At 38.5% G+C, this 53,617-nt stretch carries 49 protein-coding genes, 1 tRNA gene and 1 pseudogene; 32 read left to right on the plus strand and 19 right to left on the minus strand.

All coding sequences use genetic code 11. The features are described 5' to 3' along the window. Nucleotides 1–88 precede the first annotated feature (88 nt). Nucleotides 89–165: transfer RNA gene (locus INT04_RS16480), tRNA-Met, on the minus strand. A 293-nt stretch (nt 166–458) separates the two neighbouring features. Here INT04_RS16480 and mltA point away from each other — a divergent pair. Further along, nucleotides 459–1,553, plus strand: a complete 1,095-nt coding sequence (mltA, locus tag INT04_RS16485; RefSeq protein ID WP_193017195.1) for a murein transglycosylase A — start codon at nt 459–461, stop codon at nt 1,551–1,553. Nucleotides 1,554–1,663: 110 nt separating this feature from the next. Beyond that, on the plus strand, nt 1,664–2,485 hold the full coding sequence (tcdA, locus tag INT04_RS16490; RefSeq protein WP_193017196.1) for a tRNA cyclic N6-threonylcarbamoyladenosine(37) synthase TcdA: 822 nt from the start codon (nt 1,664–1,666) through the stop codon (nt 2,483–2,485). 179 nt (nt 2,486–2,664) lie between these two features. Here the strand turns inward: tcdA and csdE are convergent, their stop codons facing one another. Both csdE and csdA read right to left on the minus strand, forming a co-directional pair. Continuing rightward, entirely contained in the window at nt 2,665–3,114 is a 450-nt protein-coding gene (gene csdE, locus INT04_RS16495) for a cysteine desulfurase sulfur acceptor subunit CsdE (protein WP_193017197.1), read from the minus strand. Between the two features lie 5 nt (nt 3,115–3,119). Beyond that, nucleotides 3,120–4,331 (minus strand): cysteine desulfurase CsdA, encoded by a 1,212-nt coding sequence (gene csdA, locus INT04_RS16500; RefSeq protein ID WP_193017198.1) that lies wholly within the window; start codon nt 4,329–4,331, stop codon nt 3,120–3,122. Nucleotides 4,332–4,990: 659 nt separating this feature from the next. Between csdA and INT04_RS16505 the strand changes: the two genes are divergently transcribed. The 3 genes from INT04_RS16505 to rlmM are packed head-to-tail and all read left to right on the plus strand — an operon-like array spanning nt 4,991 to nt 7,440. Next, the gene (locus INT04_RS16505; protein WP_193017199.1) at nt 4,991–5,911 is read left to right on the plus strand and encodes a transcriptional regulator GcvA; all 921 of its coding nucleotides are present in this window, start codon (nt 4,991–4,993) and stop codon (nt 5,909–5,911) included. 43 nt (nt 5,912–5,954) lie between these two features. After that, nucleotides 5,955–6,350 (plus strand): DUF423 domain-containing protein, encoded by a 396-nt coding sequence (locus INT04_RS16510; protein ID WP_193017200.1) that lies wholly within the window; start codon nt 5,955–5,957, stop codon nt 6,348–6,350. Further along, a complete protein-coding gene (gene rlmM / locus INT04_RS16515) occupies nt 6,343–7,440 on the plus strand; it encodes a 23S rRNA (cytidine(2498)-2'-O)-methyltransferase RlmM (RefSeq protein ID WP_193017201.1) in 1,098 nt (365 codons plus the stop codon). Before INT04_RS16510 ends, rlmM begins: the two co-directional genes overlap by 8 nt. Nucleotides 7,441–7,598: 158 nt before the next feature. Here the strand turns inward: rlmM and xni are convergent, their stop codons facing one another. The 3 genes from xni to queF all read right to left on the minus strand — a co-directional run bounded on the left by xni (nt 7,599) and on the right by queF (nt 10,659). Continuing rightward, nucleotides 7,599–8,348 (minus strand): flap endonuclease Xni, encoded by a 750-nt coding sequence (gene xni, locus INT04_RS16520; RefSeq protein ID WP_193017202.1) that lies wholly within the window; start codon nt 8,346–8,348, stop codon nt 7,599–7,601. 6 nt (nt 8,349–8,354) lie between these two features. Continuing rightward, nucleotides 8,355–9,722, minus strand: coding sequence for a nucleotide 5'-monophosphate nucleosidase PpnN (ppnN, locus tag INT04_RS16525; protein ID WP_193017203.1), 1,368 nt, complete (start codon nt 9,720–9,722; stop codon nt 8,355–8,357). A 91-nt stretch (nt 9,723–9,813) separates the two neighbouring features. Then, on the minus strand, nt 9,814–10,659 hold the full coding sequence (queF, locus tag INT04_RS16530) for an NADPH-dependent 7-cyano-7-deazaguanine reductase QueF (protein WP_193017204.1): 846 nt from the start codon (nt 10,657–10,659) through the stop codon (nt 9,814–9,816). 155 nt (nt 10,660–10,814) lie between these two features. Between queF and syd the strand changes: the two genes are divergently transcribed. The 6 genes from syd (at nt 10,815) to INT04_RS16560 (ending at nt 16,852) form a co-directional block, all read left to right on the plus strand. Further along, entirely contained in the window at nt 10,815–11,366 is a 552-nt protein-coding gene (gene syd / locus INT04_RS16535; RefSeq protein ID WP_193017205.1) for a SecY-interacting protein, read from the plus strand. 467 nt (nt 11,367–11,833) lie between these two features. Further along, the gene (locus tag INT04_RS16540; RefSeq protein ID WP_193017206.1) at nt 11,834–12,157 is read left to right on the plus strand and encodes a YqcC family protein; all 324 of its coding nucleotides are present in this window, start codon (nt 11,834–11,836) and stop codon (nt 12,155–12,157) included. A gap of 8 nt (nt 12,158–12,165) precedes the next feature. Then, nucleotides 12,166–12,930: a tRNA pseudouridine(65) synthase TruC gene (gene truC, locus INT04_RS16545; protein ID WP_193017207.1), complete on the plus strand. Its 765-nt coding sequence runs from the start codon at nt 12,166–12,168 to the stop codon at nt 12,928–12,930. 301 nt (nt 12,931–13,231) lie between these two features. Further along, the gene (gene ptsG / locus INT04_RS16550; RefSeq protein ID WP_193017208.1) at nt 13,232–14,677 is read left to right on the plus strand and encodes a PTS glucose transporter subunit IIBC; all 1,446 of its coding nucleotides are present in this window, start codon (nt 13,232–13,234) and stop codon (nt 14,675–14,677) included. 157 nt (nt 14,678–14,834) lie between these two features. Then, entirely contained in the window at nt 14,835–16,319 is a 1,485-nt protein-coding gene (locus INT04_RS16555; RefSeq protein ID WP_193017209.1) for a hypothetical protein, read from the plus strand. An 89-nt stretch (nt 16,320–16,408) separates the two neighbouring features. Then, on the plus strand, nt 16,409–16,852 hold the full coding sequence (locus INT04_RS16560; protein ID WP_193017210.1) for a flavodoxin: 444 nt from the start codon (nt 16,409–16,411) through the stop codon (nt 16,850–16,852). A 149-nt stretch (nt 16,853–17,001) separates the two neighbouring features. On the opposite strand, the gene INT04_RS16565 is transcribed toward INT04_RS16560, so the two are convergent. From INT04_RS16565 to map, 4 genes are all read right to left on the minus strand, one after another. Next, entirely contained in the window at nt 17,002–17,388 is a 387-nt protein-coding gene (locus tag INT04_RS16565; protein ID WP_006535910.1) for a DUF3461 family protein, read from the minus strand. 70 nt (nt 17,389–17,458) lie between these two features. Then, the gene (gene dapD, locus INT04_RS16570) at nt 17,459–18,283 is read right to left on the minus strand and encodes a 2,3,4,5-tetrahydropyridine-2,6-dicarboxylate N-succinyltransferase (protein WP_193017211.1); all 825 of its coding nucleotides are present in this window, start codon (nt 18,281–18,283) and stop codon (nt 17,459–17,461) included. A 34-nt stretch (nt 18,284–18,317) separates the two neighbouring features. Next, nucleotides 18,318–20,963: a bifunctional uridylyltransferase/uridylyl-removing protein GlnD gene (gene glnD / locus INT04_RS16575; RefSeq protein ID WP_193017212.1), complete on the minus strand. Its 2,646-nt coding sequence runs from the start codon at nt 20,961–20,963 to the stop codon at nt 18,318–18,320. A 155-nt stretch (nt 20,964–21,118) separates the two neighbouring features. Continuing rightward, nucleotides 21,119–21,916, minus strand: a complete 798-nt coding sequence (map, locus tag INT04_RS16580; protein WP_166539367.1) for a type I methionyl aminopeptidase — start codon at nt 21,914–21,916, stop codon at nt 21,119–21,121. Between the two features lie 598 nt (nt 21,917–22,514). On the opposite strand from map, the gene rpsB reads away from it, so the two are divergent. From rpsB to tilS, 19 genes are all read left to right on the plus strand, one after another. Next, on the plus strand, nt 22,515–23,240 hold the full coding sequence (rpsB, locus tag INT04_RS16585) for a 30S ribosomal protein S2 (RefSeq protein WP_193017213.1): 726 nt from the start codon (nt 22,515–22,517) through the stop codon (nt 23,238–23,240). A 135-nt stretch (nt 23,241–23,375) separates the two neighbouring features. After that, the gene (tsf, locus tag INT04_RS16590) at nt 23,376–24,227 is read left to right on the plus strand and encodes a translation elongation factor Ts (protein WP_193017214.1); all 852 of its coding nucleotides are present in this window, start codon (nt 23,376–23,378) and stop codon (nt 24,225–24,227) included. A gap of 136 nt (nt 24,228–24,363) precedes the next feature. Next, complete coding sequence (gene pyrH, locus INT04_RS16595) at nt 24,364–25,092, plus strand: UMP kinase (RefSeq protein WP_193017215.1); 729 nt, start codon at nt 24,364–24,366, stop codon at nt 25,090–25,092. 111 nt (nt 25,093–25,203) lie between these two features. Continuing rightward, nucleotides 25,204–25,761, plus strand: a complete 558-nt coding sequence (frr, locus tag INT04_RS16600) for a ribosome recycling factor (RefSeq protein WP_193017216.1) — start codon at nt 25,204–25,206, stop codon at nt 25,759–25,761. A gap of 192 nt (nt 25,762–25,953) precedes the next feature. Beyond that, entirely contained in the window at nt 25,954–27,147 is a 1,194-nt protein-coding gene (gene ispC, locus INT04_RS16605) for a 1-deoxy-D-xylulose-5-phosphate reductoisomerase (protein WP_193017217.1), read from the plus strand. Nucleotides 27,148–27,430: 283 nt separating this feature from the next. After that, on the plus strand, nt 27,431–28,132 hold the full coding sequence (gene uppS, locus INT04_RS16610; RefSeq protein WP_226894153.1) for a polyprenyl diphosphate synthase: 702 nt from the start codon (nt 27,431–27,433) through the stop codon (nt 28,130–28,132). A gap of 1 nt (nt 28,133) precedes the next feature. Continuing rightward, a complete protein-coding gene (gene cdsA / locus INT04_RS16615) occupies nt 28,134–28,997 on the plus strand; it encodes a phosphatidate cytidylyltransferase (protein ID WP_193017219.1) in 864 nt (287 codons plus the stop codon). A gap of 9 nt (nt 28,998–29,006) precedes the next feature. Further along, nucleotides 29,007–30,359, plus strand: a complete 1,353-nt coding sequence (gene rseP / locus INT04_RS16620; protein WP_193017220.1) for a sigma E protease regulator RseP — start codon at nt 29,007–29,009, stop codon at nt 30,357–30,359. Between the two features lie 39 nt (nt 30,360–30,398). After that, entirely contained in the window at nt 30,399–32,798 is a 2,400-nt protein-coding gene (bamA, locus tag INT04_RS16625; protein WP_193017221.1) for an outer membrane protein assembly factor BamA, read from the plus strand. A 91-nt stretch (nt 32,799–32,889) separates the two neighbouring features. After that, complete coding sequence (locus INT04_RS16630; RefSeq protein ID WP_036934019.1) at nt 32,890–33,387, plus strand: OmpH family outer membrane protein; 498 nt, start codon at nt 32,890–32,892, stop codon at nt 33,385–33,387. 3 nt (nt 33,388–33,390) lie between these two features. Next, entirely contained in the window at nt 33,391–34,419 is a 1,029-nt protein-coding gene (gene lpxD / locus INT04_RS16635; RefSeq protein ID WP_193017222.1) for a UDP-3-O-(3-hydroxymyristoyl)glucosamine N-acyltransferase, read from the plus strand. Between the two features lie 123 nt (nt 34,420–34,542). Further along, on the plus strand, nt 34,543–34,995 hold the full coding sequence (gene fabZ / locus INT04_RS16640; RefSeq protein WP_006535887.1) for a 3-hydroxyacyl-ACP dehydratase FabZ: 453 nt from the start codon (nt 34,543–34,545) through the stop codon (nt 34,993–34,995). A gap of 3 nt (nt 34,996–34,998) precedes the next feature. Continuing rightward, on the plus strand, nt 34,999–35,802 hold the full coding sequence (lpxA, locus tag INT04_RS16645) for an acyl-ACP--UDP-N-acetylglucosamine O-acyltransferase (protein ID WP_193017223.1): 804 nt from the start codon (nt 34,999–35,001) through the stop codon (nt 35,800–35,802). Between the two features lie 7 nt (nt 35,803–35,809). Continuing rightward, complete coding sequence (lpxB, locus tag INT04_RS16650) at nt 35,810–36,982, plus strand: lipid-A-disaccharide synthase (RefSeq protein WP_193017224.1); 1,173 nt, start codon at nt 35,810–35,812, stop codon at nt 36,980–36,982. Further along, nucleotides 36,982–37,572, plus strand: a complete 591-nt coding sequence (gene rnhB, locus INT04_RS16655) for a ribonuclease HII (RefSeq protein WP_193017225.1) — start codon at nt 36,982–36,984, stop codon at nt 37,570–37,572. Before lpxB ends, rnhB begins: the two co-directional genes overlap by 1 nt. A gap of 21 nt (nt 37,573–37,593) precedes the next feature. Then, nucleotides 37,594–41,076, plus strand: a complete 3,483-nt coding sequence (gene dnaE / locus INT04_RS16660; RefSeq protein ID WP_193017226.1) for a DNA polymerase III subunit alpha — start codon at nt 37,594–37,596, stop codon at nt 41,074–41,076. Between the two features lie 12 nt (nt 41,077–41,088). Next, a complete protein-coding gene (accA, locus tag INT04_RS16665; RefSeq protein WP_193017227.1) occupies nt 41,089–42,048 on the plus strand; it encodes an acetyl-CoA carboxylase carboxyl transferase subunit alpha in 960 nt (319 codons plus the stop codon). A 237-nt stretch (nt 42,049–42,285) separates the two neighbouring features. Continuing rightward, nucleotides 42,286–43,029, plus strand: coding sequence for an SDR family NAD(P)-dependent oxidoreductase (locus INT04_RS16670; RefSeq protein WP_193017228.1), 744 nt, complete (start codon nt 42,286–42,288; stop codon nt 43,027–43,029). 188 nt (nt 43,030–43,217) lie between these two features. Next, nucleotides 43,218–44,543: a tRNA lysidine(34) synthetase TilS gene (tilS, locus tag INT04_RS16675; protein WP_193017229.1), complete on the plus strand. Its 1,326-nt coding sequence runs from the start codon at nt 43,218–43,220 to the stop codon at nt 44,541–44,543. Between the two features lie 40 nt (nt 44,544–44,583). On the opposite strand, the gene rof is transcribed toward tilS, so the two are convergent. Continuing rightward, on the minus strand, nt 44,584–44,844 hold the full coding sequence (gene rof / locus INT04_RS16680; RefSeq protein ID WP_193017230.1) for a Rho-binding antiterminator: 261 nt from the start codon (nt 44,842–44,844) through the stop codon (nt 44,584–44,586). Between the two features lie 262 nt (nt 44,845–45,106). Here rof and nlpE point away from each other — a divergent pair, with 262 nt between their 5' ends. Continuing rightward, nucleotides 45,107–45,787 (plus strand): envelope stress response activation lipoprotein NlpE, encoded by a 681-nt coding sequence (gene nlpE / locus INT04_RS16685; protein ID WP_193017231.1) that lies wholly within the window; start codon nt 45,107–45,109, stop codon nt 45,785–45,787. Between the two features lie 66 nt (nt 45,788–45,853). Here nlpE and INT04_RS19560 read toward each other — a convergent pair. The 8 genes and pseudogenes from INT04_RS19560 to metN all read right to left on the minus strand — a co-directional run. Beyond that, nucleotides 45,854–45,970 (minus strand): annotated as a pseudogene (locus tag INT04_RS19560) (IS3 family transposase); the annotation flags it as partial. 179 nt (nt 45,971–46,149) lie between these two features. After that, the gene (locus INT04_RS16695) at nt 46,150–46,548 is read right to left on the minus strand and encodes a YceK/YidQ family lipoprotein (RefSeq protein WP_193017232.1); all 399 of its coding nucleotides are present in this window, start codon (nt 46,546–46,548) and stop codon (nt 46,150–46,152) included. 465 nt (nt 46,549–47,013) lie between these two features. Continuing rightward, entirely contained in the window at nt 47,014–48,729 is a 1,716-nt protein-coding gene (gene proS, locus INT04_RS16700; RefSeq protein WP_193017233.1) for a proline--tRNA ligase, read from the minus strand. Between the two features lie 207 nt (nt 48,730–48,936). Next, nucleotides 48,937–49,644 carry a tRNA (N6-threonylcarbamoyladenosine(37)-N6)-methyltransferase TrmO gene (gene tsaA, locus INT04_RS16705; RefSeq protein WP_193017234.1) on the minus strand — a complete coding sequence of 236 codons (708 nt, stop codon included), beginning with the start codon at nt 49,642–49,644 and terminating at the stop codon, nt 48,937–48,939. Beyond that, nucleotides 49,641–50,051 carry an Rcs stress response system protein RcsF gene (gene rcsF / locus INT04_RS16710; protein ID WP_082147373.1) on the minus strand — a complete coding sequence of 137 codons (411 nt, stop codon included), beginning with the start codon at nt 50,049–50,051 and terminating at the stop codon, nt 49,641–49,643. The genes tsaA and rcsF overlap by 4 nt, the downstream gene beginning before the upstream one ends. Before the next feature lie 130 nt (nt 50,052–50,181). Beyond that, on the minus strand, nt 50,182–50,997 hold the full coding sequence (locus tag INT04_RS16715) for a MetQ/NlpA family lipoprotein (protein ID WP_193017235.1): 816 nt from the start codon (nt 50,995–50,997) through the stop codon (nt 50,182–50,184). 67 nt (nt 50,998–51,064) lie between these two features. Beyond that, nucleotides 51,065–51,718, minus strand: a complete 654-nt coding sequence (locus INT04_RS16720; protein ID WP_036933988.1) for a methionine ABC transporter permease MetI — start codon at nt 51,716–51,718, stop codon at nt 51,065–51,067. Then, on the minus strand, nt 51,711–52,742 hold the full coding sequence (gene metN / locus INT04_RS16725) for a methionine ABC transporter ATP-binding protein MetN (RefSeq protein WP_193017236.1): 1,032 nt from the start codon (nt 52,740–52,742) through the stop codon (nt 51,711–51,713). The genes INT04_RS16720 and metN overlap by 8 nt, the downstream gene beginning before the upstream one ends. 191 nt (nt 52,743–52,933) lie before the next feature. On the opposite strand from metN, the gene gmhB reads away from it, so the two are divergent. Beyond that, nucleotides 52,934–53,500: a D-glycero-beta-D-manno-heptose 1,7-bisphosphate 7-phosphatase gene (gene gmhB, locus INT04_RS16730; RefSeq protein ID WP_193017237.1), complete on the plus strand. Its 567-nt coding sequence runs from the start codon at nt 52,934–52,936 to the stop codon at nt 53,498–53,500. Nucleotides 53,501–53,617: the final 117 nt, after the last annotated feature.

Genomic DNA, 53,617 nt, shown 5'->3' on the forward strand with positions numbered 1-53,617 from the left:
CGACCTTCGGGTTATGAGCCCGACGAGCTACCATGCTGCTCCATCCCGCGACTGATACTATAACTTACTGCTTTACAACTTTGTGAATTGGTTGCGGGGGCCAGATTTGAACTGACGACCTTCGGGTTATGAGCCCGACGAGCTACCAAGCTGCTCCACCCCGCGTCTCCACAGAGGGGCACTATACTCAGGATCTGCTGAGTTGCAAGTTTTTTATGAAGTTTTTATCATTTTCTTTTAAAAACGGTCAGAAATAACACATGGAGGTGTAATTTTAGGCAGTTATACTCGCCATGCTACAAGTTATGTCGAGTATATACTTAATGTTTAAAAGTCATATTGATTAGGTGATAATAGAAAGACTTAACAAGTTGTATATCCATATCTTTCTTGATTTGGCTTTGGTATCTTTCTAATTCAAAATCAACACTCAAATTTAGTCATTAAGCGGGCAAAAAATGGTTACTTGGCGAAAATCGTTAATTTTAGGTATGTTAGCGCTTACCTTGACAGGATGTCATCGTCCAACAGAACAAGGACAGCAATATAAAGACGGAAAACTTAAGCAAGATCTTATTGAAGTCAATTCGCCAAATACACAAGGTACGCCGATTAATGTCCCCGATTATCTACAACAAGTCGGCCAAATAAGCCAAACATCATCACGTTTGTATAATAGCAATAAAGAGACTTATGAAGCGGTAGAAAACTGGTTACGTTCTGGCGCGGATACTCGTCAATTACGTCAATTTAATCTTTCAACATTTCAAATGGAAGGTGTTGATAATTACGGTAATGTCCAATTTACGGGTTATTACTCACCCGTTCTTGAGGCCCGTTTAACACCGCAAGGTGAATTCCAGTACCCGCTTTATAAAATGCCTGCCAATAGCCGTTCAAAATTACCTTCTCGCGCCGCTATCTATAATGGTGCATTAAGCCAATCTTTAATTGCAGCTTACAGTAATTCCATTATGGATAACTTTATGATGGAAGTTCAAGGCAGTGGTTATGTGGATTTTGGTGATGGTAAACCGCTCACTTTCTTCGGCTATGCAGGTAAAAACGGACACCCTTATAGAAGCATTGGTAAAGTGCTTATTGATAATGGTGAAGTAGAAAGAAAAGATATGTCGATGCTCGCTATTAGAGAGTGGGCAGATAAACATAGCGATATTGAGGTGAGAAAATTATTAGAAGAAAATCCCTCATTTGTCTTTTTTAAACCCGAACCTTTTACGCCAGTAAGAGGAGCGAGTGCTATTCCATTAATTGCACTGGCCTCAGTTGCGTCAGATAGAAGTATTATTCCGGCTGGAACCGTTTTACTGGCTGAAATTCCGGTGCTTGATAATACGGGTAAATTTACGGGACAATACCAAATGCGCTTAATGGTGGCCTTAGATGTAGGGGGGGCAATTAAAGGACATCATTTCGATATTTATCATGGTATTGGTAAAGATGCAGGCCATATGGCAGGTTTTTATAATCACTATGGGCGTGTTTGGGTATTAAAAAAATCACAGCCTAATTTATTAAATCCATCTTTATAAAAACGATTTACTATTCATCTTCTCGTTATTAACGGTAAAATCACTCAAACGACATGGCTATTGATAACAATAGCCATGATTATTTCTGTTATTTAGGTTGTTATCGCATTATGCAAAATTCATTATCAGATTCATATTTACAACGCTTTTCTGGAATAGGGCGACTTTATGGGCAAAAAGCATTGTCTTATTTTGCTCAGGCTCATATTTGTGTCGTGGGTATTGGTGGTGTAGGAAGCTGGGCAGCAGAAGCATTAGCTCGCAGTGGTATTGGCTCGATTACCTTAATTGATATGGATGATGTATGCGTAACAAATACTAATAGGCAAATACATGCACTGAAAGAAAGTGTGGGTCAGCCTAAATGTGATGTTATGAAACAGCGTATTTTGGAAATCAATCCAGAATGTAATGTCACAAGTGTTGATGATTTTGTCACAGTTGATAATGTTGCTGAGATGATGAATAACAACTTTGATTATGTGATTGATGCGATTGATAGCGTTAGACCTAAAGCTGCGTTATTAGCTTATTGTCGCCGTTATAAAATTCCTGTGATCACAACAGGGGGCGCAGGGGGGCAAATTGATCCAACCCAAATTCAAGTGGTTGATTTGGCGAAAACTATTCAAGACCCTTTAGCTGCTAAATTACGTGAGCGATTGAAGTCTGATTTTAATGTTGTAAAAAATGGCAAAGGTAAGTTAGGAATAGACTGTGTTTTCTCAACTGAACAACTGGTTTACCCACAAGGTGATGGGTCGGTTTGTGCTACTAAAAGTACGGCTGATGGTGTAAAAAGAATGGATTGTTCAGCTGGCTTTGGCGCCGTAACGATGGTAACGGCGTCGTTTGGTTTTATTGCAGTGTCTCATGCGTTGAAGAAGATGTTAGCGAAAGCGCAGCGTGCTCATGATACTCGTCATGCTTAAAGCCACAGCGTTGTTGACTGTGTTCATTCGCACTAGCCACATACTCATGATACTCGTCATACTTCAAGCCACAGCGTTGTTGACTGCGTTCATTCGCACTAGTCACATACTTATGTATGCTCCTAGCGACTTATTCACTTGTCGCCTAGCTGTGACTTGAATTATTTAGAGTATCAAACTTAATACTGGGATGTGAGTGATTTTAGCCGTGCGATAATCGCATTCACTCCGTCGGTGCGAGATTGGCTAATTTGATTAGCCAATCCTAATTGTTCAAAAATAGCTAATATATCGATATCAGCTATTTCCTGTGCCGTTTTATTTTCAACTGCGGTTAAGATAACCGTCAATAAGCCTTTTACAATACGCCCATCACTATCACCATACACATGATATTTACCATCATTATTTAATTCAACACCCAGCCACACTCTATTTTCGCAACCTTTTATCTCTTTTTCTGTTGTTTTTAATTCATCAGGTAATGCGGGTAATTTTCGTGAAAGTTGAATTAATTGGCGATATTTATCTTCCCATGCTTTTGATTTTTGAAAATCACTAAGCAATGCCTCTAAGGTAATTTCATGACCAAAGGGATGTTGAGTGGTGAGGTAATGTGTGTTGTTCATTATGATTATTCGTCTTTTAAAAGTGTTAAAGCAAAATTAATAGCATTAATAAAAGCATCAATATCAGCACGTTGATTATAAGGCATAAAAGAGATGCGTAAACAGCCTAAAATATTTAATGAATCAATAAGAGGCTGTGCGCAGTGTTGTCCTGTGCGTAATGCAATATTTTTTTCTGTCACTAATGTGGCTAAATCACTGTGGTGAATCCCTGCAAAATTAAAAGAAATGACAGATGAATTTGGTGCGCGATAGCTGATAAAGCCATCTAACTCACTTAGGCGTTTTTCTGCTTCATCAGCAAGTTCTAATGTGTATTGGTTAGCCTGATACATATCTTGTGTTTTTAGCCATGTTAATGTGGCTGAAAATGCAAGAACAGCCGCAATATTAGGTGTTCCAGCTTCAAAACGATGAGGAATAGAGGCTGGTGTGAAGCCTTCAAACGTTGCATTAATTAGCATTTTTCCACCACCATGCCAAGGTGCCATCGCTTCTAAATATTCACGTTTACCATAACAAACACCTAAACCATTAGGGCCATAAAGTTTGTGTGCCGAAAAAACATAAAAATCAATCTCAAGCGCAGTTACATCTATTGCATGATGCGCAATACCTTGTGCACCATCAACAACGAGCAAGCAATTAGGGTATTGATGAACACAATCAGAGACTTTATCTAATGCGATTTGAGCGCCCGTTACATTCGACATTTGGCTGATTGCCACAACACGAGTTCGTTCACTGATCAAATGATTTAGGTTATCAATTGAAGGTAAAAAATGCTCCCCAATTGCCCAACGGATCACTCGTGCACCCGTTTGTTCTGCCAACATTAGCCAAGGAATGAGATTAGCGTGGTGCTCTTGTTCGCTGACAATGATTTCATCACCAGCTTGCAAACGTGGGCGAAAATAGCTTTGAGCAATAAGATTAAGTGATTCAGTGGTGCCTTTCGTCCAAATGATAGTGTCACTATCAGCACTATTAATTAATTCAGCCACTTGCTGGCGTGTTGTTTCAAATTGTTGTGTTGTTTCTTTTGCATGTTGATATTGGCTGCGATGAACAGTTGCAAAACTATGTCGATAAAATGCATCAGTGGCTTCTATCATTGCATGTGGCTTTAATGCGGTAGCTGCACTATCAAGATAAATAGTCTTTTCTTTAAGTGCAGGGAATTGTTGTCGGAATAAATCAGGTGAAAATACGTTCATAATTAGGCTGTATTGGTAGACGAATAATTTTTCGTGATTTGTAGTTAAAATAGGACGTATAGATTATACGGTTAATTATATTTATTTATAACGGAAAACTAAGAATATACATTTATAGTGTAGTAATGCCGTTATGATAACACGATAAAGAGGGTGAAAGTTTACTCAATAAAAATCATAGATATTAACTTGAGAGCGCATTTAAAAAATTTTTCATTGCCGAGAATCGCGTATTGCCCATTTTTTAGAGTAATGGCAATAAATTTATTGTAAAAAAAGGATGAAAACAGCAAAACGGAGTCGGTGAAGGGATGAAAAATAGAGAAAAATAGGGAATAAAAAAAGCACCGCCTTAGCGGTGCACTATAAAATCACTATGGACAGACAGGGTAAATGTACAGGAAGTGAAAAAAAACAGTAGCATCAGCTACTAAGTCTGGAATTTCCAGACAACTTGCAAACACAACATCACAACCACAAAGCCAAAAGTTTTGCAGTATTACGACTACACAACTTTTCGTTCCGGCTTAGGAAGTGCGCCTACTATAGGTATTTACTGGCTAATCATCAAGGGACAATTTATAATGCTTCGCATAAAAAAAACTAATGATGAAAGTTAAGATCTGTTAATAGTCAAAATAGGGGTTTAAGAGCCGAATATGTCTAAACGTTTACCGCCATTAAATGCACTTAGGGTTTTTGATTCAGCGGCACGTCATTTAAGTTTTACTAAAGCCGCTGAAGAATTATTTGTGACACAAGCCGCCGTTAGCCATCAAATTAAAACATTAGAAGAATTTCTTGGGCTAAAATTATTTAGAAGACGCAACCGCTCCCTTTTATTGACAGAGGAAGGGCAGAGTTATTACCTCGATATTAAGGAAATCTTTTCATCCATTAATGAGGCAACGCGCAAGTTATTAGCACGAAGTGCAAAAGGTGCACTAACGGTGAGCCTTTCTCCTAGCTTTGCTATTCAATGGCTAGTTCCTCGATTATCTGGATTTAACCAAGCTTATCCTGGCATTGATGTGCGAATTCAGGCTGTTGATAGAGAAGAAGATAAGCTAGCAGACGATGTTGATGTGGCGATTTTTTATGGGCGAAGTAATTGGACGGGATTACGTACAGACCGTCTTTATGCGGAATATTTAATTCCAGTTTGTGCTCCCACTTTACTTACAGGTGAAAAACCACTAAAAACCCCGTCCGATCTGATTTATCATACACTACTGCATGATACATCTCGTCGAGATTGGCAAGCTTATGTACGTCAATTAGAGATACAAAATCAGATTAATGTACAGCAGGGACCTATTTTCAGCCATAGCTCAATGGTGATACAGGCAGCTGTACACGGGCAAGGTGTTGCATTAGTTAATAATGTTATGGCGCGTAGTGAAATAGAATCAGGTCGATTAATCAGACCTTTTCCAGATGTTCTTGTGAGTAAAAATGCGTTTTATTTAGTTTGCCAAGATAGCCAGGCTGAATTGGGTAAAATTGCCGCTTTTCGTCAATGGATTTTATCACAAGCAGCAAATGAGCAAGAAAAGCTGGGTTTACTGACATCATCTTAATATTGAAATTGGCAAATATCTTCTAAATAGGCAGGAATAAACAGTGAATAGTCGTACATTGCTTATGTTTTCCGCGATCAGTGGCTTTTTTTATGTTGCTTTTGGTGCATTTGCAACACATAAATTAGCCCCTCATTTATCGCCACAGCATTGGGGATACATTGAGTTAGCGATGCGTTATCAAATCGTACATACCTTGGTTCTTGTCGGTATTGCGGCGATATTAATGCGTAAAACAATTTTATGGTTTTATTGGGCAGGTATTTTCTTTAGTGTTGGTATTCTACTTTTCAGTGGTAGCCTTTATTGTATGGCGCTGACACAAGTGAGATTATTATCTTATTTTACGCCAATTGGTGGATTTAGTTTTCTTATTGGTTGGACTTTAATTTTTATTGGCGCTTTGCGTCTAAGGGCACCGGCGTCTCGCCATGAATAAAGTTGCATTATATTGTCGCCAAGGTTTTGAAAAAGAGTGCGCGGCTGAGATTACGGATAAAGCAGGTCAAATCGGCGTTTATGGTTTTCCTCGTGTTAAAGAGGGAAGCGGTTATGTGATTTTTGAATGTTATCAAGAAGGTGATGCTGATAAAATTGCACGCCAAGTAAGTTTTCGTGAACTCATTTTTGCTCGTCAAATGTTTGTCACTGGTGAGTTACTCAAAGGTTTACCACCAGAAGATAGAATTACACCTATTGTAAGTATGCTTCAAGGTGCTATTGAAAAAGCAGGTGAATTACGCGTTGAAGTTGCTGATACTAATGAAAGTAAAGAATTATTAAAATTCTGCCGCAAGTTTACGGTGCCATTACGTAATCATTTACGTAATGAAAAAATTCTCTTAAAAGTAGAGAATTTTAGCCGACCTATTATTCATGTGTTTTTTATTGCGCCAGGCTGTTGTTATGTTGGTTATTCTTATAGCTTTAATAATTCGGCATTCTATATGGGTATCCCCCGCTTAAAATTCCCATCTGATGCGCCAAGTCGTTCAACGCTAAAACTGGAAGAAGCATTTCATATATTTATTCCTTATGAAGAATGGGAAGAGCGTTTAGCAAGTGGAATGAAAGCCGTCGATTTAGGAGCTTGCCCTGGTGGTTGGACTTATCAGCTAGTGAAGCGAAGTATGATGGTACATGCGGTTGATAATGGCCCTATGGCACAATCTTTAATGGATACAGGGCAAGTACGTCATCATGAAGTTGATGGTTTTAAGTTTGAGCCGACGTCTAAAAATATTACGTGGCTTGTTTGTGATATGGTTGAAAAACCAGCAAAAGTAGCTGCGTTAATCACGACATGGATTGCGAATGAATGGTGTCGTGAAGCTATTTTTAATTTAAAACTCCCAATGAAAAAACGTTATGAAGAAGTGTCTCATATTCTTGAAAAAATGAAGACAGAACTTGCTGAAAAAGGCATTAACGTTAAAATTCAAGCGAAACATCTTTATCATGATAGAGAAGAAATTACAGTTCATGTTCAAAATATTTGGGCGGCATATCGGCCAGATCGTGAATTCTAATTTATTGATAAATAATTGTTAATTGATTTTCTATTGGTAGTAATAGAAAGGCTAAGCGTTTATTTTCATAGGCTTAGCCTTTTTCTTTGGTATGTGATTATTTAAAATATCGACTAATTGAGATTCAATAAATTAGAATCCAACTATTTTAAACGCAGTTATTTTAAACGTAGCTGTTGCAGATTGCCGTCTAATTGAATATCAGTACGTAATGTTGTGATTTTCCGGCTAATAAAGGCAGATTCTTTGTGCTCTATAAGTTTGTTCTGCCATTTTTTCGGCACATCATCAATATGCTGATAAAGTGATTCTAAATTGGAATGAAGCTGTAAAAGCGCCGTAGCACTTTTAGGACCAATACCAGGAATACCAGCAACTTTACTGCTACTTACACCCGTTAATCCCCAATAGTCAGTAAGCTGAGAGGGATCAACACCGAATTCAGCACGAATAAATTCTAAATCTAGCCAGCGACGTTGGAAGTAATCTCGAATACGGATAGAAGGGGAAAGTAACTGACAGTAACCTTTATCTGTGGAAATAATCGTGACTCGAAAACCTGCATGAGCGACTTTGGTTGCCAATGTGGCGGCAACATCATCTGCTTCATCACCCCCTGAGTGCCAACTTTGTATACCTAAATTCAGTAACATCGCTTTAATTTCAGGTAATTGTTGCCGCAAATCATCAGGCATTGGTGTTCTTCCTGCTTTATAATCCGGCAAGAGTTGATGACGCCAACTACCATCTCGGTCGTCTTCATCAAAGACAGCGACAGCATGGGTAGGTTGTGTGTGACCAAGTAGTTGATTGACACTTTGCTCACACACAGTAAGACAGGAAGAACCTGATGCCGCATGAATGCGACGGATCAGGTTTAAAGCATCAATAATCAGCAAATGTATCATAATGAATTAGCTGATAATCTCGTAACAAGGTTGGTAAGCTGTACCACCTGGAAGTTTCATTCGGTGTTGCTCAACAAAGCCTGCTAATAAAATATCCATGCGACGCATTATTTCACTGTCACCATGAATTTTATAAGGGCCATGAGCTTCAATTGCTTTCATGCCCACTTCTTTTACGTTACCGGCAACAATACCTGAGAAAGCACGACGTAAGTCAGCGGCTAGTTTTTCAGGAGATTGATTGGTGTTTAGGTTAAGTGATGCCATATTTTCGTGTGTTGGTTCAAAAGGATGTTGTAAATCAGCATTGATCTTCATTGACCAGTTAAAGCTATAAGCATCACCCGTGCTACGACGATTATCTTTTACCAATGGCATATATTTTTTCATGATACGTGCCACTTCAGGTGCATCATCAATAATAATTTGGTAATGACGTCGAGCCTCATCACCTAATGTATTCGCGATAAAATCATCAAGGACATTGAAATAATCAGCACTCTCTTTAGGGCCAGTTAAAATCAGTGGTAATACTTGATCTTGGTTTTCTGGCGACATAAGAATGCCAAGCAGATACAACAATTCTTCGGCTGTACCCACGCCACCAGGAAAAATAATAATACCATGGCCAATACGAACGAACGATTCCAGACGTTTTTCAATATCTGGCATGATAATCAGTTCGTTAACCAATGGATTTGGTGGCTCAGCAGCAATAATTGAAGGTTCTGTCATACCAATAAAACGGCTATTGTTATAACGTTGTTGAGCATGACCGACAGCGGCACCTTTCATGGGAGCCTCCATCGCACCAGGGCCACAGCCTGTACAGATATTAAGCTCACGTAACCCTAATTCGTTCCCCACCTTTCTACCATAAAGGTACTCTGTTTCATTGATTGAGTGTCCACCCCAGCAGACGATCATATTGGGATCTTCATCAATATGTAGAGCTCTTGCATTACGTAAGATAGAAAAAATAGTATTAGTAATATGGGTGCTATTTTCTAAGTTCAGGTGAAGGTCACGCTTTGCTGTGGTGATCTGCCCATGAACAAATAAAATGTCTCGAAGCACAGCAAATAAGTTAGCTTGCAATGAGCGAATAATTTTTCCGTCAACAAAGGCGTCTTCAGGAGGATTGACTAACTCTAATTTCACGCCACGTTCACGGCGCAGTACGTTAATATCAAAATCTTGGTATTTAGATAACAGTTCTTTACTACTATCAGTAAGGCTACCAGAGTTGAGAACAGCAAGAGAGCAATTGCGAAACAGTTGGTAAAGATCACTGCTTGCGGTTCTCTTTAGCATATCAACTTCTAGCTGTGAAAGCAGATCCATGGAACCTAATGGGCTGACATGAGTTATCACGTAGGACTCCTTTTTCTCCTGAAATAACAAACTGAAGTGCAACTGATCTTGGTATAACACAGATCATATCAACATACAGGCATTATTCCTGTTATTGTCTGGCTAATCGACTGATTTCTGGAACAAACTCACAATTACTACGCCAAGGATTGATATCTAATCCACCTCGTCGTGTATATCTTGCATAAACGGTTAATGTTTTTGGCGAACAAAACTGCATGATATCGTGAAAAATTCGCTCAATACATTGTTCATGAAATTCATTATGTTGCCTAAACGAGACTAAATAACGCAGTAATTTTTCACGATCAATTTTTTTGCCTTTATATCGGATAGCGACTGAGCCCCAATCTGGTTGATGGGTAATAAGGCAGTTTGATTTTAACAGATGACTGACAAGGGTTTCCTCAACTTGAGTATCGGTTGTTGATTCGTTTAACCAATGTGCGTCAAATTCATAATGTTCAATTTCAATATCTTGTTCATCAATACACTCTCCAACAAAATCAACAATAGGTTGTGATGTAAAATGCGAAAGTGGATAAAGAGTCAGATTTACTTTGCCTTTAGCACAAGTCGTTAAATCATTAAGTAAGGTTTTCTCAACAATATCCCAACTTTCAAAGCGAGTTTGATTAAAACTATTGAGATATAATTTAAAGCTTTTAGATTCAATGAGATTTTCAGTTGTTGCGTCTAATTCAACATGACCAATCGCAACTTGTGGTAGACCTTTGCTATTAAGCCAAGAGAGTTCATACATTGTCCAAATATCACCACCGTGAAAAGGTAAGTTTTCAGCAGTTAAAGAGAGCGAATCTCGATTTAGGCTACGAGGAACACCTTGCAATAATTTGGCATCGTAGTGATCATAATATTGAGTTTCTTTGCCTAGAGATAATGCCTCAAGAGATTTATCGCCTTGATATAAAGACATAACTGACATCCTAACGTTAACTGAAAATAAAAGAAGCTAATTATACTATTGAAACTTTAATAGTATATGAATGCTTTATTTTTGATGCTCTGAATTAACTTCATAATCAGGTAACATAAACCTTAATTCTTATTTAATCGATAAAGCTGATAACCATGACTGAAAATATCTCCTCTGAATTAAAAGCCTTTACACAAAAATATATCGATTTATGGCAAGAAAAATCGGGCTTACCTCCTGCAAGTGCTGATCTTTATGGTGTTCCTTCTATTTGTATATCAAGAACAGGTGATGAAGTTGTTTACTGGCTACCCCAACCGTTTATGGGGACAGATAAGCTAGAAAAAGTTGAAAAAGCGATGGGAATAATCATTCGTCCTGAATTACATGATTACTTTACAACGCAATATGCAGGGGATATGCAGGTTTGCTTTCGAGGCATCCATTTAAGTTTGATCCAAGTGTGGAGTGAAGAGGATTTTATTCGTTTGCAAGAAAATATTATTGGGCATTTAGTGACACAGAAACGACTTAAACTGACGCCAACATTATTTATTGGTACAACAGATTCAGAAAACGAGATCATTTCAGTATGCAATGTTTCTGGTGAAGTGATTCTTGAAACTTTTGGAAAAAAGAAAAGAAATGTTTTAGCGGATAATTTATCGCTTTTCCTATCAGAATTAACTGCGGTATATAATGAGTAATGTCATCTTTAAACTATTTTCGTTGTGAGATATATCTTACAAAAATAGCCTGTTTTTTTAGAAATTAAAGTTAAATAATGGCAATAAATTTGATTTGTTTAAGTAGAGCAATAAGTTATTAACACATTGTTTTTTCTTATAGATATCATATTTATATTGTTTTTATTTTGTGGGTTGTTTAACTAACCAATTATTGGCATTCTACGTCCACCAACGAAGGAACTGTTTGGTGGCCGATATAATGTTAAGTAATCGAGGGTGCAGGAGATAGGATATTTCCATTAATGCAGATACAGACTTAGTCACAGGGATAGAATAAAACGGTCTTGCTTGGATGCATAAGTGTTGTACAGACAACTATTTTTCTTGTCTAAAAGGAGTTTCGGCTCCTTTTATTTTTTTATTTGTTTTCTGCTATTCCATCCCAATGTTATCCTTATTCATAGATTTTATATAAGGAATAACAAATGACACCCGAACACCACATTCTCGCAAAATTACGCTTGATCGAAGGCGAGATGAAGAATATTGAGCTATGGCAAGCAGAATCTCCAACTGAAAAAGCATTTGAAAGCACAGAGCCTTTTTGTATTGACACGATGAGTGCTCTCGAATGGTTACAGTGGGTATTAATTCCTCGGTTGTCATCGATGATTGAACGCGGTATGTCATTACCAAGCGAATTCTCTATTACGCCTTATTATGAAGAAGCATTTAAAGATGATGAAAGTCGTAACTTTGCTGATTTACTCAATCATTTGCGTGAACTTGACGCTATGTTTAAATCGTAAGGTAGACAATGTTAGATATTATTTATCAGGATGAATATCTTATTGCGGTGAATAAACCCGCAGGTTGGCTTGTTCACCGCAGTTGGTTAGATAGGCACGAAACGGTGTTTGTGATGCAAACAGTGAGAGATCAAATAGGGCAACATGTTTTCCCTGTTCATCGCTTAGACAGACCTACATCGGGTGTATTATTAATGGCACTTTCATCCGATGTTGCGAGAATACTTTCTCAATATTTTGAACAGCATAAAACAGAAAAAATCTATCATGCGGTTGTTAGAGGGTATGTTGAAGAGGCGCTAGTGATTGATAGCCCGCTAGTGGAAGAACAAGATAAAATAGCTGATAAATTTGCTACTCAACCTCCAAAAATTCAAGAATGTGTGACGCATTGCCAGCCATTAGCGACAGTTGAAAAAGACGTGGCGATTGGACGCTATCTGACATCACGATTTAGCCTATTAGAATTACGCCCTGAAACAGGCCGTAAACATCAATTACGCCGTCATATGACTCATATTCGTCACCCTATTATTGGTGATACTGCTCATGGGGATTTACGTCAGAACCGCGGTGTTGTAAACAATTTTCAATCTCATCGCTTGATGTTACATGCAAGCCATCTAAACTTAATTCATCCTATTACCTTGCAGCCGCTTAATTTGACCGCTCAATGGGATTTGCCTTGGCAACATCTTATTAATCAATTTGGTTGGCGTGGATTAAGACCTGAATTAGAGCAGTATGGTGACGATTTATCTCATCATTTTTAATTCCTTTCTTATTTTAATATTACTTTCAAATGGTGACTATCAAGGCTTTTTTACTTAAGTCTTGATAGTTTGCGCAAATTTAAAGTTAATTTTAACTATCTGTAAAATATATAATTCTATTAATTGATCTGATCACATGTAATGAAACGTGACAGCTATCATGTATTCATTAAGCGATTTATTTTATGATGTGAAATAAATAAGGCTTATCATTAGATAAGTTTATGAGATGAGACCCACACTACTTTAAACACATAAAAAACTTATAACATATAAAACCCACATTCCGGGAGTCTGCTTGATGTTTAAAAACCTATTTGTTGTTTTACAAAAAATCGGAAAGTCCTTGATGTTACCGGTATCTGTACTGCCTATTGCCGGTATTTTATTAGGGGTTGGTTCCGCTGATCTTTCATGGATCCCCTCTTCTGTTTCTCAAGTTATGGCGGAAGCGGGGGGCTCTGTTTTCTCTAATATGCCTCTTATTTTTGCTATTGGTGTTGCGTTAGGTTTTACCAATAATGATGGGGTATCAGCACTTGCTTCAGTTGTGGCTTACGGCATCATGTCTAAAACCATGATTGTAGTTGCTCCTTGGGTTTTGGGTCTTACACCTGCGGAAATCGAGGCTCAACATTTGACGGATACTGGGGTGCTAGGCGGAATTATTGCCGGTATTATTGCAGCTTCCATGTTTAACCGTTTTTATCGGATTAAATTACCTGAGTATCTAGGTTTCTTTGCGGGTAAACGCTTTGTCCCTATTATTTCAGGTTTAATTGCTATTTTCATTGGTATTATCTTAGCGTTTATTTGGCCTCCTATCGGTACTGCTATCCAACGTTTTTCTGAATGGGCTGCATATCAAAACCCTGCTGTTGCTTTCGGTATTTATGGTGTTGTAGAGCGTGCATTAGTGCCATTTGGTTTACACCACATCTGGAATGTGCCATTCCAAATGCAAGTGGGTGAATATGTAAATAGTGCAGGGCAAGTATTCCACGGTGATATACCTCGCTATATGGCTGGTGACCCAACTGCGGGTATGTTGTCTGGTGGTTTCTTATTTAAAATGTTTGGTTTACCTGCTGCGGCCATTGCGATTTGGCATTCAGCACGCCCTGAGAATCGTGTAAAAGTGGGTGGTATTATGATTTCTGCGGCATTAACTGCCTTTTTAACAGGGATCACAGAGCCTATTGAATTCTCATTTATGTTTGTTGCACCGATTCTTTATGTTATCCACGCTATTTTAGCAGGCTTAGCATTTGTTATTTGTATCTTGTTAGGTATGCGTGATGGTACAAGTTTCTCTCATGGCTTAATTGACTTTATCGTATTAAGTGGCAACAGCAGTAAACTGTATCTGTTCCCAATTATTGGCATACTTTATGCGATAACGTATTATTCTATTTTCCGCTTTTTAATCGTTAAACTAAATTTGAAAACTCCAGGTCGTGAAGTTGAAGATAAAAATGCTAAACAGGCCGATAGAAGTGCAATGGGGCAATCTTTAGTTAACGCTTTTGGAGGAAAGGATAATATTAGTAGCTTAGATGCGTGTATTACTCGTTTACGTATTGGTGTTAAAGAAATTGAAAAAGTCGATCGTGATGAATTAAAACGACTAGGTGCTGCTGGTGTTGTGGTCGTTGGCTCGGGTATTCAAGCAATTTTTGGCCCTAAATCAGATAATCTCAAAACTGAAATGGATGAATATATTCGGTCTTTGGATAAAGCTGAATAATGAATAGTATTCTTTAATTATAAAAAAACACGCTTAATTTTATTATTAAGGGTGTTTTTTTATATTCTCCATTATGTGTATTAATTTTTTTTTGAAATTATTAATCATTATTTTCATGTATTTTTTATCATAATTTATAATGATGAGAGTAAAAATAATGAAAGTATTATCTTATGGTTTTAATAAAATATTATCCTTGCATGATAAAAAAGAAAATATTGGTTTTTTATTGTCGAATAAAATAATAAATTCAGAAAATAGTTTATCTGAAAATGATTTTTCTATTTTAAAGAATAAGCATAAATGTATTTATATTGATAAAAATATTATTGTTAATATAGGGAATGAATTAAGATGTGTTATTGATTGTTATGTGAAAGATAACCCACGTCATTTGGAGAAAATTAATGCAGCTAAAAATAAAATAAATCAAATAGTAGATAAAGAAATGTCGTTGAGTAAAATAAGTGATTCTATTAATTATATAATCAATGAAACAAATTCTACGACATTTAAAAATAAAATTTTTGATAATAAAAATATTAATTTTTTTCTTGATAGGAATATATTTTCAAAAACTAAAGTTAAGTCTGTTGATAAATTGATTAAAAAATTAAAAACCAAAACTATAGAATTAAATGAAGGTTGTAATTTTCCTTTTAAATTAAATGATCATGATATGATTTTAGTTAAACTTGGTGGTATAAAAGTGGCTAAAAATAATGTTGATATTAAAATTGTGGATGACACACTAATAAATAGTAAGGGTATCATTAAAGAAACAAATAAAAATAAAGGGTTAAATAATTATAGGGTGACATTTTGTGAATTTGAAATATTATTTAACTTTCTTAGTGATAATATTAATAAATTATATAAAACAGCAATTAAATATAACAAATTTATAGACCTTGAAAAAAATAGTCATTTTTTAAGCTTTGAAAATGATAATAAAGAATTGCTCGGGAATATTAGAGAGTTACTTCAAGTAAATAAGGGTATCCTTTCTGCTGCTGAAAAATCATGTGAAAAATATTCTTATTTTAATGATAATTATAAAAATTTAAATTTGTTTCATCAACGTTATGTTAATAATCTTAATTTTCGTATTTTAGAAGAAAAAAAACAGTATGAATTGTTAGAAAAAATAAAGAAAGTAGAATCGAACACAGAATCTTTAGATTTGGAATTAAAACGAGTAAAACCTTTTTCTGAGCTTTATGATGAATATGAAAATAAAATAAGAAATTTAGTTTCCAACTTAGTACCAAGTGAAAAGAAAATTAGTTGTGATTCAATAGATAAAATCAAAAAAAAATTAAATGAATGCGAGAAATTAATTGATATTTGTATAAAAAGAAAGAGAACAGGTTTTTTATTTAAAGTATGTCGCTTTTTTTCTTTTTGGAAAAAGAATGATTCTACTAAATTATTAACTGAATATAAAAATAACATTAATAAATTGTCATCTTATCTTGATTCATATGAGGAAGTACAACATAAGTATTTTTCTATTAATGAAGTTTGTCTGATTACAACATCAATACTATCAAAAATAAATAATCCTAAAGGTTTAATAAGTTATTTATATGGTGAAAGTAGCATGTGGGGGGATTTTAAAAAATCTCTTTTTGAAAAATAGAAATTTAAATTTATTGAGAATAAAATAAATTTATTATATGTTTTAAGCTATTTTATTAGTTTTTAAATTAATTAAGTGGATTAAATATTATGGCTAAAGTCGGTATTTTTGTAGGCACAGTTTATGGCAATGCGTTAGCGGTTGCTGAAGAGGCTCAACGTATTTTACTTGAGCACAATCATCAAGCTAATGTCTATGAAGAAGGTACTCTTGTGGATTGGGAGAAATATTCGACAGTGCTTGTAATAACATCAAGCACAGGACAAGGTGACCTACCGGATACAATCGCACCTCTATATCATGAACTGCATGATAGTGTGGGTTATCAGCCAAATCTAAGTTATGGCTTAATCGCTTTAGGTGACAGCAGCTATGACCATTTTTGTGGCGCAGGTATGCAATTTGAAGAGTTACTTCAAGAACATCAATCAAAGCGTATTGGTGAAATACTCAAAATAGACGGTATGGATGTCGCTGAGCCAGAAGTATTTGCAATAGATTGGCTTGAAAATTGGACTAATCTGTTAGGTTAAATAGAAAAATAACTCAATAAATTTAATTAATTAACAAAATAATGAACAAGGTATTCTATTCTAAAAATACCGCTTATTTCTGTTTTATACAGTAAATAAGCGGTATTTTTTACAAAACTGACATACATATTAGCTAAAATTATCTGTTACTAACGGCGAGTCAATTTTTCTAAATCTGCTTCAATTTCAGCAATTTTATTTGCGACCACATGCTCAAGGTGACGCAAGTCGTCTAGGATTTTATGTTTTAAATCGACTTCTACTTGGTCTTGTTGGCAAATTTGATCTAATTCTTCAATGACATAACGTAAGTTAGTATTGATTTCATTGACTTCTTTAAAACCTTGTCCTGATTGTCCATCAGAAATCGTTTTACGTTGACGCGGATATTTAAATTTTACGCTTTTTGCAAAAAACTCACCTTTGTCTTTGCGAAAATAGATTTTTAAAATATCGTTGTTAGCTTCTTGGCGTAGGGTATAGCGGTCAATATCTTCAGGATGCGGGATCCCTAAATTTTTTAAATTATCGTACATATATTGGCACCTGATAGAAAGATAAGTGAAAGAATAGCGAACAGAATTAATTCTATCCGCTGTTCTTATATTAGTCGATAGTTCTTAACAATTCATTAATACCCACTTTTCCACGCGTTTTTGCATCAACTTTTTTCACAATCACGGCGCAGTAAAGACTGTAGCTTCCATCTTTGGAGGGTAAATTGCCTGACACGACAACTGAGCCCGCAGGGACTCGGCCATAATGCACTTCGCCAGTTTCTCTGTCATAAATCTTGGTACTTTGACCAATATAAACGCCCATTGAAATAACTGCGCCTTCTTCAACAATAACGCCTTCAACAATTTCAGATCGAGCGCCAATAAAGCAGTTATCTTCAATAATGGTTGGGTTTGCTTGTAGGGGTTCTAAAACACCGCCAATTCCCACACCACCAGAGAGGTGAACATTTTTGCCAATTTGAGCACATGAACCGACCGTTGCCCATGTATCCACCATGCTACCTTCATCAACATAAGCACCAATATTAACGTAAGAAGGCATCAAAACCGTGTTACGTGCAATATAAGCTCCTTGTCTAACAGCGGCTGGAGGGACAATACGAAAACCTTCTTTTTCAAAACGAGCTTGGTCATAATCAGCAAACTTCATTGGCACTTTGTCAAAATAACGGCTTTCGCTACCTTCTATCACTTGATTGTGATTAATGCGAAAAGAGAGTAGAACCGCTTTTTTTAACCATTGATGAGTCACCCACTGACCGTTAAATTTTTCTGCAACGCGTAGTTTTCCGCCATCTAGCAATGCAATAACGCGATTAATGGCATCACGAATATGAGGCTCAACGTTATTAGGTGTGATATCTGCACGATGTTCAAAGGCGTTATCAATAATAGATTGTAATGCTTGCATCAATAGTATTTCCTATATGTATTGTCGTGGGTTCCTATATTTTATCCTTTGAAACTAGGGCTTTTGTCAACCTTTCTACGACTTCATCCTTCATTTTTTGGTTTAATGCCTTATTTTCGCTATCAGTTAATACGAAGAAATCTTCAACACGTTCGCCAATTGTCGTTATTCGAGCGCCATGTAATGACAGGGAAAGATCAGCAAATACTTTACCAATAATCGCTAATAATCCTGGGCGATCGCGTGCAAATAATTCCATATAGGTGCGCTTATTATGATTGGATGCCACAAAGTTAATTTTTGTTGGAACATCAAAATGGCGTAACTTGGCGGGTAATGAACGTGTTTTAGCATTGGTATTATAAGGCGCAGAGACAACTTGAATAAGCGCTTTACGAATCGCGTTATATCTATCAATAGCAAGAGGTTTGCCATTAGGTTCGAGGACAATAAAGGTATCCATGGCCATATTATCGCGATTTGTGAATATTTGTGCGTTATGGATATTTAGGTTACGCCGATCAAGTTCACCTGCAACTGAAGCAAAAAGAGAGGGTCTATCAGCACACCAGATAAAGACTTCAGTACCACCATGCTCTGTTTGTTGACTAATCAATACCATCGGATCAGCACTGTTGTGTTCAATTAATGCAAGGGCATGCCAAGCAATTTGCTCAGGTGTATGACGTAAAAAATAATCAGCATGACAGCGGCCCCAGATTGTTTGCAATTTTTCTTCATCAACGTGTTCTGCTCGCAAAAGAGTTAGCGCTTGCAAACGATGATGACGAATACGTTCCCGTAAATCAGGAATAGAGTGCATACCTTGACGTAATTGAGTTTCTGTTGAGAGGAAAAGTTCACGTAATAAACTCTGTTTCCAGCTATTCCATAAACTACTGTTGGTTGCACAGATATCGGCAACAGTTAAACACAGAAGATAACGTAGCCGGCTTTCATTTTTTACCTCAGAGGCAAACTGAAAAATAATATCCGGATCTTGGATATCACGACGCTGTGCGGTAACCGACATAAGTAAGTGATGACTAACTAGCCATTCTACTAAAGCAGACTCTCGCTGATTCAAGCCATGCAGTTGTGCAAAAAAGGCAACATCCTGAGCCCCTAATGTAGAGTGGTCGCCATGCCGACCTTTTGCAATATCATGAAAGAGTGCGGCTAAGCGTAATAGCTCAAGCTGAGGCAGTTTAGGATAAATATCGACACAGAGTGGATGTTTTTCACGGTTTTCAGGAGAATCAAAGCTTTCAAGTTTTTGTAATACACGGATAGTGTGTTCATCAACGGTATAAGCATGAAAAAGATCAAACTGCATTTGACCTACAATATTGTTCCATTGTGGAAAATATGCCGCTAACACACTGTGTTTATGCATAGGAACAAATGCACCAGAAACTGCGCGAGGATGGCGTAGGATCTGCATAAAAACTTGGCGTGCTAGTGGGTACTCACATAGAGGTTGAACTAAATGTCGACGGGCGTAACGTAAATGACGAAGTGTGGTCGAATAAATTCCTGTGATCGTGTTGTGTTCTGCCATGCGTAAAAATAAGCGCATAATGGCGATAGGATCATCAAGAAAGCAACTATCATCAATCACATCAATTAATGAACCTCTTAGCTGGAATTCATTATCTAATGGTCGTGGTTTTACATTAGGTTGCAGGGCGAGAATGGCTTCATCAAATAATTGAAGTAACATATCGTTTAACTCACTAACGCGGCGAGTGACGCGATAATAATCTTTCATCATTTTTTCAACGGGTTCATTACCTTCACCTTGATAATTTAAGCATTGGGCAACGTTAAGTTGACGATCAAATAACAACCGATTGTCATAACGAGAAAGTACTAAATGCAGAGCAAAGCGAATTTTCCATAAGGTGTATTGGCATTCGAGTAATTCTTGCCCTTCAGCAGGTGTTAAAAACCCAAAATTTACCATTTCAGAGACTGAGGCTGCACCAAAGTGACGATGAGCAACCCAAATTAAGGTATGAATATCACGAAGCCCTCCTGGGCTACTTTTGATATCAGGCTCTAGATTATAACTGGTGCTATGAAATCGCTGATGTCTTTGTTTTTGTTCTTCAATTTTTGCGGCAAAAAAATCAGGGGATGGCCAAAATCCTTGACTAAAAATATGATTAAGTAATTGTTGGTAAAGTAAAGCGTTACCACAAATAAGGCGAGCCTCAAGTAAATTTGTTGCCACTGTTAAATCAGAAAGGCCTTCTAACAGGCATTCTTCCATTGTTCTTACACTGGCACCGATCTCAAGACGAACATCCCATAGCAAGGTGATTAATTTACCAACTTTATCTGCTATTTCTGGAGGTAGTGGCGCTTCACTTAAAAAAAGAAGATCAATATCAGAAAGAGGGTGTAATTCCTGCCTACCATAACCACCAACAGCAATAATGCTAAGATCAGGATAATCAGATAATTGTGTATGACACCATAATTGCGTTAAGAGTTGGTCAATAAAATGGCTACGAGCTTTAAGTAGTAAAGCAACATCAACATCATGATGAAAAGCATCTGTCAGCCAAGATTGAAAGTGCTCAATAGATTGCTTAAGTTCAGTATAGTTTTGGGTATTATCCGTCAGCAAAAAAGGGGTAGGGGGCGGTGTTAGAAATGCGTTTTTAGTTGTCATTATTCGTCTTCTTACTCAATGTTTGCCTATGACATTAAGACTAATGTTAAAACGATCACCTGACTAGTTATTCTATTATTCTTACTTGAATAAAATGAAAAAAGCGACATATCTCGAAAAAATATGTCGCTTTTACATTGTACACGTAAAGCAGTTTATTCGTTGATTAATACAGCAGAAATAAACGGTTCTTCTTCTTTGCGTAATGTCATGATTTCACAACCATTATCAGTAACGACTAAAGTATGTTCGTATTGTGCTGACCAGCCTCTGTCTTTAGTTTTAACCGTCCAGCCATCTTTCATTGTACGAATACGGTAGTCGCCAGTATTCACCATTGGTTCGATAGTGAATGCCATTCCTTTTTGTAACACAACGCCACTATCATCAGCATCGTAGTGTAGAACTTGAGGTTCTTCATGGAAGCCTTCGCCAATACCATGTCCACAATATTCACGAACAACAGAAAAATCATGCCCTTCAACAAATTTTTGAATGGCTTTACCCAGCTCACGTAAGCGAATGCCTGGTTTTACCATTTTAATGGCAAGGTAGAGACTTTCTTGAGTGATACGACACAAACGTTCACCTTGAATAGTTGGTTTACCTACGATAAACATTTTTGAAGTGTCGCCATGAAACCCGTCTTTAATGACCGTAACATCAATATTAACGATATCGCCATCTTTAAGGATTTTCTCTTCGCTAGGAATACCATGGCAAATAACATCATTAACAGAAATGCACACTGATTTAGGAAAGCCATGATAGTTAAGACAAGCTGGAATAGCCTGCTGTGCATTAACAATATGTTCATGACAAATACGATCTAATTCAGCGGTATTCACGCCAGGTTTTACGAAAGGTGCGATAATTTCAAGAACTTCTGCCGCAAGACGACCTGCGACGCGCATTTTTTGAATATCTTCTTCTGTCTTGATTACAATAGCCATTTGAGTTCTTCGTCTAGATTAAAAGCCACAATACGGAGTACATAAAACTAGTTAATAGGTTCATATTTTGTATTGCAGGTTAAATGAATGATGATGAGAAATAATTCTGATTACCATTTATGATATCAGCAGAAAGTAGGTGTGCCAATAAAGAGGATATGTGTAATCTGTCTGATATCGAGAATTATGACGAACATTACGCCTTCTTTTTCTTTCTGTCTTTACCTTTTGCGCTTTTCTCTTTTAACGTTTTTCTAGCAAATTGATATTAGAGCAATATTCATCATAGTGACGTGAATACTCTCTTTTTTCTTTGCTTAGAGGCTCCGATTTTATGCCAAATTCACCATTACCAAACACAAGTAATAGTGGTTTCTTAAGGTTATTTATGGTATAAAGCGCGCCGGAGTTCTGTTATTGCATCACATTAGAGTAATAGCAGTAAATCTGAATCATTCAATTGTGTTAATTACACACACAAATCGGCACATAACGCCGGGGTGCTCTTATGTGAAGGTTTAACCTTTACAGCTGATGAGTCGGTCGTATGGGATTTGTGGACGAAATAACCCCAAATTTAAATTTATAGAGGTCTAAAATGGCAACTGTTTCAATGCGCGATATGCTGCAAGCCGGTGTTCACTTCGGTCACCAAACTCGTTACTGGAATCCAAAAATGAAACCATTCATCTTTGGTGCGCGTAACAAAGTTCATATCATTAACTTGGAAAAAACTGTTCCAATGTTCAATGAAGCTCTGGTTGAACTGAACAAAATTGCTTCTCGTAAAGGCAAAATCCTGTTTGTTGGTACTAAGCGCTCTGCCGTTGAAGCTGTTAAAGAAGCAGCAGAAAGCTGTGATCAGTTTTTTGTAAACCACCGCTGGTTAGGCGGTATGCTGACTAACTGGAAAACAGTTCGTCAGTCAATCAAACGCCTGAAAGATTTAGAATCTCAGTCTCAGGACGGTACTTTTGACAAACTGACCAAGAAAGAAGCGCTAATGCGTACTCGTGAACTTGGTAAGTTAGAAAACAGCCTGGGTGGTATCAAAGACATGGGCGGTTTACCTGACGCTCTGTTTGTTATCGATGCTGAACACGAACACATTGCTATCAAAGAAGCAAACAACCTGGGTATCCCAGTATTTGCTATCGTTGATACTAACTCTGATCCAGATGGTATCGATTTCATTATCCCTGGTAATGACGATGCAATCCGTGCGATTAAATTATATTTGACCGCTGCAGCTACATCTGTTCGTGAAGGTCGTTCTCAAGATCTGGCTGTTCAGGCTGAAGAAGGCTTAGTCGAAGCTGAATAATAAGGCATGCTCGTAAGAGCCCTTATTTAACCAGGTATTGCTATATATTGGTTAGGGGGCCTCAAAAGGCCCCCTTTACACATCTGCTATGAGAACATCTGTGGCAAGTCCATAGAAAAGTCGAGGAAGAAACAAATGTCTGGAATTACCGCTGCATTGGTAAAAGAACTGCGTGAACGTACTGGCGCAGGCATGATGGAATGTAAAAAAGCTCTTGTTGAAGCGAATGGTGATATTGAATTAGCTATCGACAACATGCGTAAATCAGGTCAAGCAAAAGCAGCTAAAAAAGCAGGCCGTGTTGCTGCTGAAGGTATCATCCTTGCAGAAGTTGCTGCAGATGGTAAATTTGGTGCGCTAGTTGAATTGAACTGTGAAACAGACTTCGTTGCTAAAGATGCTGGCTTTATCGCTTTCGGTAAAGAAGTTATGGCTGCAGTATTAGCAGACAAAACGGATGATATCGAAGCGCTAAAAGTTAAATTCGAAGAAGCTCGTACTACATTAGTTGCTAAAATTGGTGAAAACATCAACATTCGTCGTGTTGCTGTATTGGAAGCTGAAGAACTGGGTACTTACCTGCATGGTGCACGTATCGGTGTTTTAGTTTCAGCTAAAGGCGCTAACGAAGAACTGATCAAACATATTGCTATGCACGTTGCTGCAAGCAAACCTGAATATGTTCGCCCTGAAGATGTTCCTGCTGATGTTGTTGCTCATGAGCACCAAATTCAGATGGATATCGCAATGCAATCAGGTAAACCACGCGAAATCGCAGAAAAAATGGTTATCGGTCGCATGAACAAATTTACCGGTGAGATTTCTCTGACTGGTCAGCACTTCGTAATGGAACCAAGCAAAACTGTTGGTGAACTGCTGAAAGAAAACAATGCTGATGTTATCAACTTCGTTCGTTTCGAAGTAGGTGAAGGTATTGAGAAAGTTGAAGCTGACTTTGCAGCAGAAGTTGCTGCAATGAGCAAATAATAACGCTTAGCGTTAACAGAGCCGCCGAATGGCGGTTCTGTTTTGTTATAATCTCCACTGACCATTTGCTTTTTTTTGTTAAAAAGAGAAGCTATCTGAAATCTCCAATTAACTAATCTGCTTAGGACAGAACACCATGGCAACCAATGCAAAACCCGTATATCAGCGAATTTTATTAAAGCTGAGTGGCGAAGCTCTGCAAGGCGCAGAAGGCTTTGGTATCGATGCGAACGTACTTGATCGCATGGCTCAGGAAATCAAAGAACTCGTTGAGTTGGGTATACAAGTCGGTGTTGTAATTGGCGGAGGTAACTTGTTCCGCGGCGCAGGTCTTGCTGCGGCAGGTATGAACCGTGTTGTGGGTGACCACATGGGAATGCTCGCGACAGTGATGAATGGTTTAGCAATGCGTGACGCGTTGCATCGTGCTTATGTTAACGTACGTCTCATGTCGGCATTTCCACTAAATGGTGTCTGTGATAACTACAGTTGGGCTGAAGCAATTAGCTTATTACGCCATGGACGAGTGGTTATTTTCTCGGCAGGTACAGGCAATCCATTTTTTACTACCGATTCGGCTGCGTGCTTACGCGGCATTGAAATTGAAGCTGACGTTGTTTTAAAAGCAACGAAAGTGGACGGCGTTTACTCTGCCGATCCAACTAAAGATCCTGATGCAGTACTTTATGAACAACTGACTTATCAGGATGTATTAGAACGTGAATTGAAAGTCATGGATCTTGCTGCATTCACATTAGCCCGTGATCATAATTTACCTATCCGCGTATTCAATATGAATAAACCGGGTGCATTACGTCGGGTTGTAATGGGTGAAAGTGAAGGAACTTTGATTTCTCACGCTTAATACACAGAGACAACGGTATAATTTGGCGTTAACATCTAGAGTACGCCAATTCATTTATGTCGATATATATTGTATCGACTGGAAGATAACCAGTTCCCAAGGGTTTATAACGTGATTAATGAAATCAAAAAAGATGCTCAAGAACGCATGGATAAAAGCGTTGAAGCACTAAAAAGCCAGATTAATAAAGTTCGTACTGGTCGTGCGTCTCCTAGCCTTTTAGATGGCATTGTAGTGGAATACTACGGAGCGCCAACACCATTAAACCAAGTTGCTAACGTTGTTGCAGAAGATGGTCGTACACTGGCTATTACGGTATTTGACCGTAGTTTAGCACCAGCTGTTGAAAAAGCGATTATGGCATCAGATTTAGGCTTAAATCCTTCATCTGCAGGTACAATTATTCGCGTTCCACTGCCACCATTAACGGAAGAACGTCGTAAAGATTTAATTAAAGTTGTTCGTGGTGATGCCGAGCAAGGTCGTGTTTCAGTTCGTAATATCCGTCGTGATGCTAATGATAAAATTAAAGCATTACTGAAAGATAAAGAAATCAGCGAAGATGATGAACGCCGTTCACAAGATGACATTCAGAAATTAACTGATATGTTTATTAAAAAAATTGATGACGCATTAACGCTCAAAGAAGCAGAGTTAATGGAATTCTAATTTTTATATCTGTTTTCGATAATGCCGCTTTTTAGCGGCATTATTTTTAATTATTTATTTGAAATTTCGTGCTTAATATCTTCTTTTGTCACATTATTTATTAAAGTTTTCATCTTTCCCCCTCATTTATCTCGCCATACTGATATAATTCTCTTTAATTAAAACGTTGTAGACATACTGATTGATTAATAAATGAAACAAATAACTATATTAGGCTCAACAGGGTCTATCGGAACGAGTACACTGTCCGTTATTGAAAATAATCCTGATGAGTATCAGGTTCTTGCTTTAGCAGCAGGAAAAAACGCAGATAAAATGGCGCAACAATGTGTCACTTTCCAGCCTAAATATGCTGTGATGTCTGATGAACAAAGTGCAAATCAGCTTAAGCAGTTACTTTCTAATACATCCTGTAAAACAGAAGTCTTATCAGGTTCCTCTGCCATTAATGAAATCGCGGCGCTCGATGAAGCTGACCAAGTGATGTCAGCCATAACTGGTGTGGCTGGGCTAAAGCCTACACTGGCTGCCATTGAGAAAGGCAAAAGAATTTTATTAGCCAATAAAGAATCACTGATAACCAGTGGGCGTCTTTTCTTTGATGCTGTCGCAAAATATGGCGCAACAATATTGCCAATTGATAGTGAACATAACGCTATTTATCAAAGTTTACCCAAGGCTATTCAAGCAAATTTAGGACACGCTTCTTTGGCTGATGAAGGCGTGACAAGTATCTTGCTAACTGGCTCAGGTGGCCCTTTTCGCTATACACCGTTAGATGCGCTTGACGCGATGACACCTGACCAAGCTTGTGCCCACCCAAATTGGTCAATGGGACGTAAAATCTCGGTTGACTCTGCAACGATGATGAATAAAGGGCTTGAATATATTGAAGCTCGCTATTTCTTTAATGCGTCTGAAGAAGAGATGGAAGTCATTATTCATCCTCAATCTGTTATTCACTCAATGGTTCGTTATCGTGATGGCAGTATTATTGCGCAAATTGGTGAACCGGACATGAGGACACCCATTGCATACTCAATGGCGTATCCTCATCGCACTCAATCGGGTGCAAAAGCATTAGATTTTTTTGAGATTCAATCTTTAGAGTTCATTCGCCCTGATTATCAACGTTATCCTTGTTTAGCACTTGCCATTGAAGCATCGAAGCGTGGTCAAGCAGCAACAACGGTATTAAATGCAGCTAATGAAGTGGTTGTTGATGCATTTTTGCACGAAAAAGTGAAATTTACTGATATTGCTAAAATTAATCGTAAAGTTGTTGAACATTTTGACCTATCAGAGCCTCAAAGTATTAATGATGTTCTAGAAATTGATAAATTAGCCAGATTAAAAACACATCAGATAATCACTCAAATTGTATAATGGTGATTATATTTAATATAGGGTGTTTGTTCGTCTTTCTGGCTAATGGTATAGTTGCCGAATCACTAAAGACAATAATGAAAATTAACAGTTCATTACTAAAGCTACTGCTTTAGCAACTTAGAGGCTTTGCCAAAGGCCGTGGAGAACACGGTTTTTTTTTGTGCATGGGTTATCCGAAGAGGACTGTCTGTATCAGTATCAGATTAGCAAAGGGTTAAATTGAGTGAACTTATCCAGTGACGATTCATCCGCATCAAAACCAAAGCATGTTGCCATCATTATGGATGGCAATGGACGCTGGGCTAAAAAGCAAGGGAAACTCCGAGTAACGGGGCATCGCGCGGGAATTAAAGCAGTTCGGGATGCGGTTAGCTTTTCCGTAAAACACAAAATTGAATCACTAACGTTATATGCATTTAGTAGCGAAAACTGGAATAGACCTGAGCAAGAAGTCAGTTCTCTCATGGAATTATTTGTCTTCGCCTTAGACAACGAAGTGAAAAGTTTACATAAACACAATGTTAAACTTACGGTTATTGGTGATATCAGCCGTTTTAGTCGTCGTCTACAAGACAGAATTAAAAGTTCTGTAGCGCTAACAGCGAGTAATACAGGGCTTAATTTAAATATTGCAGCTAATTATGGCGGACGATGGGATATTACCCAAAGCGTTAAGCAATTAGCGACATCCCTCTCAAAAGGGGAAATTTGTCTCGAAGATATCAATGAAAATGCAATATCCTCACGCCTTTGCTTGCATAATCAACCTTGTGTTGATCTTGTTATTCGCACGGGTGGCGAGCATCGTATAAGTAATTTCCTTATTTGGCAGATTGCTTATGCTGAGCTTTATTTTACACAGGTTTTATGGCCTGATTTTGATGAACAAGTTTTTCAGAATGCACTTGATGCTTTTGCTAAACGGGAAAGACGTTTCGGTGGTACTACATCAGAAACAGATACTATAAATCTGGGAGGATAACTTGCTTAAGTATCGTGTCATCACTGCATTAATTTTAATCCCTATTGTTATTGCTGCGTTATTTTTGTTGCCTCCAGCAGGCTTTGGGCTGGTTATCATTGCGATATCAGGTTTAGCAGGTTGGGAATGGGCACAATTTATTGGCTGGCATTCTCAAGGTAAACGCATTGCGACAGGGATAGGTTTTTCTGCATTATTACTCATTATGCAGTTATCTTTACCCAATTTTGACCACCTACTAGACACTCCAATGATAAAAAATGGTTTGTGGGCGGGTTTGATTTGGTGGATGGCAGCAATTTTATTAGTTGTAAGTTATCCGAATTCAGCCAATATGTGGAAAAATTCAGTTTTTATTAAGCTATTGTTCGGTATATTGACGATTGTTCCTTTTTATTGTGGCATGATGGCGTTGCGAATGTTGGGTTACAACACTGACACTTATACTGGAGCATGGTGGTTACTGTATGTCATGTTATTAGTATGGGCAGCCGATTCAGGTGCTTATGCTTTTGGGCGTTTAATAGGTAAGCATAAAATGGCGCCTAAAGTGTCACCAGGTAAAACGCTTGAAGGGTTAGTGGGTGGACTCATTACTGCAGGTATTGCTTCATGGTTATTTACCTATTTTGCCCCAGTAACAGAGGTTCCTGATAACTTATTATTAATATCCGGCGTTGTTGTCATTGTGTCTGTTTTTGGTGATCTGGCTGAAAGTATGTTTAAACGTGTCTCAGGCATTAAAGACAGTAGCCAATTAATACCAGGACATGGTGGAGTACTTGATAGAATTGATAGTTTGACTGCGGCTATCCCAGTCTTTGCAGGATTGGTCTTTCTGATTTCTTCTGGCTTTAAACTATAAAGGTAAGTAATGGGTATCCTGTGGAATCTTGCCGCATTTATTATCGTTTTAGGTATTTTAATTACGGTACATGAGTTTGGACATTTTTGGGTTGCTAGACGCTGTGGTATTTACGTTGAGCGTTTTTCTATTGGTTTTGGAAAAGCGATTTGGCGAAAAATAGATAAACACGGTACTGAATTTGTTATCGCATGGATACCTTTGGGTGGCTATGTAAAAATGTTGGATGAACGTGTTGGTGAAGTACCACCAGAGCGCCGCCATCTGGCATTTAATAATAAAACAGTGGGTCAACGAGCTGCCGTTGTTGCTGCAGGGCCTATCGCCAATTTTTTGTTAGCGATAGTCGCCTATTGGATTGTTTTTATGATAGGTGTGCCTGCATTAAAACCTGTAATTGCAGACATTCGTCCGAATTCTATCGCAGAACAAGCAAAATTAACGCCTGGAATGGAACTAAAATCCGTTGCAGGTATCGAAACGCCTGATCAGAATACTGTTCGCTTAGCATTAGTCAGTAAAATTGGCGCAAAAGAAGTTTCATTCGTTGTTTCAGATCCGAACTCTCTTTCTGAGAGTGAGAATATACTGAATTTACAACAGTGGAATTTCGATCCTGAAAAGCAAGATCCTATCGTATCTCTAGGAATTATGCCGGTTGGCGCACAGTTAGATTCAAAGATTATTGAAGTGACAGTCGGCTCTGCTGCTGAAAAAGCAGGTTTACAGGCAGGGGATCGTATCGTTAAAGTCGATGGTCAGCCAATTGATACTTGGCACCCGTTTACTTATTTTGTTCGACAAAGCCCAAATAAAACATTGGTACTTCTTGTTGAACGTAATGGTTCGTCGTTAGCGTTAAATATTACACCGACAGCGATTACACTGAAAGATGGCACTGAGGTAGGGCAGGTTGGCGCGCAATTACAAATATTACCTCCTGATGAGCAATATTTGATAATGCAACAATACAATCCTTTTTCAGCGCTCTATGAAGCATCTGATAAAACATGGCAGTTGACGGGTTTAACTGTCAAAATGATTGGCAAGTTAGTGGTTGGTGACGTCAAATTAACTAACCTCAGTGGTCCTGTTTCTATTGCGAAAGGCGCAGGAATGTCTGCTGATTCTGGGTTTGTGTATTTTTTGATGTTTATGGCGCTTATCAGTGTCAATTTGGGGATCATTAACTTGTTTCCCCTGCCTGTCTTAGATGGCGGGCACCTGCTTTTCCTGGTTATCGAAAAGATAAAGGGAGGGCCGGTATCTGAGCGTGTACAAGATTTCTGTTATCGTATTGGTATTATGGCACTGATGCTTTTAATGGGACTTGCACTTTTCAATGATTTCTCTCGCTTATAATTGATAAGCAGGGACCGGTTAGGAAAACACAAAACAACGATGGCGATGAAAAAGTTGCTTATAGCGTCGCTGCTGCTGGGCAGCGCCACTGCATACGGTTCAGACGGATTCGTAGTTCAGGACATTCAATTTGAAGGTCTTCAACGCGTCGCCGTTGGTGCAGCATTACTGAACATGCCTGTCCGGGTTGGAGACTCGGTTGGTAATGATGATATCAGTCGAACTATCCGTTCATTATTTGCGACAGGAAACTTTGATGATGTTCGTGTTCTGCGTGACGGAAGCACACTGATTGTTCAAGTAAAAGAGCGTCCAACTATTGCCAGCATTACTTTCTCTGGTAACAAAGCAATCAAAGAAGAGATGCTAAAACAGAATCTTGATGCGTCTAACATTCGTATCGGCGAAACGCTCGATCGTACAATGTTGGCAAATATCGAGAAAGGACTTGAAGATTTCTATTATAGTGTTGGTAAATATAATGCAACCGTAAAAGTGGTTGTGACGCCTCTTCCTCGTAACCGTGTTGACTTAAAACTCGTGTTTACCGAAGGTGTTTCAGCAACTATTCAGCAGATCAACATTGTTGGTAATAAAGCGTTTTCTACGGCAGAACTTGTGAACCGTTTCCAACTACGTGATGACGTACCATGGTGGAACTTAGCGGCGGATGAGAAATACCAGAAACAAAAACTTGCTGGTGACTTAGAAACCTTAAGAAGCTTCTATCTTGATCGTGGTTATGCGCGTTTTGATATCGAATCGACGAATGTCAGCTTAACGCCAGACAAAAAAGGAATTTACATTACCATTAACCTGAAAGAAGGTGAAAAATACACGGTAGAAAATACCGAAGTCAATGGTAATACGGCTGGCTATACCAAAGAGATCGAAGATCTTATCCAAATTACCCCCGGCTCCCTTTATAATGGCGCACAAGTTACCAAAACAGAAAATGATATTAAAAATCTGTTAGGCCGTTATGGATATGCTTATCCTCGTGTAATGACAAACCCTGAAATTAATGATGAAAATAAAACCGTTAAACTGCATGTAAACGTAGATGCAGGAAACCGTTTCTATGTTCGCCAAGTACGATTTGCGGGTAATGACATTACTAAAGATTCTGTTTTACGTCGTGAAATGCGTCAAATGGAAGGGGCTTGGTTAGGAAGTGATTTAGTTGAACAAGGCAAAGAGCGTTTAAATCGTTTAGGTTATTTTGAAACGGTTGAAACTGAAACTCAGCGTATTCCGGGTTCTCCTGATCAAGTTGATATCGTTTATCGTGTGAAAGAGCGTAACACAGGTTCTCTTAACTTTGGTGTCGGTTTCGGTACTGAAAGTGGCGTGAGTTTCCAAGTAGGTGTTACCCAAGATAACTGGCTAGGTACAGGTAATGCAGTTGCAATTAATGCGAGTAAAAATGACTACTCAACTTATGCAGAATTATCTGTTACAGATCCCTATTTTACTGTAAATGGTGTGAGCTTAGGCGGTCGTATTTTCTATAACGATTTCCGTGCTAATGACGCTGATTTATCTGGTTATACCAATAAATCTTACGGTGTAGATGGTACTTTAGGTTTCCCAATTAATGAATATAACTCAGCACGTCTTGGCTTAGGCTATACTCATAATGGTTTGTCACGCATGGAACCTCAGGTTGCCATGTGGCGTTATCTTGAAAGTATGGGTGAAAAGTTAAGTGACAACTATAGTGATCGTGAATCTTTTAATGCGGACGACTATACTGTCAGCCTAGGTTGGACATTTAATAACTTAAATAAAGGCTTCTTCCCAACGTCGGGTGTAAGAAGTAATTTAAGCGGGCGTGTGGCGATACCGGGTTCTGACAACAAGTACTATAAAGTGACTTGGGACGGTATGGCCTATTACCCAATGGATGAAAAAGAGTCTTGGGTAACCCTGTTTAAAGGCCGTTTAGGCTACGGTGATGGTTTAGGTGGTAAAGAATTACCATTCTATGAAAACTTTTATGCCGGTGGTTCAGGTACTGTTCGTGGTTTCCGTTCAAATAATATTGGTCCTAAAGCAGTTTATTTAAACCAGAAAGGAAAAGAAGGACAACCATCTTTATCAAGTGACGCAGTTGGTGGTAATGCAATGGCAGTAGCCAGCTTTGAACTGATTACACCAACCCCATTTGTGGATGATAAATATTCATCTTCAGTCAGAACATCTCTGTTTGTTGATGCCGGTACGGTGTGGGATACCAAATGGAGCAGCACTAACTCTGATTGGACTGCGGGTATGCCTGATTTTGGCAAGGCAAGTAATATACGTGTTTCGACTGGTGTTGCGTTACAATGGTTATCACCTTTAGGTCCGTTAGTATTCTCTTATGCTAAACCGATAAAAGATTACGAAGGCGATAAATCAGAGCAATTCCAGTTTAATATTGGTAGAACGTGGTAGCGATGTAAGTAAAGTTGATGCCGGATTCACAATGCTGAAAAAGGCATCCGATTTCTGACAAAAATTATTTTTGGTTTTAAGGAGTTTAATCGTGAAAAAATTGTTATGTGCCGCTGCCCTAGGAATGGCATTGACCATGTCAGCAGGTGTTCAAGCCGCAGATAAAGTGGGTGTTGTGAACATCGGTCAAGTTCTCCAACAAATTCCTAACCGTGATGCGGTAGAGAAACAATTGGAAAATGAGTTCAAATCACGTGATACTGAATTACAAAACTTAGGTAAAGCATTACAGACTGCAGTTGAAAAATATCAAAAAGATGCACCAACCATGAATGCAACACAACGTGCAAATACAGAGAAAGATCTGGTTGCTAAACGTGAAGCATATGCACAAAAAGCACAAGCTTTTGAGCAAGACTTTAGCCGTCGTCAAGCTGAAGAACGTAATAAAATCATGAAACGTGTATTAGATGCTGTTGACGCAGTAGCGAAGAAAGAAGGCTATGATGTGATTTTAGACGCTAACACTGTACCTTATTTCGCAGACGGTAAAGATATTACTGCTCAGGTTCAAAAACAGGTTAAATAATAGATGTTTTCAATTCGATTAGCTGATCTTGCTCAGCAATTGAATGCACAGTTACACGGCGATGGTGATATCACTATCGCCGGTCTTGCTTCAATGAGCCTAGCAAATAGCGAACAAATTACTTTTCTTTCTGATAGTCGTTATCGTGAGAAATTAACAGAATGTGAGGCCGCAGCTGTTGTTTTAACAGAGGCTGATCTTCCATTTTGCCCCGTTGCTGCGCTGGTTGTGAAAAATCCTTATCTTGCTTATGCTCAAATGGCACAGATTATGGATTCCACACCAAAGCCAGCACAAGATATTCACCCGACTGCGGTTATTTCTCCTGATGCTAAATTAGGCAAAAATGTCTCAGTAGGGGCTAATGCCGTCATTGAATCCGATGTTGTTCTTGGTGATAACGTCGTGATTGGTGCAGGTTGTTTTGTTGGTAAGAAAGCACATATTGGTGATAATAGCCGTTTATGGGCAAATGTATCTATTTATCATGAAGTTATTCTTGGTAAAAACTGCCTAGTTCAATCGGGGACTGTGATTGGTTCTGATGGTTTTGGCTATGCAAATGAACGCGGTAATTGGATTAAAATTCCACAATTGGGATCCGTTATTATTGGTGATCGCGTTGAAATTGGTGCATGTACAACAATTGACCGAGGTGCATTAGATAACACAGTTATCGGTAATGGTGTTATCATTGATAACCAGTGCCAAATTGCACATAACGTTATTATTGGTGACAACACGGCTGTTGCAGGTGGCGTCATTATGGCGGGTAGCCTAAAAATAGGGCGTTACTGTATGATTGGTGGAGCAAGTGTTATCAATGGTCACATGGAAATCTGTGATAAAGTAACGGTAACAGGAATGGGGATGGTAATGCGTCCTATCACTGAACCGGGGGTTTATTCTTCAGGTATCCCGCTACAACCGAACAAAGCATGGCGTAAAACAGCAGCACTTGTGTTGCGAATTGATGAAATGCAAAAAAGACTTAAGTCGCTAGAACGTCAAGTAGAAAATAGCGACAAGTAACAAAATACGTCATCGGCGATTGTTACCCATTTTGCGACCTGCGGGTTAACTCACTTTTTGAGTCACAGCAGGTCGTGTCATTATTAATTAGACGCAGTTTTATTAGACAGGAAGAGTATTGCAATGAGTGAGAATCATACTCTGCAAATCGAAGAAATTTTAGATTTACTTCCACACCGTTACCCATTCTTATTGGTTGATCGTGTTCTTGATTTTGAAGAAAAGAAATTTCTAAGAGCAGTAAAAAATGTATCTTTTAATGAGCCTTTCTTTCAAGGTCACTTCCCAGGAAAACCTATTTTTCCTGGTGTATTGATCCTTGAAGCCATGGCACAAGCAACGGGTATTTTAGCATTCAAAAGCGTAGGAAAGCTGGAACCTGGTGAGCTCTACTATTTTGCTGCTATTGATGGTGCTCGCTTTAAACGTCCTGTCTTACCTGGAGATCAAATGATCTTAGAGGTGGAATTTATTAAAGAACGTCGTGGTGTTGCTCGCTTCAAAGGCGTCGCTAAAGTTGATGGGGAAATTGCTTGCGAAGCTGAAATGATGTGTGCTCGCCGCCGTGAGGTCTAGCCTATGATAGATAAATCCGCAGTCATTCACCCTTCCTCGATTATCGAAGAGGGTGCGGTAATTGGTGCTAATGTTCGCATTGGCCCTTTTTGCGTTATTGGTGCAAACGTTGAAATTGGTGAAGGTACTGATATCAAATCTCACGTTGTTATCAATGGGCATACGCGTATTGGCCGAGAAAATCAGATTTACCAATTTGCTTCTATTGGTGAAGCTAATCAGGATCTGAAATATCGTGGTGAACCAACGCAAGTCATTATTGGTGATCGTAACCTTATTCGTGAAAGTGTGACTATCCATCGTGGAACAACCCAAGGTGGTCATATTACAAAAATTGGTAACGACAACTTATTGATGATAAATACACACGTCGCTCACGATTGTATTATTGGTGATCGCTGTATTATTGCAAATAACGGTACTCTAGGTGGTCATGTCACGTTAGGTGATTTTGTGATTATTGGTGGTATGAGTGCAGTTCATCAGTTTTGCCAAATTGGCTCTCACGTTATGGTGGGCGGATGTTCAGGTGTGGCACAAGATGTTCCTCCTTTTGTTATTGCACAAGGAAACCACGCAACCCCTTATGGGCTGAATATTGAAGGGTTAAAACGCAGAGGTTTTGCAAAAGAAGATCTTCATGCTATTCGTAATGCTTATAAAGTCCTTTATCGTAATGGTAAAACACTAGAAGAAGCACGTGAAGAAATTGGACAATTGGTTGCTGATAATAATAATCCGCATGTCAAACTGTTCAGTGATTTTCTGGAAAACTCAGCAAAATCTAACCGTGGCATCATTCGCTAATTAGGATATGACCTTGTCAGGCCAATTATCTACTGTTCAGCGTCCGTTAGTTATCGGCTTAGTTGCTGGTGAAACGTCCGGTGATATCTTAGGCGCGGGTTTAATCCGCGCTTTAAAACAAATGCACCCTAATGTCCGCTTTGTCGGCGTTGCTGGGCCTCTTATGCAAGCTGAAGGCTGTGAAGCTTGGTATGAGATGGAAGAGCTTGCCGTCATGGGGATCGTTGAAGTTCTTGAACGTTTACCTCGATTATTAAAGATCAGAAAAGATCTCACTCAGCGATTTTCAGCATTAAAACCTGACGTTTTTGTGGGAATTGATGCACCTGATTTTAATATCACCCTTGAAGGCCGTTTAAAGCAAAAAGGGATCAAAACTATTCACTATGTCAGTCCATCTGTATGGGCCTGGCGTCAAAAACGGGTTTTCAAAATTGGAAAAGCAACAGATATGGTTCTAGCTTTCCTGCCTTTTGAAAAAGCGTTTTACGATAAATATCAGGTTCCATGCCGTTTTATTGGTCATACCATGGCGGATGCAATCGCCTTAAATCCGGATAAAAAAGCAGCTCGTGAACATCTAGGTATACCTAAAGATATAACGTGTTTAGCACTTCTTCCTGGTAGTCGTCATGCCGAAGTTGAGATGCTGAGTGCTGATTTTATAAAAACAGCTCAGTTACTAAAACAGCAAATTCCATCACTTCATATTGTCGTACCTTTGGTGAATACTAAACGACGTACACAATTTGAACAGATACATCAAGATGTAGCGCCTGAGCTTGAAATTCAATTACTTGATGGACAAGCTAGAGAAGCGATGACTGCTAGTGATGCGACTTTATTAGCATCAGGTACTGCTGCATTGGAATGTATGCTGACGAAATGCCCTATGGTCGTTGGTTATCGCATGAAGCCGTTAACTTTTTGGTTAGCAAAAAAATTAGTTAAAACACCTTATGTCTCGTTACCTAATTTGTTGGCAGGTCGAGAAATTATCAAAGAGTTATTACAAGAAGAGTGTGAGCCAAGAGCATTGGCGGAACAACTTTTGCCTCTTTTAACAGATGAAGAAAAAGTACATCAATTAAAAGAGATATTTTTACAGCTTCACAGTGCTATACGTTGTAATGCGGATGAGCAAGCAGCGAATGCAGTATTAGAATTGGCAGAAAAATAATGGAATTTGTATATCCCAAAGCAAATCTTATTGCTGGAGTTGATGAAGTCGGTCGAGGCCCTTTGGTGGGTGCAGTGGTTACGGCTGCGGTTATTCTTGATCCAGCAAACCCGATTGAAGGGTTAGCAGACTCTAAAAAGCTAACAGAAAAAAAACGTAATGCGCTTTATGACGAAATAAAAGAAAAAGCATTATGTTGGGCAATTGGTCGTGCAGAGCCTGAGGAAATAGATGAATTAAATATTCTTTGGGCAACAATGAAAGCAATGGAACGAGCGGTTGCTGGATTATCTATGACGCCTGATATGGTATTAATTGACGGTAATCGTTGCCCAAAATTGCCAATGGCTTCTCAAGCTGTCGTAAAAGGTGATAGTTTAGTTCAAGAAATTAGTGCAGCTTCAATACTTGCTAAAGTCACTCGTGATAGAGAAATGGAAGAGTTAGATAAACTCTACCCTGATTATGGTTTTGCTAAACATAAAGGGTATCCAACGGTTTTTCATATGGAAAAACTTGCCTTATTAGGGGCAACACCTTATCACCGAAAAAGTTTTGCGCCTGTAAAACGTGCCTTGAATTTAAAGTAATCCACAGAGTAATTAAACACTATGGCAGATCCTCGTTTTATCCATCTTAGGGTACACAGCGATTATTCAATGATCGATGGATTGGCAAAAACAGGGCCTCTTGTGAAGAAAGTGGCTTCGCTGGGGATGCCTGCTTTTGCAATTACTGATTTTACTAACTTATGTGGGTTAGTGAAATTTTATGGTGCAGCACATGGTGCTGGCATTAAACCTATTATTGGCGCTGATGTTTACCTTGAAACAGAATTATTAGGTGATGAATATGCTCATCTCACTATTCTTGCCCGCAATAATGTAGGTTATCAAAACCTTACCTTACTCATTTCTGAAGCTTACAAGCATGGCTATGGTGCTGCTGGGCCTATTATTAAACAAGAGTGGCTAACAACCTACAAAGAAGGGTTATTGTTACTTTCAGGTGGCAGAATGGGCGATGTAGGTAAATTCCTACTTCGTGGAAACCGTGTTTTGGTTGATCAATGCCTTGAATATTATCAAACGCACTTTCCTGACAGCTATTATTTAGAGCTTATTCGTACGGGGCGGCTTGATGAAGAAAATTATCTTCATGAAGCCGTTGCTCTCGCTTCTGAAAAAGGCTTACCCGTTGTTGCGACTAACGAAGTTTGCTTTCTTGATAGTGATGATTTTGATGCCCATGAAATTCGTGTCGCTATTCACGATGGATTTGCCTTATCTGATCCCAAACGTCCTAAAAATTATAGCCCTCAGCAATATATGCGCACAGAAGAAGAAATGTGTGAATTATTTGCTGATATACCTGAAGCATTAGAAAACAGCGTTGAAATTGCTAAACGTTGTAATGTGACAATCCGCTTAGGAGAATATTTTCTACCACAATTCCCTACAGGGGATATGAGCACCGAAGATTTCCTTGTCAAAAAATCTCAAGAAGGTTTAGAAGAACGTTTAGCCTTTTTATTTCCTGATCCTGAAGAACGACAAAAAAAACGCCCAGAATATGATGAGCGTCTTGAAATAGAGCTAAAAGTCATTAACCAAATGGGATTTCCTGGTTACTTCCTTATCGTGATGGAATTTATCCAGTGGTCTAAAGATAATGGTGTTCCTGTAGGGCCTGGGCGAGGCTCAGGTGCAGGTTCATTAGTGGCGTATTCACTTAAAATCACAGATCTTGACCCTCTTGAGTTTGACTTACTTTTCGAACGTTTTCTTAACCCAGAACGTGTCTCAATGCCTGACTTTGACGTCGATTTCTGTATGGAAAAACGCGATAGAGTCATCGATCACGTTGCTGATATGTATGGTCGTGATGCGGTATCTCAGATCATTACATTTGGTACAATGGCAGCGAAAGCCGTTATTCGGGATGTAGGGCGTGTTTTAGGGCATCCTTACGGCTTTGTTGATAGAATCTCTAAGCTTGTTCCTCCTGATCCGGGTATGACGTTAGAAAAAGCGTTTGCTGCTGAGCCTCAGCTACCTGAAATTTATGAAGCCGATGAAGAGGTTAAGTCTCTTATTGATATGGCACGTAAATTAGAAGGGGTAACACGTAATGCAGGTAAGCATGCGGGTGGTGTGGTTATCTCACCAACCAAAATCACCGATTTTGCACCACTTTATTGTGATGCTGAAGGAAACAACCCAGTTACACAATTTGATAAGAATGACGTTGAATATGCAGGTCTTGTTAAATTCGACTTCTTAGGTTTAAGAACACTAACTATCATTAACTGGGCATTAGAAATGATTAATGCCCGACGCACTAAAAAATCACTTGAACCTATTGATATTACGGCGATCCCATTAACGGATCAACGTAGTTTTGATATGTTACAGCGCTCTGAAACAACCGCGGTATTCCAGTTGGAATCTCGTGGTATGAAAGATCTGATAAAACGTCTACGCCCTGACTGCTTTGAAGACATGATAGCGCTAGTTGCTCTATTTCGTCCGGGCCCATTGCAATCAGGTATGGTAGATAACTTTATCGATCGTAAACACGGTGTTGAAGAGATTTCTTACCCTGATGTTAAGTGGCAACATGAGAGTTTACAGCCTGTTTTAGAACCGACCTATGGTGTTATCTTATATCAAGAGCAGGTCATGCAAATTGCACAGGTTCTTGCTGGATATACGTTAGGTGGCGCGGATATGTTACGACGCGCAATGGGTAAGAAAAAACCTGAAGAAATGGCGAAGCAACGCTCAATTTTTGAAGACGGTGCTATCAAAAATGGTGTTGATGGCGAGCTTGCCATGCGGATCTTTGACTTGGTGGAGAAATTCGCGGGTTATGGATTTAATAAATCACACTCAGCGGCTTATGCATTAGTTTCTTATCAGACATTATGGCTAAAAGCCCACTATCCTGCTGAATTTATGGCTGCAGTAATGACTGCGGATATGGATAACACGGAAAAAGTCGTCGGTTTGGTTGATGAATGTTGGCGTATGGGGTTAAAAGTTCTCCCTCCCGATATTAATAGCGGTCTTTATCATTTCCATGTAAATGATGAAGGAGAAATCGTTTATGGGATCGGTGCAATTAAAGGGGTGGGTGAAGGCCCAATAGAAGCGATTGTAGAAGCGCGCCAGCAAGGCGGTCACTTTAAAGATATTTTTGATCTCTGTGCCAGAACAGAAACAAAAAAATTGAATCGCCGAGTGATGGAAAAACTGATAATGTCAGGCGCATTCGATAAACTAGGGCCTCATCGTGCAGCGCTAATGTCTTCATTAGAGGATGCATTAAAAGCTGCAGACCAGCATGCTAAAGCTGAGGCTATAGGGCAATCTGACATGTTTGGCGTGTTAGCTGAAGCGCCAGAACAAGTTGAACGTTCTTATGCCAATGTGCCTAAATGGCCTGAACAAGTCGTTTTAGAAGGTGAACGAGAGACGCTAGGATTATATTTAACTGGCCATCCGATCACCCGTTATCTAAAAGAAATTGAACGATATGCGGCAGGAACACGTCTAAAAGATTTAGTACCTACACCACGCGGTCAAATGGTGAAAGTAGCAGGCTTAGTGCTTGCTTCTAAAGTATTTACAACGAAACGAGGAAATCGAATCGGTGTGTGTACCTTAGATGATCGTTCAGGTCGCTTAGAAATTATGTTATTTTCTGATGCATTGGATAAATACCAACATTTGTTGGAACAAGATAAAATTTTAATTGCTACCGGGCAGGTCAGCTTTGATGATTTCAATGGTGGGCTTAAAATGACAGTCCGCGAACTTATGGATATCAACGAAGCCCGTGAAAAATATGCACGAGGACTTGCTATATCGTTATCAGACAGGCAAATTAATGAGCAATTATTAAATCGTCTTCGCGGCGTTTTAGAACCGCATCGTTCAGGCACGATACCGGTTCACCTTTATTTTGAAAAGCATGATGCCTGCGCCCGCTTGCGATTTGGTGCGACATGGCGTGTAACGCCAACTGATATGCTTTTAACGGATCTGCGAACTCTGCTGGGTAATGAGCAGGTAGAATTAGAATTTGACTAAAATAGGAATGTTATGAGTCTTAATTTTCTGGATTTTGAACAGCCAATTGCCGAGTTAGAAGCGAAGATTGATTCGCTAACCGCAGTTAGCCAACATGATGAAAAAATTGATATTAATATCGATGAAGAAGTTTCGCGCTTAAGAGAAAAAAGCCTAGAGTTAACGCGTAAGATTTTTTCTGATCTTGGTGCATGGCAAGTTGCACAGCTTGCACGTCATCCATTAAGACCTTACACACTGGATTATATCCATCGCATTTTTACGGATTTCCAAGAATTAGCAGGCGATCGCGCTTATGCTGATGATAAAGCGATTATTGGTGGTATTGCGCGTTTAGATGGTCGTCCTGTGATGGTTATTGGTCACCAAAAAGGGCGTGAAACGAAAGAAAAAATCCGCCGTAATTTTGGTATGCCTGCACCAGAAGGGTATCGTAAAGCCCTTCGTTTAATGGAAATGGCGCAGCGTTTTAATTTACCTATTATCACCTTTATTGATACTCCTGGTGCTTATCCCGGTGTTGGTGCTGAAGAGCGCGGTCAATCAGAAGCGATTGCTCGTAACTTACGTGAGATGTCACGCTTTGGTGTACCTATTATCTGTACTGTGATTGGTGAAGGTGGTTCTGGTGGCGCACTAGCAATTGGTGTGGGTGATAAAGTAAATATGCTGCAATACAGTACCTATTCGGTTATTTCGCCAGAGGGCTGTGCGTCTATCCTTTGGAAAAGTGCAGATAAAGCACCATTAGCGGCAGAGGCAATGGGTATCACTGCAAACCGCTTAAAAGAGCTAAAACTGATTGATAACGTTATTCCAGAGCCTTTAGGTGGTGCACATCGTCACTATGATGAAATTGCCGTAGCATTAAAAGCACGTATTAAATCTGATTTAGAAGAATTAGATGTATTTGATGCAGAAGAGCTAACAAACCGTCGTTACCAACGTTTAATGGAATACGGTTACTGCTGATTGAGTTATATTTTTGAAAGAATAAATAAGAGCCTCATGTTAATAGCATGAGGTTTTTTCATTTATCGCGATAAAACTATCCCTATTGAGATGATATAACTGAGTTATATTAACAATAATTTATTATATATCAATATGTTAACCCGATCTCAAAAATAGAATTAATACACTTCCCGCCTAAAAGAATAACCATTTATGTCTATTATTGGATAGAGATTATTCAATGAGGAAAGTGTTATGATTTCGTTTAGTGGCAAGGTGGGGATTATTACAGGTGGTAATAGTGGTATTGGTTTAGCAACAGCAGAAAAACTTTTATCCCTAGGAGCATCCGTTATTATTACAGGTAGTAATTTAGCTCGAGGACAAAAGGCAGAAAAATACCTAGAAGAAAAAGGATTTTCGTGTGAATTTATCCAAATGAATGTAACAAGTGAAAAAGAGAATGAACAACTTGTTGATTATGTAGGTAAAAAATATGGGAAAATTGACTTTTTATTTGCTAATGCAGGGATTTTAATCGACAACATAGTTGATAAATTAGAGTATGACAAATGGAAAAAGGTATTAGATGTTAATCTCAACGGATTATTTCTTATTAATCGAGCTGTGATTAAGTATTGGCTAAAAAATCAAACAGCAGGTGCTATTGTTAACTGTGGTTCAATTTGTTCTTTTATTGGGCAGCATGAATTCCCTTCTTATTGCACATCGAAAGGGGGCGTTAAATTGCTGACGCAAACATTAGCGATTGATTACGCTAATAAAGGGATCCGAATTAACGCTGTTTGCCCAGGTTATATTGATACAGCATTATTTGATGAGCTTGAATTAGATAAACAAAAATTAGCGGCATTGCATCCAATAGGAAGAATGGGAAGACCTGAAGAGGTGGCTAACGTTGTGGCATTTTTAGCCAGTGATGCAGCTTCATTTGTGACAGGTGCCTCTTATGTCGTGGATGGGGGTTTTACGGCTTAATGTTGTTTTTAATATAAAGCAGGATAATCACTATTCTGCTTTTTAATCTCTTTACAACGTCGAACTTATTTCTATTTATCACCTCTTTTTATTGTTATCTATGCAATAGGGCAAGATTTTGTCTTCGTGCAAAATTAGCGAGAAAAGCTTAACATAATCATCTGAATTCACTGATAAATGATAATACGATGAAACAGGACTATGACTTACTTCTCCAAGAAATCAAACAACAAATTGATCCTCACACCAAAATTTTGGTGGGCTTTAGTGGTGGAGTCGATTCCTCAGTTTTATTACAAGGGCTTGTGCGTTTACGTGATGAATTTAATTTACCTTTAGAATTAACGGCTATCTATATTCATCACGGATTAAATATCAAAGCAGATGATTGGCTTACTCATTGTAAGCAATGCTGTCAGCAATGGCAGGTAAATTTTATCAGTGAAAAAGTTAATGTAGATACTAAAGAAGGAGGGCTTGAAAATGGTGCGAGAAAAGCCCGCTATCAAGCTTTTCGTCGATATTTGCAGCCACAACAAGTATTAGTGACAGCTCAGCATCAAGATGATCAAGCAGAGACATTATTATTAGCATTAAAACGGGGTAGCGGCCCTGCTGGGCTTTCGTCGATGCCAGCTAAAATGATATTTGAGCATAGCTATTTATTGCGCCCATTACTGAATATTACACGTGAACAAATCGAATCTTATGCGACTGAGCAAAAATTAATTTGGATAGAAGATGATAGCAATCAAGACGACCGCTATGATCGTAATTTTTTACGTTTACGTGTTATGCCATTACTGACTCAACGCTGGCCCCATTTTTCACAAGCGGCTACTCGAAGTGCCGCTTTGTGTGGTGAACAAGAAGCGCTATTAGATGAATTGTTAGACTCGCAACTTAATACAGTAATGGACAATGAGCATAGTTTAGATATCAATCAACTTGCTGATTATAGTGATATTAAACGTAATGCTTTATTAAGACGCTGGTTTGCAAAACACAATAAAACGATGCCCTCAAGGCAACAAATTTTACGATTATGGCAAGAAGTAGCTTTAGCCAAAGCGGATGCTGAGCCTAGATTGCAATTTTATCAAGATGAAGTAAGACGTTACAAACAGCGCCTTTATCTTATTCCCATGAATGATGAATGTGTTGATAAAATCATTGAATGGTCACTCACTCAACCACTGTACTTACCTAATGGGTTAGGTGTTCTATCACTGAGTGATAAAACCGGAAAAAATACGGTTAGAGCCCCTTTAAATGATGAGATTGTCACGGTTCGTTTTGGTTTAACACAAGCCTCTTTGCGTATTGTGGGAAGAGAACATGCCCGACATAGTAAAAAAATTTGGCAAGAACTTGAAATTGCACCTTGGCGTAGAACAAGAATTCCATTGATTTATTATAATGATACGTTAATTACTGCTATCAATGTATTTGTTACTTTTGAGGGAAAAGCAACGTCAGAACACGTTATTACTATCGAGTGGCGAGAGCACTAGAAATGAACAACCGCGAGTTAAGCGGTTGTTCTTTATTCGACTATTCCGATTTTATAATAATTGTCCCAAGTTCGGGATTAGAAAAACTGGTGATAACATCCAGTCGTAAATCTTTAGAGCCTTCAGATGTCTTGATTTTTAGGTATTCAACCTTTTTGCTTAAGAAAAGGTCATCAGCAACACCTTCGATAAGCTCACCACCATGCAATTCAACGTGGAGTGATAAGCCTCGTTGGCATGCTAACTCCAGACACTCATAATCATCACAATTAATGGGTTGATATTCTGTATTTGTTGACATATTCCCTCACCACTCGTTCGTGGCGGTATTGCCGCCAGTGAATAATTCAGAATAAAATCATTATGCTGTTATTCGATGTGAGCACAATAGTTATTATAATAATTTTCTGAAATAGTCCTTTAATTGGGGTAATTTGAGAAATAACTATCAATTATGGGTACATTTATCTTAAAGCTTGTTTTATTACCCCCTTTTATTTTAAAAAATGTTAGAATCAAATAGAGAACGATATATTAAAAAGTACCCAGAATGTAGGGAGTCGATGATGGGGAAAAAACTTTTATTTGCAGCCGTTGCTGCTGGGTTATTTGTACTATCAGGTTGCCAAAATAATATTGGCTTATCACTTGATGGAAAAATTGTAGACCAAACTTACAATAGTATTCTGCCTTGTGCCGATTGCTCTGGTATCGACACGACAATTCTTGTTAATCAAGATGGCTCTTATGTTATGGAGCAAAGTTATCAAGGTTCACCTGATGACAAACGTAGTTTTTTTGAATCAGGTACTTGGGTATTAGGTAAAGATAAACTGACGTTGACCAATAGTTATGGTGAGAAAAGCTATTACTTGCCGCGTGAAGATAAATTAGTGATGCTTGATATTGACGGTAACGTCATTAACTCAGAGCTAAATTATACACTCGCTAAGGTTGAACCTAGACAGCTAGCTGGTGAATTTACCTACCTTGCTGATGCGGGTACATTCAAAGATTGCCAATCTGGACGTGTTTATGCAGCCAGTGGTATTGAATTAGAAAAAGGTTATTTCTCGACAGGGGTTGATGGCGGAACGCCTGTTTACCTCGAAGTTAATGGCTATTATAGTATTCGTCCTTCAATGGAAGATGGTCAATATGACAGAGCATTAGTTGTCACAGATGAAAAACCTCGGTTTAATCGCCATGGCGGTTGTGGAAATCATCGTGGTAGCAGAAGCTAAGTTTTAGTTTATGGCCAAATAAAAAAACACTTAATAAACGGCCTCCCGTTTATTAGACCGTTTAAATTAGTTAAGAAAAGACTGAGCTTGGTATCGAACTGAACTCAGTCTTTTTAATTTTAGTTTGATCTGCTCAGTATTGTAATACTTGATATATTCATAAAGTTCTTCTTCTGATTTATCTCGATCGTTAAATTACTTCGTATAAAAATATTCTGTTTTTAATATAACAAAGAAATTTTCTATCACTGCGTTATCTAAACCATTTCCTGTTAGCTATTGCTATCCAATCGCTTGGATAAAAAATATTGTATTCTGCAATCTCTATCAGTATTTTCATAACATTATGTATATTAATATTTTTATTCAGTAGCCGTATCTGGTTTCGTTAGCCAGTTACTTTGAGTTGGAGAAGTTGGATGGGGGGAAGGCGTTAACGTTGAATGTTGCTGATCATCTGAGATACTTCCAGTTTCTTGTTTATGTCTATTGCGTTCTTCGGTGTGCGTCTTTTCTTTCTGGGTTTTTATCACATGATCAACGGGAAGAAGGGCGGTATCAAGGACAACATCAATAGGTAAACTGATAATTGAGAATATAGGGTACATTCCCATAGTAACTAACCAAATATAAGGTTCATTAATAACTTTGACATCAGTATCAATACCTCGGTAATAATCATTACTACTCTTTGCTCTATTTAATGTTCCACATCCAGATAATATAAAAAGAATACCAACTATTGCTCCAAGTTTTTTCATGACATTTCCTATGTAAATTAAAAAATAATAGAGAAGCAGTGAGTTAAAATAGCTATTTATATAGAAAAATATAAAAGATTATTTTAATTATCATCTCTATTCATTATAGAGCCTGTAGGTCTTTTGGGTATAAAAAGAAAACAATTAATGAAGCTGTTATAATTATTTTGGTCAAAAGAAACAACATATCGAAATGAGTTTTTACCCGCGGTACATCGCTTTTCACTAAAAGTTAGATCAGGAAGGAAACGTATAAAAAAGAGGTGATTGGGAATAGATTATTCTGAGCGCAGTTGGAGTTACGAGCGGTTTGATAGGGGCCGTCATGAGCATGAGACCCCCATAGTAGGGTTAATAAAGCCACCAGTAAATTGCCGTACTAATTTGAACTGTCCAATAAACTGGGCCATATTTATCAATGTGGTTTTTATTTATTAAGCCCCTTAAAGATAAGGGGCCTAATAATTAAGCGAGTTGCTCTTTAATAAAGGCAACAACATCATCAACATTGACTAGTGATTTATCATCACTACGACGCGCTTTATATTCGATTTGGTTATTATCGAGGTTACGATCACCAATCACGATAGTGTGTGGGATACCAATCAGTTCCATATCAGCAAACATCACACCTGGACGTTCTTTACGGTCATCAAACAGAACATCAACACCTTGAGCACGCAATTCGTCATAAAGTCTGTCAGCAACTTCTTTAACACGATAAGAACGATGCATGTTCATTGGCAAAATAGCTACTTGGAATGGTGCAATCGCATCTGGCCAAATAATACCGCGGGCATCATGGTTTTGTTCAATAGCGGCAGCAACAATACGAGTTACACCGATACCATAACAACCCATAGTGACGATTTGGTTATGACCTTCTTCGTTTTGTACGGTTGCTTTTAATGCTTCTGAATATTTTGTGCCAAGTTGGAAAATATGACCAACTTCAATACCACGTTTGATCAGTAATGTTCCTTTACCGTCTGGGCTTGGATCGCCTTCAACAACATTACGGATATCAGCAATTTCAGCAACAGGTAGGTCACGCTCCCAGTTGATACCAAAATAGTGTTTACCATCAACGTTTGCCCCAGCGCCAAAATCACTCATCACAGAGACAGAACGATCCATAATCACTGGCAGTGGTAGATTAACTGGGCCTAATGAACCTGGGCCTGCATTTACAGCTTGGCGGATTTCAGCTTCAGTAGCGAAAGTTAAAGGAGCTGCAACGATAGTGCATTTTTCTGCTTTAACTTCATTAAGTTCGTGATCACCACGAACTAATAATGCAACTAATGGATGGCCGCTTTCTTTCGTACCATGAACAATTAGCGTTTTAACCGTTTTTTCAATAGGTAGATTGAACTGTTCAACTAATTCAGCAATGGTTTTAGCATTTGGTGTATCCACTAAGCGTAATTCTTCAGTCGCAGCAGTGCGCGGAGTTGCAGGCATTATTGCTTCTGCTAATTCAATATTGGCTGCATAGTCAGAACCCGTAGAGAAGACGATATCATCTTCACCGCTGTCTGCTAAAACTTGGAATTCATGAGAGGCATTACCCCCGATAGAGCCAGTATCTGCAAGCACTGGACGGAAATCTAAACCAATACGTGAGAAAATCTTGCTGTAGGCTTCATACATTCTGTCGTAAGTCTCTTGCAAAGACTCTTGAGAGATATGGAAAGAGTAAGCATCTTTCATGATAAATTCGCGAGAACGCATAACACCAAAACGAGGGCGTACTTCATCGCGGAATTTAGTTTGAATTTGATATAAATTTAGTGGAAGTTGTTTGTAAGAAGTAATTTCATTGCGAACAATATCGGTAACAACTTCTTCATGGGTTGGACCTAAAACAAAAGGGCGCTCACCTCTGTCTGCAAAACGCAATAATTCAGGGCCATATTGTTCCCAACGACCACTTTCTAACCATAAATCAGCGGGTTGAACAACGGGCATTGAAATTTCAAGTGATCCCGCGTTGTCCATCTCTTCACGAACAATTTTTTCAATTTTTCTTAAGACACGAACCCCTGTCGGCATCCAATCATAAAGACCAGAAGCGAGTTTACGGATCATGCCTGCGCGAAGCATAAGTTGATGGCTGACAATTTCTGCATCAGCAGGTGTCTCTTTTAGAGTAGAGAGCAAATAGTGGCTAGTACGCATTATTAGGTTCCATTAGAACAAAAATACTTAGGCTGACTGTCACGCCAGTCTATATCAATATTATTAGAGAAAGACGTTAGTCTACCAGTGACTTAGGTCTGCCAAAAGGGGCAATGCATTTTTTTCAATCTGATTTGTTTAAAGACATGAGAATGGCTTTCAGATTGGATAATTCATGATAGCAATATCAATGAAGATAATAGCAAGTTACCGTGGTTCTATACTAAGAACAAGTGTCTGTTGCCCACTGACTTGCCAGCGAATATTAAATTCAAGTAAATGCACTGCATAGATTCTATCACTTTGCTCACCTTTTTTATAAGCAGGACGAGGATCTTGCTGTAATACTTGGGTAATAAATCGTGAAAGATAAGGATATTCACTCGCATAATGTTGCAATTGTTCTGATGCCGCTAGTGAAAAGAAAACGGGCATTTCATTACTTGGTGCGTCTTGTGCAAACCCTGCAATTGCATTTGGGCGCGATTCTGCAAAGGGTAAATAAGGTTTGATATCAAGAATAGGCGTGCCATCCACTAAATCAAGGCTGCCTAAATCTAAAACGGCGGATTGATTCTCAATATTTACTTTTCTTAATTCAACTAAAGACATGCCAATAGGGTTTGGGCGGAAGGTTGAACGTGTAGCAAAAACGCCTATCTTCGCATTTCCACCTAATCTAGGGGGACGAACTAAAGAATGCCAGCCTTGTTGAGCAGTTTGATGAAAAACAAAGAGTAGCCAGAGGTGACTAAATTGTTCTAAGCCTCGTACCGTATCTGGGTGATTATAAGGGGCGTGTAGAATAAGTTGACCGCCGCCATCCTGGACTAATCCAGGTTGGCGTGGAACGGCAAATTTTTCTTTATAAGGACTTGAAATATGCCCTATAGGATTCATTTGGTAGGTGTTCATTTAGTGATCAATAATGCGGTGCCTTCGCAAATGGCAGATTGATAGCAACCTAAGCCAGTAACAATTTGGCACTCATGCAATAAAACAGCATTGGCATTCTTGTAAGCTGCTTTTGTTGCCATTCTTTTTTTAGCGATAGGTAAGCTTGCAGGGGGATCTTGTAATGTTTGACGACAAGACTCGCCAGCGACAATACCGAGATCTTTAAATGGGGCCCCTAGAAGATCTTCTGTTTTTTCAACAATACGCACTGAAGGCAAAGTTTGTGACTTTGGTTTTTGTGGTTGTCCTGGTTTATTTAAACGCATATCCGTAAATTTAGACTGATCAACATCAGATGAATTTTGCATTGAACAGCCTGTCATAAACAGCGCCATGATGCCAAGAAGTAGCAAGCGCATGTGCATGGGTTATATCCTCTTTATTATTGTCTATACAAAAATTAAACGGCACTAATTTAATGCAAATTAGCCAAGTAAAAAAGAGAAAGGCGAACAAATGTCCGCCTTTTTTATAATTAAGTTAAATATTAACGTATTACCAACCTTTTACAGCACCACCATTAAAAATTTTATTTGCTGCGCTGTCTACTTCATCAGTTTGATATGCTTGGATAAATTTCTTCACATTTTCACTGTCTTTATTATCTTCACGAGCAACGATGATGTTGACATAAGGTGAGTCTTTATCTTCGACAAAAATACCATCTTTTGCTGGAGTCAAATTAACTTGACTCGCATAGGTTGTATTAATAACAGCTAAATAAATTTTCTGATCATCTAAAGCACGTGGTAATTGTGGTGCTTCTAGTTCAACTAACTGTAGTTTTTTAGGGTTCTCAACAATATCAAGCTTGGTTGGTAATAGACCCACGCCATCTTTTAATTTAATTAACCCTACTTTTTCTAATAACAACAGTGAACGACCTAGATTGGTTGGATCATTAGGGATAGCCACTTGTGCTTCATCAGGTAAATCTGCTAAATCAGTAATTTTTTTAGAATAACCCGCGATAGGATAAATAAAGGTATTTCCTACGGCCGTGATTTTAAAATTACGATCTTGAATTTGCTTATCTAAATAAGGCTTATGTTGGAATGCATTAACATCGATATCACCACGACTTAATGATTCATTTGGCATCACAAAGTCATTGAAAGTAACGAGTTCTACATCAAGACCATATTTATCTTTAGCGACTTGTTTTGCTACTTCAGCGACTTGTTGTTCAGAACCTGAAATAACACCGACACGAATATGGTTTGGATCTTTTTCTTTTTCACCACAGCCAGCTAATGCTAATGCGCCTACTAAAGCACTTACGACTGCGAGCGATTTGAATTTCAATGACATACATTTACCCTTATTTGATCTGTTAATTAAAAGGTTTCCTTATTAATAATAGAAACCTTCAATCTATTTATTTATGTGTTGTCAGCTTCACTAAGCGATCGCCGAAAAACTGAATGATAAAAACAAGAATAACGAGTAGAACAATCACTGTATTCATTACTGTTGCATTATAGCCAACGTAACCATACTGGTAACCAATTTGACCTAAACCGCCGGCACCAACTGCACCGCCCATTGCAGAGTAACCCACTAATGTAATCAGTGTAATGGTTGCAGCATTAATCAATCCAGGTAAAGATTCAGGCAATAAAATCTTCTTAATAATTTGCATAGGTGTTGCACCCATAGAACGAGATGCTTCGATCAACCCTTGTGGTATTTCTAACAGTGTATTTTCTACCATACGTGCAATAAACGGTGCGGCACCGACGGTTAATGGCACAATAGCAGCCTGTAAACCAATTGATGTGCCTACAACCATCCGTGTAAAAGGGATCATCCATACTAATAAAATAATAAAAGGAATTGCTCTGAAAATATTTACGAGTGCTGAAATAATGCGATAGGCAGGTGGATTTGCCATAATTTGTTCAGGACGCGTGACATAAAGTAAAACACCTAAAGGCAATCCGATAACAAAACCAAAAAAGCCAGAAACGAAGGTCATGACTAAGGTTTCCCAGATCCCACTAATTAATAAATAAATCATTCCTTCAGACATAACCGAGAACCTCTACTTTCACATGATGCTCTTCTAAAAATGCAATCGACTTTTCAGTATTACCATTCTTACCGTGTAATTCAGCTAACATAACGCCAAACTTTACACCACCGGCATAGTCCATTTGAGAACTTAAAATATTAATATCAGCGTCAAAACGGCGAGCAACAATAGACATTAATGGTGCATCAACAGATTGGCCGTTAAATTCGAGTTTTAATAATGGGAATAATCCTTCTTCCCACTCAGGCTTCATTCGTTCTTTATAGTCTTCAGGAATATCCAATTGAAGTGTTGATTGAATAAAGGCCTGAGATACTGGCGTTTTAGGGTGAGAGAAAACCTCACTAACGGCATCACTTTCAACTAATTCGCCACCACTAATAACGGCAACTTGATCGCAAATACGTTTAACAACATCCATTTCATGAGTGATTAGTAAAATGGTTAACCCTAAACGGCGGTTAATGTCTTTCAGTAATTTTAAAATAGAGCGAGTTGTTGCGGGATCGAGTGCGCTGGTGGCTTCATCACATAATAAAACATTAGGAGAATTTGCTAACGCACGTGCTATTGCAACACGCTGTTTTTGTCCACCGGATAAGTTTGCTGGGTAATACTCTTTCTTATCAGATAGGCCAACTAATTCCAGTAGTTCATTAACACGTTTATTAATTTCAGCGCGAGAGGTATTACCAAGTTCTAATGGCAATGCCACATTCTCAAATACTGTTCGTGAGGACAGTAAGTTAAAATGCTGGAAAATCATGCCAATACCACGGCGTGTTTTTGTTAATTCCTTATCAGATAACTTTGTGAGATCCCGCCCATCAACCCAAACTTCACCTGAAGTGGGTTTCTCTAACATATTCACACAACGTATAAGTGTACTTTTACCTGCTCCTGACGATCCGATAACACCAAAAATCTGCCCTTGTGGCACATGCAGGTTAATGTTTGACAGCGCTTGTATAGAACGCTCTCCCTGCTTAAATACTTTGTTTATATTCGTCAGTTTAATCATGTTTTTCTTTATATAAGTAGATATGGGACATAAAGACTATTCTGCCCGAGTTAAAATAGATGTTAAGGCGTCTAGACGGCTAAGTCAATAAAAAAGAGTCATAGAATAATAAGAAAGAAAGCCGTGGATATCATTCTCTATATAAGAAAAAACATGCGATACTAATAAAAATATCTAAATGGAGTAATGCTGTGAGTAAGGGGATTTCTGCGATTTTCTTAGATCGCGATGGAACTATTAATATAGACCATGGTTATGTGTCTGAAATCGATAACTTTGAATTTATCGAAGGTGTCATTGAGGCTATGGCTGAATTAAAAGCGATGGGTTTTGCCTTAGTATTAGTGACTAATCAATCAGGTATTGGTCGAGGGTACTATAGCGAAGAGCAATTTTTACATCTCACTGAATGGATGGATTGGTCTTTAGCAGATAGAGGCGTTGATTTAGATGGCCTCTATTATTGCCCTCATCACCCTGATGCTAGTGTGGAAGAATATAAGAAAGTATGTGATTGCCGTAAACCTTCAGCAGGCATGTTTATGGATGCCCAATCCCAGTTAAATATCGATATGGCCTCTTCTTATATGGTGGGTGATAAAAAAGAAGATATGTTAGCAGCAAAAACGGCAGGCGTAGGCCATAAAATTCTAGTTCGTACAGGAAAAGAGATAACAGAAGAGGCACAAGAGTGTGCAGATTTTGTTCTTGATAGCCTTGCAGACTTACCAAAATGGCTAAAAAGCCACAAAAAATAAGCACTTCGGTTAATTTACCAACAAACGATTATTTTTTTTAAAAAAACTATTGCCAGCCTCAGAAAACTCCCTATAATGCGTCCTCGTTGTCACGGAAAACCACGCTAAGTGAGTTAG

Source organism: Proteus sp. FME41 (assembly GCF_014897315.1).
Lineage (GTDB): Bacteria > Pseudomonadota > Gammaproteobacteria > Enterobacterales > Enterobacteriaceae > Proteus.

Coding starts and splice junctions, on each gene's coding strand:
- mltA (WP_193017195.1), top strand. CDS start 459: ATGGTTACTTGGCGAAAATCGTTAATTTTAGGTATGTTAGCGCTTACC.
- tcdA (WP_193017196.1), top strand. CDS start 1,664: ATGCAAAATTCATTATCAGATTCATATTTACAACGCTTTTCTGGAATA.
- csdE (WP_193017197.1), bottom strand. CDS start 3,114: ATGAACAACACACATTACCTCACCACTCAACATCCCTTTGGTCATGAA.
- csdA (WP_193017198.1), bottom strand. CDS start 4,331: ATGAACGTATTTTCACCTGATTTATTCCGACAACAATTCCCTGCACTT.
- INT04_RS16505 (WP_193017199.1), top strand. CDS start 4,991: ATGTCTAAACGTTTACCGCCATTAAATGCACTTAGGGTTTTTGATTCA.
- rlmM (WP_193017201.1), top strand. CDS start 6,343: ATGAATAAAGTTGCATTATATTGTCGCCAAGGTTTTGAAAAAGAGTGC.
- xni (WP_193017202.1), bottom strand. CDS start 8,348: ATGATACATTTGCTGATTATTGATGCTTTAAACCTGATCCGTCGCATT.
- queF (WP_193017204.1), bottom strand. CDS start 10,659: ATGTCTTTATATCAAGGCGATAAATCTCTTGAGGCATTATCTCTAGGC.
- syd (WP_193017205.1), top strand. CDS start 10,815: ATGACTGAAAATATCTCCTCTGAATTAAAAGCCTTTACACAAAAATAT.
- INT04_RS16540 (WP_193017206.1), top strand. CDS start 11,834: ATGACACCCGAACACCACATTCTCGCAAAATTACGCTTGATCGAAGGC.
- truC (WP_193017207.1), top strand. CDS start 12,166: ATGTTAGATATTATTTATCAGGATGAATATCTTATTGCGGTGAATAAA.
- ptsG (WP_193017208.1), top strand. CDS start 13,232: ATGTTTAAAAACCTATTTGTTGTTTTACAAAAAATCGGAAAGTCCTTG.
- INT04_RS16555 (WP_193017209.1), top strand. CDS start 14,835: ATGAAAGTATTATCTTATGGTTTTAATAAAATATTATCCTTGCATGAT.
- INT04_RS16560 (WP_193017210.1), top strand. CDS start 16,409: ATGGCTAAAGTCGGTATTTTTGTAGGCACAGTTTATGGCAATGCGTTA.
- INT04_RS16565 (WP_006535910.1), bottom strand. CDS start 17,388: ATGTACGATAATTTAAAAAATTTAGGGATCCCGCATCCTGAAGATATT.
- dapD (WP_193017211.1), bottom strand. CDS start 18,283: ATGCAAGCATTACAATCTATTATTGATAACGCCTTTGAACATCGTGCA.
- glnD (WP_193017212.1), bottom strand. CDS start 20,963: ATGACAACTAAAAACGCATTTCTAACACCGCCCCCTACCCCTTTTTTG.
- map (WP_166539367.1), bottom strand. CDS start 21,916: ATGGCTATTGTAATCAAGACAGAAGAAGATATTCAAAAAATGCGCGTC.
- rpsB (WP_193017213.1), top strand. CDS start 22,515: ATGGCAACTGTTTCAATGCGCGATATGCTGCAAGCCGGTGTTCACTTC.
- tsf (WP_193017214.1), top strand. CDS start 23,376: ATGTCTGGAATTACCGCTGCATTGGTAAAAGAACTGCGTGAACGTACT.
- pyrH (WP_193017215.1), top strand. CDS start 24,364: ATGGCAACCAATGCAAAACCCGTATATCAGCGAATTTTATTAAAGCTG.
- ispC (WP_193017217.1), top strand. CDS start 25,954: ATGAAACAAATAACTATATTAGGCTCAACAGGGTCTATCGGAACGAGT.
- uppS (WP_226894153.1), top strand. CDS start 27,431: ATGGATGGCAATGGACGCTGGGCTAAAAAGCAAGGGAAACTCCGAGTA.
- rseP (WP_193017220.1), top strand. CDS start 29,007: ATGGGTATCCTGTGGAATCTTGCCGCATTTATTATCGTTTTAGGTATT.
- bamA (WP_193017221.1), top strand. CDS start 30,399: ATGGCGATGAAAAAGTTGCTTATAGCGTCGCTGCTGCTGGGCAGCGCC.
- lpxD (WP_193017222.1), top strand. CDS start 33,391: ATGTTTTCAATTCGATTAGCTGATCTTGCTCAGCAATTGAATGCACAG.
- fabZ (WP_006535887.1), top strand. CDS start 34,543: ATGAGTGAGAATCATACTCTGCAAATCGAAGAAATTTTAGATTTACTT.
- lpxA (WP_193017223.1), top strand. CDS start 34,999: ATGATAGATAAATCCGCAGTCATTCACCCTTCCTCGATTATCGAAGAG.
- lpxB (WP_193017224.1), top strand. CDS start 35,810: ATGACCTTGTCAGGCCAATTATCTACTGTTCAGCGTCCGTTAGTTATC.
- rnhB (WP_193017225.1), top strand. CDS start 36,982: ATGGAATTTGTATATCCCAAAGCAAATCTTATTGCTGGAGTTGATGAA.
- dnaE (WP_193017226.1), top strand. CDS start 37,594: ATGGCAGATCCTCGTTTTATCCATCTTAGGGTACACAGCGATTATTCA.
- accA (WP_193017227.1), top strand. CDS start 41,089: ATGAGTCTTAATTTTCTGGATTTTGAACAGCCAATTGCCGAGTTAGAA.
- INT04_RS16670 (WP_193017228.1), top strand. CDS start 42,286: ATGATTTCGTTTAGTGGCAAGGTGGGGATTATTACAGGTGGTAATAGT.
- tilS (WP_193017229.1), top strand. CDS start 43,218: ATGAAACAGGACTATGACTTACTTCTCCAAGAAATCAAACAACAAATT.
- rof (WP_193017230.1), bottom strand. CDS start 44,844: ATGTCAACAAATACAGAATATCAACCCATTAATTGTGATGATTATGAG.
- nlpE (WP_193017231.1), top strand. CDS start 45,107: ATGATGGGGAAAAAACTTTTATTTGCAGCCGTTGCTGCTGGGTTATTT.
- INT04_RS16695 (WP_193017232.1), bottom strand. CDS start 46,548: ATGAAAAAACTTGGAGCAATAGTTGGTATTCTTTTTATATTATCTGGA.
- proS (WP_193017233.1), bottom strand. CDS start 48,729: ATGCGTACTAGCCACTATTTGCTCTCTACTCTAAAAGAGACACCTGCT.
- tsaA (WP_193017234.1), bottom strand. CDS start 49,644: ATGAACACCTACCAAATGAATCCTATAGGGCATATTTCAAGTCCTTAT.
- rcsF (WP_082147373.1), bottom strand. CDS start 50,051: ATGCACATGCGCTTGCTACTTCTTGGCATCATGGCGCTGTTTATGACA.
- INT04_RS16715 (WP_193017235.1), bottom strand. CDS start 50,997: ATGTCATTGAAATTCAAATCGCTCGCAGTCGTAAGTGCTTTAGTAGGC.
- INT04_RS16720 (WP_036933988.1), bottom strand. CDS start 51,718: ATGTCTGAAGGAATGATTTATTTATTAATTAGTGGGATCTGGGAAACC.
- metN (WP_193017236.1), bottom strand. CDS start 52,742: ATGATTAAACTGACGAATATAAACAAAGTATTTAAGCAGGGAGAGCGT.